Genomic DNA, 57,671 nt, shown 5'->3' with positions numbered 1-57,671 from the left:
TGACTACGAGGCGGTCATGATTGCCACCGGCCTGCGTGTCATAGAAGCTGCCCTGCGAATTGAGATAGGTGCTTAAATCCCCCGCCCCCATGTGCATCGAGATGTTGGCGGCGTCATTATAGTCAGCCCCGTTGGCGGCACCCATCTGCAGGGTCAGACGATTCACACCGCTGGTGCTGCCCGTGAGCATGACGTTGCCATCCACGGTCAGCACGCCGATGCGGTCTCCCGCAGTGCCGATGCTGGATGGGGCCGAAGACATGCCGGGCCGCAGGACTCCGGCCCCGCCATTGGTGCCGACGATGAGACTGCCAGCTCCTGTCACCACGGTGCCTGACCCACTGACGGGCCCGTCGAAAGTCATGTCCACCGCATTGGTGTTGGAGAAGTCAAACGTGGCTCCATTGTTGACCTCGATCCAGCTGGTGCCAGACACCGCCCCGTCTCCCGCCAGAGCCAGCGTGCCTTCGGTGACGGTGGTCTTGCCGGTGTAGGTGTTGTCGCTGATGAAGGTCACCGTGCCGGAGCCCTGCTTGTTCACGCTCAGCACATCCCCAGGTGAAGCTTCAGAGATGACGCCGGAGATCACCACACCCTTTTCACCGCCCCCTGCATCATCATTGGAGGAGGAAACGAGTGTCAGCTCGCGGATGTTGTCCACGCCCGGAAGGGTGGAATGCTGCAGCGTCACATTGCCGCTGAAGTAAGTGGTGCCGCTGGTGAAGGTGCCGCCAAGGGTCGTGCTGCCGCTGCCGTTGGTGTCGTTGATGTCGATGTCATTGATGATGTCCATGCCACCATTGGCGGCCAGCAGGGCCAGGTTGGCGTCCGCAATGTCCTGCAGCCAGTGCACCGGATCTGTCGTGGCGGTGTTCACGCTCGCCACATCCGAAGAGGACTGGAAGAACTGCAGCCCCGCCTGCGTCAGACCACCGGTGATGGCGATGCTGGAGCCATAGCGCATTTCACTCGTGGTATCAAAGTCAGCCACGCGCACGAGGTTCATCTGGCCGCAGCTGCCATCCACGCTCACGACCTGATAGACACCATTGTACTCGGGGTGGTCGCTCTCGTTCTTCACCAGAATGCGCTTGCCCACGTCCGCAGCCGTGATCGTCACCCCATCCACCACGGCATTGACATTGAGGAAGGCTCCGCTGCCCGCTCCGCTGGCACCATTGCCCACAGGATCAAAACTGCCGGTGGTCTTGGTGATGAGCGAGCTCGTCGTTGCCAGATAGGCGCTGTTCAGGTCATACCGCGTGTCTCCCAGCTCCACCACGGTGGAGGATAGCGCATAGTTGTCGAATATGCTGATGGTGCCATGACGGATCACGGTGCCACCGTCAATTGCGATGCCGGCGATGCCGGCAATGCCGTAGCTGTTTGACACATGGAGCTCCACCGTACCAGCTCCAATCTTGACCACATTCGTCACGGCATTGCTCCCTGCATTGTACACACCATCCCCAAACTTGAAGATGGAGGTTCCATCCGCCTCAAAGAACACATTGGTCGAAATGTCCTGATAAAGGGACACCGTACCGCCCGTGCCGAAACCGTAGGTTCCGCTGGTCTCCCGCGTGCCGATGACCACGATGCCTTCATCATTGCCATCAAATGTATTCATGCTGACGGGATTCACCACGTCGGTGGCGGTGCCCGCAAGCAGCAGCTCCACTTTGGCATCCAGCGGATGAACGCCGACAAAAGTGACGCCTCCCAGACTGATGGTATTGCCGACATCCCCAAAGGCGCTGTTATTGCCGCCAATGAGGGACCCCTGAACCACCGCCAGATTGCCTGAGAAGGTGTTCACCCCCGAGAGGGTTTGCGCGCCACCGCCGACCTTGTTGAGGCTGCCAAAGCCGCTGATGACACCGGCAAAGTCCGCATCAAACGTGTTGTCGTTGCCGATGCTCAGCGTGGACTGATCAATATTCACCGCAGAGCCGGCCTCACCTGCGAGCGAACCGATGGTAACTTCAAAGCCACTGCCAGCCCAGTAAGGACTGAGAGTCGCACCGCTGCTGACGATGAAACGAGAATTCGGCGAGAAGGAGTTGTTTGATCCGGCATACAAGGTGCCCTCCTGCACCAGCGTGTTGCCGGTGTAGTTGCTGAAAGAGTCCGCAACAGAGCCGCCCCCGGTGGACGCTCCAAAAACGGTGTCTCCCGCACCGATTTTCACCACCGTAAGCGCCGCATTGCCAGTACCGAAGATCCCGGCAGCCTTGCCATCACGCAAGCCGACTCCGATGTCCTGAAAAGACGGCCCCGTCTGTGTGCCCGAGTCAAAAGTGATCGTCGCGGCAGTGTCGGAGGCGTTTTCGATGCCCGCCGTAGTCGACAGACCAGTCCCGCCAGTGAACAGGAAATTTTTGGTGAAAGTCATGCTGTTTCCAGCCAGCTGCAAGGTGCCGTAGTTGCGGAAACCGATCGAGCCGCCGGTTCCAAATATCGTCACTTCGCTCAGTCCGGCCTGGTCGCCGACACGCAGAGCGGCATTACGCCCCGGATTGAACGTGATGCCGTTGTCATTGCCGATGGTGATGATGCCGCTGTAACCAGAATTGTCTCCGCGCATCCAGACCGTGAAAGTCGCGTTGTTGGCCAGGGCTCCAGCATTGTTACCATCAAGGTAGAGGGCATTGGATCCGATGATATTCCCTGTTATGTCAAAGACCGTCTGCTGCACATGGCCTGTGAGGCTGGCATCCAGGTTGCTGGTGTCCTCATAATAGAAGCGGACATAGCTTGATGAACCGCTGCCCACGTTGATTTCATTGGTGAAATGAATCATGCCACCGGTGGGCAGATAGCCTGCAGCAATGCTGACCAGCTGCTTGATGTTATCCCGCACAATGATGTCACGGTTGACGGTCAGGTCCATGTTAGGTGCATCGATGCCAATGGTGTTGTTGCCGTAGAAGCGGTTTTCGATGCGCATCTGAATCGAGGAAGTCTGGACCCCTGTCGGATCACCAAAGTAAATCTTTCCGGTCGGGTTGAACATCGCGCCGGAGTTCATCTGCAGGCCGAGAAAGCCATCCTGGATGTCGAGATCCCCCGTCCATTCATGCAGCGGCGTGTAGAAGCGGAGGTTGCCGTCGCCCAGCTTGATGATGTTGCCGGTGCCCATGATGCCGCCCTCATTGGGATTGATGAGAAATTCGGAGTTGCCGGTGCTGCCGGCATCGCCATAGCGGTTGCCCTGGGTCTGGAAGGTCAGATCACCGATGATGTTGAGAATGCCGTCAAACGTGGGCTGACGCTGGGTGCTGCCGTCGAACAGAATCTGATCACCCGCCTGCTCCCCGATCTGGAACCACTCGCGGAAGCGCAGCTGCCCGGTGCGCGAAGCATCGCGAACCATGGAGAACTCAACCGTCACGTTGTTCTTGATGATGGTGCCATCCGCCCAGGACTGGGTGGTGCCGAATGGAACATACTGGGCATTGCTGTTGCCCTTGCCCTGGATGTCCACGCGCAGGGCGTTGACCCCGTCTCCGAGAATCGTCAGGCCGGTGTAATTATTCACCAACCCCAGCAAATCTTCCGTGGTGCTGTTGAAGAATCCACTGCGGTCGCCGAACTGAACGGTGCCTGAGCCCACGATCTGCAAGCCGCCGGCGTTGGGATTGTTCGTGCCGTAGGCGGCGATGATGTTGTTGACCTCCGAGGAGATCTGATTCGCCGCCCCACGGATGACCAGCGTGCTGCCTGCATCCGAGACGCTGATGATGCCGTTGTTGCCGCCGAGCGTGATGTTCTGCGTGAGCGCCGCGCTGGTGGCGCCGGTCTCCGAGTAGTTCAGCGTGCCGCCGTTGAGCAGGAAGCCGGAGGTGGAACCAAACGCCCCGACATTGTTGATCGAAACAACAGCCGATCCGGTGATGTGGGTGGCTCCGGTGTAGGTGTTTGCTGGGGTGTAGGATGTGGAGGAATAGGTCAGATCGTTGGTGCCGGCTCCGGTCACCAGTTTGGTGAGCACAAGAGTCGTTCCATTGGTGATGCTCAGAATCTTGGTGCCTGCGGCTATGTTCACCCCGCTCACATCCATTCCCGCCGTCAGTCCGGCCGTGCTGCCCACGGTGACGGTGTAGGAATTGTTCACCGTGGTGCTGCTGACCACAGAGCTGCTGACGCTGCTCGGTGAAGTGAAGGCCAGCTCGCCGGTGCCGGTGAACACGACGTTCTGCGCGCCCGTGATGCTGCCGTCAAAGTTGACCACGCCGGTGGCGTAGTTGTGGATCAGCAAGTCGATCCCGCTGCCGACGGTGGTCAGTCCCACGCCTGCGGCGATGGGGGTGCCCGTGGTGTAGTTGCTGGTGATGAGCAGGCCGCCTTCATTCAGAACGAGCGTGCCGCTGGTGATCGTGCCCGCCGCCGTGTTGAAGCGGATCGAATTCGTGGCAGCAGCGGTGAGCCCGGCGCTCTGGACGTCCGTCTGCAAACCGGTGCCGAAGCTGTCGGCCGAGTAGCCGGTGTAGGCGATGACGTTGCCCGCGGCATCCGTCGCCGCCCAGTCGGTGGCGAAGGCGGTGTTGGATGCATTGGCGCCATAGGTCGCGTAGGAGCCGATACGCGTTTTGCTCTTCATGGCCGCATTGGAGAAATTAATGATGCCACCAGCGATGGACTGGAAGTGGATGGTGCCGGCCGCTGCACGGGTGATGGACGTGCCCGCGATGCTGAGGGTGCCAAAATTGCTGACGCCATTGCCGATGACGGCGATCGCGTTGCCGCCCTGGTTGAGCTTGAGGCTGCCAAAGTTTTCCGTGAACGAGGCGGTGCTGCCATCCATGGCGAGGGTGCCGCCCGCGAGGGTGAGGTAGGCACCATTGCCCACACGACGGTTCAAGTTCGTGTCATAACCGGCCAGGGCGAGAATTCCGCCCATGACATTCACGCCTTCCACCGTGCTGTCTCCTGCACTGGAGCCGAGCAGATTGACCTGACCGCCGCCGAGCTTGGTGATGGAGGAACTCACAAGGCTGCCACCGTCCACCAGATTCACATTGAGGTTCACTGTGCCACCCGTGGCGGCAAACAAGCCGAGGTCACGGGTGTAAGCCGTGGTCGCCTGGGTGAAGAGGATGCTGCCGTCTCCGGTGCCGAAGGTCACCGTGCCGGTGGAGTTGACGCCGCCGAGGGTGGTGTTGCCGGTGGTGTTGCCTTCACCGTAAACGTAGTTGCCGGCAAGGTTGTCGGGATCACTGGTGTCCACACCGACCTGCCAGGACATCAGGTTGAAATTCGCACCCGCATTGAGCAGAAAGAAGGCCAGGTTTGCCGCGCCTCGGCCGCTGTCAGACGTGAGCGATCTGCCGCCCATCTGCAGGCCGATCATCGGATTCAAGGGAGCGGAGTTCACTGTGGAGGCGGCAGCAGCGGTGTAGAAATTGCCGTTGCCGGAAAAATAAAGAGAACCACGATTAATGTTGATGCGGCCTGCGGCGTTGTACTGCTGGCCGATCTGCACCGCTGATTCATCGTTGTTGGCGGTGACTTCCATGCGCAGAACCTGGGACTGGTTGAAGATGTCGATCGGGCCGGTGAGCGCACCTGCCGCATTGTCCTGCACCACGCCATTAAGATAAAGCAGGCCCCAGGCGCCGGTGTAGGTGCTGAAGATGCGGGAGTCAGTGCGGGCGCCGGAGCCAATGGCGGTGGAACCGCCGTAGATGTTTCCGTCGATGCTGGCAAGGCCTGTGGTGTTGCTGAAAATACGCGGGAGGAAGCTGCGTGCGTAGGCGGTGGCACCACCGGAGTCCACATTGTCAATGATGACATTGCCGGCCCAGACGGAATTGTTTTCAATCTGGAGGGCGGTGTTGATGCCGGCGAGCGCGCCGACGTAGAGGTCCACCCCGGTGATGCGCGAGCCAAGTCCTAGCACAAAGGTACCGTAGCCTGTCACGTTTACCTGCGAGCTGCTGCCGAGAGATTTGTCGTGCCGGGCGTAGATAGCGCCATAACTCACGGTGGTGAGTCCCGTGTAGTAATTGGGTCCGTTCAGGAACAGCGAAGCACCGCCGGATTTTACCAGGCCGGTGGCGTTCACGATGCTGGAGTTCATGTAGAAGTAGTTGTTGTCGAAGTCTGTCGCCCTGTAGGCGTTGATGGCGTCCGTGGTGTTGTAGTGCGCCCAGATGCTGCCGATGTTGAACTGAGCCTCCATGCCGTTGAAGTCCGTGGAACCACCGTTGAGGGAACTGCGGATGTCCATGTTGTTGTTCGCGTTGTAGGCGGCACCGTGCATATTCTGCGCGCCGGTGTTGTACATCTGAATCATGCCGGAGTTGATCCTGAGCGTTCCGCCGTCTGCGATGATCAAGGAAGTCCAGTTGCCGTTGCCATTGATTCCGCTGCCGAAGGATTCAGAAGCAAAAGTCAGGGAGTTGACGATCATGTTGATGCCACTGGGCAGCGCACAATCCGCAGCCACCGAGCCCAGCGTGAGGAGGGAGTTTTGGCGACTGGTAAATTCATTGACCCCGAGGCTGTCACTGGTCACACCGACGATCTTGAGGTTCTGATCAGCGCTGATGCCCTGGTCCTCCAGCTTGATGGAGGTCGTCTGCGCGGTGTCCGGATTTCCCACGACCTTGTATTCTGAATCAAGCAGCGGACGCAGAAAGTGGTCTCCCGCGCTGTTGGTGTCCACTGTCACCAGACGATTGGCAATGTAGTCTTCATTGAAGATGCTGCCCGTACCCGCCAGATTGAACCAGTTCGGGCGCACACCGCCAAAGAAGCCGACGGCGACGGCGGCGTTGCCATTGCTGCCATCCCCCGTGCCGCTGAGCGTGGGCAGCACGTCCACCTGAACCACGGCGATGTTTCCATTGGCATTGGACGGCACGGCGGCGTTGAAATTCTTGTCGGCAAAGGAGGTGCCGGGGTCAAGCAGACGCAATTGCACGCTGGTGCCGGGATTTCGCACGATCTCCGTGTAGTGGAAGCCGAGATACTCACCTTTCAGCACCGGTGCACCGCCAGCGAGCGTCGCACCCATGTCGAACTCGATGCCCAGCTGTCCGGCCATCACATTGGCCGTGCCCAGCTTTTCAATGCCGGAAAAGACGCCCGCAGGCCCTTCAAAACGCATGCGGATGTAGCCGTTGGTGTAGATGGGCATATCGTCTCCGAGACGGCTGCGGGTTTCATCCGAGCTGGTGTTGTCATTGTTCAAGCCAAGGAAGCTGTTTCGCTCCAGGGTCATGCTTGCCATGCTCATGATGCGCCCGGCGTCATACACGCGGACGGTCCCGGAGGCGTTGATGTAGCTGCCGGTGAAATTCGATTCGTTCGAATAGAAGCGGAATTCACCCTGGCCGATTTTGATGATGTTGGCGGAGCCGTAGGTTTCGCCGCCACCGTTGTTGAGGTAGATGTTGCTGCCGTTGCGAAGGTTGAAGACCGCATCACTGAGCACATTGATCTGACCGCGCAGATAATAGGCACGCGTGGTGCCGGTGTTGCCGGTGACGCTTTGGAAAGTGCCTCCGCCCTGGTAGCCCTGGCCGTCCAGCGTGAGCCACTCATAGAGGCCCACATCCGCGTTGGTCACATTCATCAACAGCGTGCCATTTGGCCCGATGTAAGTGCTGTCCGCCCAGCCGCCGTAGGTGCCCAGCGCATTAGAAGCCGAGGAGGCCAGACCGGCGATTTTGATGGTGCCGTTGTTGATCGAGGTCAGGGCGTTGTAACCATTGTACATGTTTTCACGCGCCGTGTTGTCCGGTGCACCCGTGAGCACCAAGGTACCGCCACCTTCGACAGCCAGACCACCAACGAGAGGACGGGTGAGTTCGATCGGATTGTCATCTCCGGGAATCAAATCGGTCACATCACTCGTGATGTAGCCGTTGATGGTCAGCGATTTGCCGGCGGTGATGTCAAAGGTCCCCGCACTCGCTCCAAGGAAGATGGTGCGCGCGCCATTCAGGGTGATGTCGTCAGTCACAGCCAGCGTACCGCCATCGATGTGAAGATTGCCGCTGTCGAGAATGGCCCAGATCCCTGCATTGCCGGTCCCGCCCGAGAGCGTGTTGACGTACACGCCGCTGGTGTAGCCGCTGCCCCCCGAATTGAGCGTCGTCGTTGTCACGTTCTGACTGCTGTTGGTGGTATATACTCCGGCCGCTCCAGAACCGCTGCCACCGCCGAGGAAGAAGAGCGCCGAATTCGTCTTGCTGGCACCATTGTTGGAGCCGTTGTTCTCACGCACCAGCCGGGCGATGGAGCCGCTGATGCTCCCCAGAGCCGACTCGCTGGAAATCTGCAACGTGCCTCCATTGATGTAGGTGTCTCCGGTGTAGGTGTTGTTGCCGCTGAGCACGGTCGTGCCGACTCCGCCTGTCACAAGATTCACCACACCAGCCCCGTTGTTCGTGATGTTTGCCGAGATGGTGGTAATGTCGGCACCGTAGTTGTGCAGCAGAATGTCACCCGCCCCGTTCCGGGTGAGCGTGCCGTTGGAGATGTTCACCGCCCCTGCCACTGCGTAGCTCACGAGCATGCCGCCGTTTTCCACGGTCAGGGTGTTCCCGCCGAGATTCAAATTCGCGGCCGCACCAAACTTGATCGAATTGGTGGCGGTGGCGGCGACAAAGTTCGCCGAGGTTGTCACCTCGGTGTTGTTGCCGCTGGCAAACGCGTTGACGTCATAGGCGCTGAAGGCCTTCACACCTGTGGTGCCTTCGCGTGCGGCCCAGTCGGTGATCTGTCCGAGCACATTGCCGTAGACCGCCCAGTAGCCGAAGCGTTCACCGTCCGTGGTGGTGAGTCCGGGGGCGGAGATGTTGATGACGCCGCCGCTGTTTTCCACGAATGCCATGGTGACGCCTGAAGCAGGATTCAGCGTGATGGAGGAGTTGATGTTCACCGTGGCATTGCCTCGCACAGCAAGGCGCGAGCCGCCAGAATTCAGCGTGAGATCGCTGAAATCCTCCTGGGCCGTTCCTGCCGTGGCATCCACAATGAGATAGCCGCCACTGAGCGTGAGCGCAGCACCATTGCCGACACGACGGCTCGCATTCACATCATAGCCGGTCAGCACCAGAGTACCACCGAGCATCTTGAGCGCCTCCACCGTGCTGTCCCCGGCGCTGGAGCCGAGAAGACGCACCGTGCCCGCTCCCACCTTGGTGATGGAAGAGTTTACGAAGCTGCCGCCGTCAAGGAAGTTGACCTTCATGTCCACCGTGCCGCCGCGGGCGGCATAGAGGTTCAGATTGCGGTTGTAGAGAGTATCCGCCTGAGTGAAGCGGATGCTGCCGGTGCCGGTGCCGAAAGTGATGGTGCCGCTGATGTTTTCACCGCCGAGGCTGGTGTTGCCGGTGGTGTTGCCAAAGCCGTAGTTGCTGTTGCCCAGGCTGTTGTCAGGATCCGTGGTGTCCACGCCCACATTCCAGCTGGAAAGGTTGAACGTGGTGCCGTCATTGTGCAGGAAGAACGAAACGTCCGCAGCACCAATGCCCACGTTGCTGTCGATCAGGGAACGTCCGCCCATCTGGAAGCCCGAGAGTTCGCTGTTCGGGTCCATCGCCAGTGCAGCCGCGTCGGTGTAGAAATTGCCGTCGCCCATGTAGCGCAGCACCCCGCGCACGATGCTGATCCGCCCCGCGGCGTCATACTGCTGGTAGAGATGCACGTTGGCAGTGTCGGTGGTCGCCGCCACTTCCATGCGCAGCGCATCATTGAGCGTATCCCCGCCGCTGAGGTTCACCGCCCCGGTGGATTTGTCCCGGATCTGCCCCATGAAGTCCAATGTGCTGTAGGAGGCACCGGTGTAGGTGGTGAACACACGGGAGGTGGCCTGCGCGCCTGGCATCACCACCGTGTCTCCGCCATAAAGATTGCCATTGATGTGGAAGACCGTGTTCGAGGAGGCAGCCTCAATGCGCGGCACAAAATTACGAGTGATGCCGCCGGCGCTGCCCGTCGAGTCCACGTTGTCGATGATCACGTTCCCACCCCACTCGGCGCCATCACCTTCCGCATAGAGGGCAAGATTGTTGCCGTAGAGCTGTCCGATGTAGAGGTCCACGCCCATGATGCGCGCATTGTTGCCCAGGATGAAGTTGCCGCCGCCGGTGACGTTCATCCGGGTGCTCAACCCCAGCGCCTGGTCATGGCGGGCATAGAGGTTGCCATAGTTCACGGTGGTGTCGCCGGTGTAGTAGTTGGCGGCTTCCAGAGTCACGCTTGAGGCGCCCGTCTTCGTCAAGCCGTTGCCACCCGTGTTGTAGATGCTGGTGCGGATGATCGCGGTCGTGTTGTCGCCATCCGTGTTGTTGTAGGCGGTGTTGCCCGAGACGTTGTACTGCGCCCACTCGCTGCCGGCATAGATGATCGCCTCCTTGCCATTGAAGTCGAGGTTCCCGCCGATGATGTAGTTGTTGATGTCGAGATTGATGCCCGTGTTTGAACTGTTGCCCAGCCTGTCCATCGTGCCCATGTTGGCGAACATCAGAACCCCGGAGTTGATCCTCAAGGTGCCGCCCTGAGTCATGAACAGATTCACCTGATTGCCGGCGCCGTTGACGTTGGTGGCGGTCGCATCGGTGGCAAAAGTCACCGAATTGGCCTCCACCACCGAATCCAGCGTGAGGATGGAGTTGACGCGGGACGTGAAGCCGTTGCCGATGGCGTCATCCGTGATGCCGACAAAACGCACGTTCTGATCCGCGCTGATGCCTGCCGTGGTGAGATCCAGCGGCCCGGCGGATGCAGCGGCGGTGCCTGCATCGTTGACGATTTTGTAGTCGGTGGATCCCGGCGCGTCCGAGAGCGGACGCAGATAGTACACCGGCGCACCTGTGATCGGATTGGTGCTCAAGACCGAAGTCATCAGGTAGCGTGAAGTGCGGTCCTCATCCCATGCGATGCCCGTGGTCGTGTTGAGCAGCGTCGGCCGGGTGCCGCCGAAGAAACCCGCGATGATCGCCGTGTTCCCGTTGGTGCCATCACCAGTGCCGCTGAGTGTGGGTGCATTGTCCACCAGCACAAGCGCACGGTTTGCCAGATCCGTGACTCCGGAGGAGATGTCCATGCCGGGGTCAAAGTTGCGCACCATGATGGTGGTGCCCGGATTGCGCACGATGTCGGTGAAATGCCAGGCCGCATAGTCACCTTGCAGACGCACCCCACCATTGATGACGTCACCGCCCAGGGCAAATTCAATGCCAAAGACGCCCCCGGTCACATTGACGACGCCAACCTTTTCCTCACCGGAGAACACGCCCGCTGCGTTTTCAATGCGCATGCGTGTGTAGCCGTTGCTGGTGATCACCAGATTGTCATTCAAGCGATCACGGAATTCATCGATGCTGGTGCTGCCGCCGCTGTACAAGAAGAACGAATTCCTGTCCAGCTCCATGCCCATCATGCCTTGGAGACTCCCCACCCCGGAGACACGGCTGGTACCGCTGCCGCTGAGGAAGCGCCCAGTCCAGTCCGGGGCATTGAGATAGAAGCCAAATTCATTGGCCCCGGTGCGGAGGATGTCCCCGCTGCCGTAAAGCGCCCCGCCAAATTCCCCCAGACGGATGTAGCCATAGGTGTTGCTGGCGAGGTTGAAGAGGGTCGGGCTGTTCACCTGCATCTGGCCGTTGAGCCTCACCACACGGCCGGTGCCGGTGGTCAGTACAGCGCCGCGGCCCTCATAGCCGGTGCCACCAAAGGTGAGCCACTCATAGAGGGAGGGATCAGATGTGGTGGAGAATTCCAGCGTGCCGTCCCCCCCAATGATCGTGCCGTCGATGAACGAACGATTGGTGCCCAGCGCCCCAAAGGCGGAGCTTCCAGCACCGGCAATCTTCAGCGTGCCATTGTTGATCCAGGTGGTACCGCCGTAGCTGTTGAACATGTTGGCGCGGATGGTGTTGTCAGGCGCACCCGTGAGCACCACCGTGCCCCCGCCCTGGATGATCAGATCGCCAATGTCGGGATTCCCATTGCTGGCAGGATCATCCGCGCCCCCAAGCTGATTGGCCGTGTAGCCGTTTGCCGCACTGATCTGGCTGATCTCGCTGGTGATGTAGCCATTGATGGTCAGGGTCCTGCCCGCTGCCACATCGAGGGAGGCGCCGTTGGCACCCAGGAACAAAGTGCGTGCACCATTCAGCGTGACATCCTGTGTCACCGCCAGGGTCCCGCCGTTAAAGTGGAGGTTTCCACTGTCAAGGATCGCCCAGACTCCCGCCGAATTTTCCGTCGTCCTGTTCGGGTCATCCAAGTTCGCCCAAACTCCCGTGGTGTATCCCGCGCCACCGCTGGTCAAGGATGTGGCGGTGACCACCGTGGTGCTGGAGTTGAAGGTGCCCACGGCAGCGGTCGTAGGAGCATTTGCCGTGGTGAAAACGATGGATGCATTCGTGTTGGCGGAATAAGCGGCCGTGCTGGAGGAGCTTCCGTTGCCGCCGTTGCTGACTCGGGTGAGGTCAACAATGCTGCCATTGATGGCGCCCAGATTGCTTTCGCTCGAAATGCTCAGCACACCATTGTTGAGGTAGATCTCACCGGTGTTCGTATTGGCTGCGGTGAGGATGGTGGTGCCCGTGCCCCCCAGGACAAGGTTCACCTTGCCTGCACCACTGTCCGCGATGGTCGCGCCGATGGTGAACAAACCTGAGCCGAAATTATGGATCATCAGGTCGCTGACAGTGCCTGCGCCGCCAAGATTGCCATCGAAGGTGCTCGTGAGCAAGCCGCCGCTGATGCTGCTGGCTCCGCTGTTGTTGGAAGTGATCAGGATCGCCCCGCCGCCAAGCGTCATCGTCTGGCCGTCCAGCGTCAGATCCACGGGCGCATTGATGCGCAGGTTGTCCGGGGCCGCTGCTCCGCTGAAGCTGACGTCACTGGTGACGTCCACCGTGTTGCCGCTGACGAAATCACTTTCGGCAGTTCCGGTCACATAGCCGTCGAATGCACCGATGGCACCTGCAGCCCCGTTGCTCGCGAAATCGGTCACCACACCAGGAGTGGTGCCATAAGTGGCATAGGACATGATGCCTGTGTTGGTGAGTCCCGTGCCCTGCAGCGTGATGACGCCGGTGCCCGAACCGCTCTCGGTGAAGCGCAGCGTCGCTCCCTGGTTTTTGGTGAAGACAGCCGCAGCCGCACCCAGGTTCAGCGTGTCGGTGCGCCCCGCACCGGCGATCACGCTGATGCCGGATTCACCATTGAGCAGGCGGAAGTTGCCCGTGAGGTTCTCCGTACGATTGGCCACTGTATCTCCGATGTAGGTCAACGCACCACCCCCAAACAAGACCTGTGCGGTGGTGACGCCAAAACGGTTGTCTCCCAACAGGCTCCCGCTGCTTGGGTTCGCCTGCCAGACTGCCTCACCTCCCATGAAGTTCCAGCGCTCCACGGTGGAGGCGCCGACGGCGTTTGCATTGAAGATCACCGTGCCTGGGCCGATGACGGATGCGCTGGAGTTCACACTCGTGCCATTGTCAAACAGACGCGCGTTGACCACCGTACTGCCACCGCGTGACTGCAGGAAACGCAGGTCACGGTCTCCTCCCTGGTTTTCAAAATAGAGGGTGTAGTTGGACGCCCCGTCCTGGGAACCGATGTAAACCGTGCCGCTGGTGTTTTCACCGCCGATGCTGATCGTGCCGTCGCGGTTGTTGTTGTACACATAAATCTGGTTCGACCAGTTCAGCACCTGACCGTCCTTCGTGAGCAGCAGATGCGTGTGGTAGGTGTTGGTTCCGGCACCATCCGCACCCAGCGCCAGACGAGTCCAATAATCATTGCCCTGAATGAGCGCATCCGCCCCGTCGGTGAGGAATCCGGTGCCGTCATTGCCCGCGGCGTTCGGATCATACAGAATGCGGAAGTAGCCCCGGTTGAGATCCATGCGCCCAGTGGCATCCCATTGCTGAAAGACATTCACATTCCCCTCATCATGCCCCGTCATCTGAAAGCGCAGTGAGTGATTCGCATCCAGCCGGGTGGAGGAGTCCCCGGTGCGGTAGATGGAGGTGATGGCGGCGTTTGCAGGGTCCGTTCCCAGATGACCTGTGGCAACGTCACGGAACTGGCCGCGCAGATTGAAAGTGTAGGCCTCGCCGAAATTGGTGGTGACAATGGGAGGATCAGCGTAGGCGTCACTGTCCGTCAGGTTGGCGTTGTTGTCGGTGTAGATGTTCCCATAGACCGACAGCGTCCCGTTGTTGCGGGCGGTGATGGTGTAGGACTGAAATTCTGAACTGCCCGCAGCGTCCGCCACATCCAAAATCACATCCCCGCCCCAGGTGCTGTGGGTCGCCCCTTCAGCCCGCAATACGGTGGCAGATCCTTGAAACGTGTTGGTCGCACGCAGATTGATGCCGCTGATGTTGGTGCCGTACTCAAGAATCAATGCCGAGTTTCCGCCCAGCTGCACTTCGCGGCCGATGCCCCCCGTTCCCAATGCCCCTGTATGCCGCACATCCAGCGCTCCCTGGTCGCTGCTGTAGATGTTGCCTGTGAAGGTGTTCCAGGTGTCCAGATACAGTGTGTTGCGCCCCGTCCTCACAAAATCAGTCACATTCACAATGTGAGAACGAATGTACGAGCTGTTCCCCGTCATGAATTCATACCAGTTCACCGAATCACGATCGAGGTCATGCCAGAGAGCATTGGAATTGATCAACGCCACACCGCCGTTCATGTCGAGGAACCCTCCTCGGATCACTCCTTCCATGTTCGCATTGTTGGACTCGATGAAGCTGGTGAAGTTGATGACACCCGAGTTGATCTTGAGCGTTTTTCCCTGCTCAATGATGATGTAATCCTTGGTGGACGTCCCCACCACCTGTGAGGATGCCACGGCATCAAAGCTCACCGTCAGCGAGTTGATGGCGGTGTCCGTTGTCACATTGCGGCCCGAGTAATTGTTCACGTCGCCGTAGTTTTCCACCCCGGTGACAGGAGCGATGTAGCGATTGACGAGCCAGTTGGTGCCAGCGGTCGGATTCAGCCCGGTGTCATATTCCGCAGCGGTGAGCGGACGCAGAAAACCGCCGTCGAGGGTCATGAGTCCCGTGCCGCCACCGCTGTACATGTAGCTGCCCTGCACGGATTCCAGCGGCCGGGTGTAGCTGCCGATGGTGGGCGTCTGCAGAGTGGGGACCACACCGCCAAACACTCCGACCACGATGTTCTGGGAGGTGGTGCCAGGCGCATTGGCACCGACAGTGACGAGGCCGGTGCTGTCATTGATGGCAATGCGATCATCGCCACCTCCGATGCCCCAGGTGTGGGACGGGTTCGTGTCGTAGATTTTGAGCACCCCCCCGTTGTTGCGCGTGAAGGTTTGGAACGAACCGTCAAAGCGGCCACCCGCACGGGTGTCCAGATAGAGCACGCTGGTGCCGAAATCCGCCACCACATGGCCGAAGTTTTCATGATTGGTGACTGTGGGATCCGTTTCCAGCAGCAGGTAGCCATTGCGCAGATTGGTGAAGCCCGCATCATTGAGGCGATCGTCGTTGTTCACGCTGGCATAGACCGCGTTGTCGGAGTTGTTCAGCAATGCCAGCGATCCCCATCGCGTGAGCGTGATGGAGTTTGCATGGTTGAGGCTGCCACCCGCACCCGCCAGAGACATGTTGAAATAAACCGATCCAGCCTGACCACCGTTGCCGCGATCAAAGGAATTGCTGATCCAGCGGCCGGTCGGCTGCTTGATGAGAACGTCTCCGTTAAAATTCGTGCTGTTGCCCGTGACACGCAGTTCACGGGAGCCTCGGACTGTGAACCCCGTGCCGGCGTTGCCTCCGGTCATGTTATCAAACACACCGTCAAACTCCGTCACACCCGGGTGGTCGAAGATGCCGGTGGTGCTGTTGTAACTCCCGGAGCCGCCACTGAGGTCAAACAAGTTGCCATTGCCTGTTGCATTTCGGCCAATGCCCCCGCCGACGAGATTGATCGTGACGTTCGTGAAGATGTGGTCAAACGTCCGTCCCACCTCCCCGTTCCCCTCACGCTGAAACACCCCGTTGTTAAAATTGAAGATCATGCTGTCAAAGCTCAGCGTCTCCTTCGTCTGCTCTGCCAGGGCGCCTGTTCCGGTGACACTCTCACCCCAATAGGAACCGACTGAAAAACGCGCATCAATCACCGCATTGCCTTGGAGGGCGGTCTGGAAGATGTTATTGCCAAAGAGATCACCCGTCGTGCGGCTGCCATTGGCCAGGTCAAGGTTGTCATAAGGATTCCGGTTGTAGGCCAGGTTCACCGTCAGGCCGTTCAGATTGATCCCTGTCGATGTGCCTGTCCCACTGATCAATCCACGGGATTCGAAGCGAACCTCCCCTTCATTCACCGTCAGTGATGCACCGTTCGCATTCAACACGTCCACCCCGCGAATGATGAAATCACCGGCGCCGATCTTCGTCAGATTCTTGCCGCCAAAATCCAGAATGGGCGCGATCCCTGCCGTGCCCGCAGTATTGAGACGCCGCTCCAGCACGATCGTTCCCTGCGAATCCAGCACCGCATCATCCGTGACCACAAGGTGGGACAGGAATGCTGTGCCCGCCGTATTGCGCAACGCGCCAAGACCGTTGGGCCCACGGCCGGCGATCATGAATATTTCCGTGTCGTCGGACTGATAGTTGAAATCCTGGTCGCGCAAATCAATGCCGCCCTCGCCCATGGCGATGGTCTCATTGCCCACCCCTCGGGCACCGGCTGCACGCGGGTTCGCCTCATAACGCAGCAGCCCCGAATCCACCACCAGCTGCCCTGCAAAAGAATTGCTTCCATTGTTGAGATACAGATAGTTCAAAGATCCATCCGCACCAGGCGCGGACACATCACTGAATTTGATCGTCACCTGACCTGCGGTGCCACCGGAGATGACGCCGGTGAGGAGCAGTCCCTGGCCGTTGGAGATGTCGAAATTCGTGATGTCGAGCTCATTGTTGAGCACGATGGCGGAGGAGATCGTGTCATTGCCACCGCCGTCGGTTTTGGTGATCGTCGAAATCCCGCCCGAAGAATTAAATGTCAGCGTGCCGCTTTGAATGGTGTAACTCTGCCCGCCTGAACTGTCGCCGATGCTCAAATCCCCCAGTGTCACCGGCACATCCAGCGTGATTGTGCGATTGGCGGAAATGTTGATGGTGCTGAAGTTCGCAAATGCGTCCTGGCCGCTTGGGTAATCAGTGCCGCCGTCGAGGTTGCCCCAGTTGGTGGTCAGGCTCCAGTTGCCATTGTTGTTCAAGGTCCAGTTGCCGATGGAGCTGTGAGTCTGTGCGTTGACGCGCCCGAGCAGCGACAACACCAAAATCCCGATCAGCAACGCCAGAAGCGAGCGCCCGACCCGCGGTGCCTGCACTCCAGCGCCGGAGTGGAAATTAATGCCGTGAAAACGGTTGTCATGGGGTATCATTGCTTTCATGAATGGGGGGTGGGTTGGAAGGGCTGCCGGGCACAGCTCCGTTATTACCCGCTCATTCTGACTGAATGATTTTTTCTGCCTATTGGGGTCGTGGCTTGTGCATCAATGCAGTTTGTCCGTGCCCTGAAATACACCATCGGAATACATTCATCTGAAGCATTTGCTTATGCTTCTAAAACCGGATGGTTTTGCCTCTTAAACCCGGTTGAATTGAAGATTATCTAACGTTGGATTCATGCGAGTTTCTTTGGCTCAGCCAATGAGATTGAGGCACCTGTCATCAAAACCCACTGCTCCATATCCGCGCCCCGCATGCATTCATTTTCACCGCCTGCATTTGTCTTTCTTCCCTGCCGAAACAATCAGTTCCCGCATCTCGCTCATGCCATTGCCAGGCTTTCCTTCGTCATTCTGCTGCTGGTTTTCTTTGCCAGCATGCGTGCTGGCGCTGAAGACCGCTCTGCTCTTCCTCAGAATGAGCTTTACTCCTGTGCCAGCGGCCCCTGGGGACGAGTCAGCTACTATTACTTCTATCTCGAAGCACCCGACTATGTGGTGGAGAAGTTCCCGCTTCCCAGCACGACCACGAAGTGGGTTTTTGACATCACCGAGTTCGATCAAATCGAGACTCTGCTCAAAAGCGCCGGAATGCCTCAGGAGAGGCTTGATCAGATTCTGTCACCAAGGCGCGTGGTCAAAGACTCGCAGCATGCCTATGTCTTTCCCTCCGCCACCGACTTGGAAAATCTGACCCCGGAAAACAGAGCGATCATTTACACCCACCTTGCACGCAGTCCGGCCAATGCATTCCAGTATTCACCGGTGTTCTTTTTGACAGATTCGGTGGAGGAATGGGCCCGCGAATCCGGACTCTCCGCCTCAATCATCAGCAAGATTTCAAGCCTGTCCTACAAGGCAGGCAACGCGCTGGTCTTCTCTGACATACCACTGCTGCTCAGTCAGGCTGAAAACGTGGCTGAAGCGCGCTTTATCATGCGCAAGCTCACACGCGTGCGCACGCTCATGGCCCAGCTGGAGCTCTCACAGGATGACTCCATCCCAGACCTTCTGAACTATTGGTCCACCGGTCTTGGCCTGCGTCAGAAAGAGCTGGAGCCGCTGATGCGCGCCATCCTTCAAACCAAGGGTCTCTCGCATCTCGACATCCTTCATCTGATGCCGCCGCTGCCACGCAAACTCCTCTACACCTATCCGGACATCAGCTACACCGCCGAAGGGCGCCTGCCCGACTGTCATTGGACGAGCTTGAATTTTTTCAACCTCAATCCCCAGCCTTTCCTGCTGGACACACGCCTCGCCACCAGCCTGTTGAAACAGGATTTCGACAAGGTGGAGCCCCCCTACCGCTACGGTGACGTTCTCATGTTCATCACCCCGGACGGCCGCGCCGTGCATTCAGCCACCTATCTGGCAGACGACATCCTGTTCACCAAAAACGGCTCCAACCTGCTCACCCCATGGCTGCTGATGCGTCTGCAGGATCTTTGCAAGCTCTACGACGTTGCGCCCGGCAAGGTGCGCATCGTCGGCTTTCGGCACAAAAAATAGCCGCAGCTCAGCCTTGTCCGAGCTTGCGCGACTCCACCCAGCGGATGGCAAAGCGCGTCACCGCAGCACCATCCTCCAGCTTCATTTTGGTGCGGATGTTCATCCGGTGCACATCCACTGTTTTGGGGCTGATGCGCAATGACTCGGCAATTTCATGCGTGCCGCGGCCATCCCCCATCATTTGGAATATTTCGAACTCTCGGTCGGTCAGTGCATCCAGCCCGCCCTCCATGCGGGGCTTGGTGCCGCTGGTGTACGCTTTGAGGATCTGCTCTGAGACCACGTCACTCAGCCAGCTTCCACCGGAGGCCACTTTCCGCAGGGCCGCTTCATAGAGATCATAGCCCATGTTTTTCATCATGTACCCTTTGGCACCTGCCTTGAGGGCTCGGTGGGCATAGTAGGCCTCGTCATGCATCGAAACGACCAGCATGATCAAGTCTGGATGCACTGAATGCACGTCCTTGATGAACTCCAGCCCGTTGCGGTCCGGCAGGGTGATGTCCACCAGCAGGATGTCCGGCATGTCAGACTCCACCTTTTCCAGCGCCGTCTTGCAGTCCGCCGCCTCCCAGCAGCATTCGAAATCCGGCAGACTGTCGATGAACACCTTCATGCCATTTCTCATCATCGTGTGGTCGTCCAGAAGCGCCACACGTTTGCGCGCTGCGCCATGGGTTTCTGGAGTTTTGGGTTGGGAAGTGCTCATGTTGGTTTGAAACTTGATATGTCAGCGGCTTGCAAGTGGCATTTCACAAATTGCCAGCGTCCCGCCCTCCGCTACTTCACGCGGTTGAAAGGTCAGAACGGCACCCAAGGCATCCACCCGCTGGCGCAGCATGTACAATCCCATGCCCTTGCTCCGCGCGCCTTCCACCGGTTTGAAGCTCACCCCGTCGTTGGAGACTTCCAGACGCAGACAGCCCATGGCAATCGCCAGCCTGATGTCCACCCAGGTTGATCGCCCATGCTTCGCCGCATTCGTGGCCAGCTCCTGCACGATGCGATAGATGAGCGCCGCTTCCTCTGTCTTCAAAACATCCGAAACCTCTTCGCACTCAATGTGGCAGCGGATGCTAAAAGCACGCTCCAGGAATTTGCGCAGGTCGTCCAGTGCGTCCGGGAGCTCCTGCGGCCTGACCGCCACGGGAGCCAGCCCGCGCGCATAGCCGCGCGTGAGTTCAGAGGCCTCTGCCAGCTCGCGCGCCACGTCAGCCGCCAGCGTGGACTGCAAATGCCCCTCACGCTTCAGAATGCCGCCCAGCACTCCGCTTTTCAGCTGAGCGGCAGCCAGACGCTGGCAGACATCATCATGCAAATCCTGCCCAATGCGCCGGCGCTCGTTTTCCGCCGTCTCGATCAGATACTTTTCCATTTCCTTCTGCTCCGTGATGATGCTCGCAATGCCGGCCACCTGAAGCTTTCCAGATTCTTCCCCATGCCTCATGGTCGAAAAACCACGGCAGCGCAGCCATTCGGTTCTGCCACTGACATTCACACGAATTTCGATTTCAGCCTCACCGGCGGCACTGCGCAGGCGGCGCAGCATTCTCAGGGCCACGCTGCGGTCTCTGCGCGCCACCGTTCTCAGCCAGTCCCAGTGATGGTTCATCAAAGCGGACACCGGCCGGGCGAAAAGCTCCGCATAGGCCTTGTTCACATAGACCGGCGTTTTGGGATCCGGCGGTGCCACCCAAAACACATCCTGCATGTTTGAGGCGATCTGCCTGAAGCGCCATTCCGAATCCTGCAGTTTGATCGTGGCATCGGCAATGCTCCTCGAAATCGTCTCCAGTTCATCGCCCCCATCAATGGGTTTGAGTATCATCTCATCTGGACCGATGTGCTTCGTCTGTTCTACGATCAGTTTCACACGCTCTGTGACCATCAGCCTCAGCAGCGACCACAGCAGCAGGCATCCCCCGGCAAGCAGGCATGCCTGGACCAATGACTCATGCATGGCGTGGCTCACCGCCGCCGCAAAGACCGCGCTCAAATCATACTCCAGAATCACGAGCCCCTGGCTCATTTCCCCTATGACATCCCGAAATGGGAAAATCGCGGTCAGTCTTCCGTTCTCCAAATCTTCATCGAGCACCCCTTCCGGCCTCTCTTTGGATTGCTTGATCACAGCCGGCGAAACACCCAGCGGGCAGGACCACAGGGAGACTCCGCGCCACTGTTTCCGCGTGGCGTTACGAATGATGTCCTTCCCGTCCACCACCACTCCAAGTCTGAGGTCCGGCTGGACCGAGGCATAGCTGATCGCCAGATCAGCGGATTGAGGAAGCCGCCTTCTGAAGAAATGCTGTGACAAGCCGGCCAGCCGCGTCCCTTCCTGGTAGGCGTCCAGACGCACCTGCTGCACATGAGACTTCACATCCCGGTCATATTGCCTCAGAATGGAAATGCCGATCAGCAGCAGGCCAAAAGCGAAGACCAGCGCTGAGAGTCGGAACTGCAGGGATTGAAATATCATGGCCTGCTTCTTTCGACAAAGGTTGGGTTGAGCAGCGGTTCCATTTTAAATCGATGCGTTATCAAGTTCTCCCGCCGCATGTCTGCTGCCATTGTTTTCAGGCACTTCGCAAGCTCTCCGCTCACTGGATTCATCAGCCGCAGGTTCTCCTCCGCATCCGGCGCATGAATCAATTTTACAGCCCTGTCCCACTGCCCCGGCGTCAGGTTCTCACGACGCAGCATGACATCCAGTCCTTCTGCACCCGCATCTATTTCCCCTGATTTTAAGACATGTTTGAGATGAGATGACACCAGGGTTTGAACCTCCTTTGAATAGGTTTTAAGAGCATCTTCACTGACCACCAGCACCCGGCTGAGCTCCAGTCCCACCTCTCGTGAATCATACAGCACCACGGCCCCCTTGTCTCTCAGCCGGAGGCTCCATGGGTCCGCTGTCACCACCGCATCCAGATCTGTGTCATCATACGCCGTTTCAGTTTCCGCCTGGTTCAGTGGCACCACCTGAATGTCCTTCATCGACATGCCGTTCTTTTTCAATGCATGCAGCAGCAGGTGCTCGCCTGAAGATTTCAGCTCCACGCCCACTCTTTTTCCCCGAAGGTCAGAAATGCTTTTCTGGCCTGGGTGCCCCAGAATGGTGTCAGAGCCGGCGGAAATCCCCAGCACTAAAACCGCACGCGGCCTGGCACCGTCATCCTCCAGTCGCAGCAGTTCATCCAACGTCACGATCGCCGCATCCGCCACGCGCAGGCGAAAGGCCCCGGTGGCTGCGGACGACCAGGACATTTCCACAAAATTAATCTTCTCATTCTGCAGTTTTCTCGACTGCGTCGCCATCAACATCGCCTCCATGCCCGGCCAGATATTAACCGCCACAGTGAAGGATTTTTTATCTCCGAACGAAGGCCAGAACACTCCGGCAATGCACAACACCCCCCCCAGAATGAAGGTCGGAAGCAGTTGATATATCGCGTTTTTCTTCATTTCCTTCATGATCTTACAAATTTGAAAGGCAAACAAGAACCGGATGAATTTCCTTTTTCCGTACCACCCAGAGGGTCCTTCTCAATCCCGCTCATGGCGGCCCGAGACTTGGTAGCATCAAAAAATCCCCCTTTGCCATACCAGCCTTGAGACAGGAGCAGGTGCATCACAGCAACACAGTCACCACATGACAAGTCGGACAAGGCAGAACGAAAAAAGTGCTCCCGGTGGGATTCGAACCCGCAACCAAGGGATTATGAGTTTGTTTTTGCCAGCTAAACGATGCTCGGTCAAATTGCACCACAATGCACCATAAAAGACTGGTGATGAGATTTCTGTGTGAGATTTAGAGTCGATTCATGTCGATTTTTGTGCACTCTTGTGAGTTCTGGATTGCCCTATAATTGCCCTAGGCGTATGGGTAGGGCAATCGTGAATTCCAAGGAGCAATCAACAAGGGCGAACTCATTCCACCTCCTCAAGCAGAGTGGCAGTCGCTACTTCAGCATGCGGGTGATGCACCTTGGTAGCCGTCGCAGATTCACCACGGGTGAGAGCGCTTTGAAGCAGGCGCAGGCGAAAGCGCGTGCCATCATGGCGGACATTCAGAGTAAGGGGTTTGAGGAAGCAGTCAGACTTCATGCGCGCCGTCGTGACGAAACCCCGAGCGATCCAACGCTGAATGAATTTGGAGATCTCTACCGCAAGGTGGCCAGCGGATTTGACCAGCGGCCGGGGAATACCACCGCTGAGCGCTATATCAGGTGTCTTGCCAGAATTGGCGAATCTGGGGGTGTGAATCGGGTTTCAGCCATTACGCCCGAAAAGATTGAGGGGTTCAAGGAGAACTATCTGCGAGAGGCACGTAGAGACGGGCGCAGCGAGACTAGCATGCGAACGACGCTGAATGGAGTGCTGCGTAATGCCGCTGCGCTCTTTTCCGCTCAAGCCCTGCAGGCTTATCGGCGTTTGGGAATGAACCTGGAGAGTCCGTTCAAAGGGAGCCAAATACGCGGTGTCCGAATTGCTTCGTATTCACCGCTGCCACGCGACATGATTCAGCAGATATGGACGCGGTCTCAACTCCTGCGTGATGGAGATCCTTCTGCATTGCCAGTGGATGAATCCCTTCCCCCACGTGAACAGATCGACTTTTCTGAACCTCATTGGGATGCGTACGTGCTGCTCCTTCTTGAACTCGGGTTAGGGCTTCGCCGCAATGAAGCAGACAAGGCGGAGTGGAGTTGGTTCAATAGCGATTCCAAGGGGCGGCAATTCATTGAGGTGCGCGCCACAGATTATTTCCTGCCGAAGTCCAAGCAGTCCCGTATCGTCCCCGTTGAGGAGGCCCTCTGGGTTGCCCTTAAGGCAGCCAAGACGGACGAGAGATTTGTGGTCCAAGGGGGCGTCCCTCGTACTCGCGAATCTTGCAATGAGACAAAGTCTGCCGTTTACCGATGCGACCGTGGGCACCGGGTTCTGGTTCAGTGGCTCCGCGAGCAAGGGGTTGACGATCCGAAACCCTGCCATCGCCTGCGCAAGGAATTCGGTTCCTATGTCTCTACCACCTTCGGCCTGTTTCACGCACAGCGCTTTCTAGGTCACAGCAGCCCGAACGTGACGGCAGCCTATTATGCTGGCCTGACCGACATGCCGGTCATCAGCCCCTCGCTAATGGGGCAAACACATGAGCGCCACTGAACCACAAAATAGCAGCCAAGCTTCCAAGTCTTCCGGCGCTTCCGAGTTGATGGCATACCGTCGCGCTCAGATCGCAGCCACACTCATGGCTCAGCGTTTGCAGCACTTTAAAAGTGCTGGTCTTCCTCGTGATCTGTCGGACCCGATGTGGGATTTGGAATTCGAGGGAGCCAGTAAGCGTGCTGAGATGATGATTCGTAGCGCGCTAAAGCGGGATCACGATGTCCACGCTTATCAGGTTTTCAAGGAAGGACAGGTGTTCACGGCCGAAGAGATCGCTAACGAACTCAAGAGTGTTGGCTGGAAAGGGCTTTCATCCAAAATACCCGTGGAGAAATTAATCGTTTCTCTCAAAATCCAGATGGAAAGTCATTTTGGCGACATGAGCCATGAAGCCATTCCAGAAGTGGCACCCGCAGTTCGGCGGTTCATGGGCGTTATAAAGTGGCTGAGTAAAGACCCCAGCCTTCTCAGGTCATACCCATCTCTGAAGGATGCCGTTGACGGCTTCATTGCAACTGCAATCGATGGCGGAGCAAATGGAGAATCAGTGTTGTCAGCGGGCGAATATTTTTATGAAAGTATATCAAACAGTAAATTCCTACAGTGGTGCTTTCCGTTTGAAATTTCAGGGAACAACGAGGTCCGGCGATATCGACCACATGAAATATTCCGCTTTGCATGTCAGCATGAATGGTGTCCCCGCGAACTGACTTATCACCTTTCGAAATTGGAACCTGAGTTCATCCCTTACCCAGAAAAAGGTCTCTGGCTCTCTAAATTCGCAGCGTTCGAAATGCAGTTCAGCCTGTCTTGTTCGGATCTTGCCGATACCGGAGGAGATGCTGAAGAAAGCGACGAAGTGAGAGATGTTCCGGACGAGGATGTGCAGCATGGTTAGGCGGCGTCTACGGTTCGGAACTCAAGATCAAGCCAAAGAGCAATCCATTGGTCTCTTACGCAGAAGGATGGCGACAAAGGCATCCCCGAATTGATTCCCGGATAGGAAAAAATGAATCAATGATTCGTAATTTTCACAATGATGTGAGTAATCTTCGAGGTCTATTTCTCGCCTGATCCTAGTTGTGGACGAGTTATTAGAGAGTCACGAAATCGCCATTACGCCCAGGAAGTCGAGTCATTTGCAAGTCAGCCGACAGTCGGTTTAACATGCTGTTAATCAATGGTTTGAACATATTTTGAAGTAGTGCTTTTCTTCTGCATGGCACCAGAGGAATCTCACATCGTCAATTCGATCCACAAGAAGGAGCGTCTTGCGTTTCGCTTGAAAGAGGTGTCAGCAGCAATCGGGGTCCCAGTGTCGACGCTTCGAACTATGATCAGACGTGGCGACATCAACCCGGTGACGGCGTTCGGGGCGTGGCTAATCACGGCGGCTGATTTGGAGCAGCTGATGACGCGCCGCCTCCGGTAGCAAATCAGGGCAATTTGCGAAATCGCAATCCACTCCTACCACCATTATGCAGACTGAACGATTCACACCGGGCTTACGCGGCAACAATCCCGATTATCGAGAGCCTAAAATGGATAAGTCCCGCAATCCCAAGAAGGACGATACTTCCGCTGAGCAGGTTTTGCCGGTGCTCCACACCAGACCCACTGGAAAGCTCAAAGGCTTCATGGTCATCTCGGAAATGATTCTGCAAAAGTACGGACAAGAGGCCGCCACGGTCATGGCCCTGCTCAGCAACACAGCCACAACCTGGCAGGCCACCACCAAGTGGGTGTCAGACGAAACTCAAATGAGCATGAAGCGAACCAAGAAGGCGGTGCAGAAACTGGTGCTCGCAGGCTACATCACGCGCATTCCGGTTCGTCTTGGGGGTAAGTTGCACGGTAACATCCTGCAGTCGTCTGCTGAGGGTAACATCAAGCAGCTGGTGCGATCAATCGTGTCCTACAAGGTAGAGGAGGACACCAAGGAGGCAGCCACGCGCCAGGTGCGCAAACGCGCCGTCCGATGGAACCACAACAGCAGCCGGGAAGAGTCAACGAAGCGCAAGACACGGCGCCGCAGGGGTGGACGAGGAGATGTCTGCAATGCCGAGCAAACAGCCGCAAATGGTCGTTTTTCAGGAGCTTCTCTTCAGGGGTATACTGATACCATCACCCCTGAAGGCGCTCCCCTTGGAACCCCTATAATGTTAACCCCAGAGGAGAAGGGTAAAAATGAACCCCAAAGCCCCTTGGCATTCGCCAAGGGAGTCTTTTCTGAATTTTTAATCAGAGCAGATGGTGTTGTCATTCCCCGGGTTGCTGATCCCACCGCCCGCGCTCAGATGATACTCACGATCCTCAACGACGAGGAGGAAAAGGAATGCAATCCACTGACCCCGGGGGAAGAGGCGCAGCTGCTGGGTGTGGTGGAACGCGAATTGGTGGAGCAGGTGACCTCCATCGAAGAAAACAACAAAAATACCGTGGACGAGGCTGACTCAGGCGGCGTTTCGGTAGATCCCAATTTCCTGATTCCCCGGGAACTAGAATTTAGATCCTACGATCTGCGTGCTGTCCGGCACGCCCGTGGCATGTGGGGTTATGGGGAACTTTACCAAAGTCCGTGTCTGTGGGATGCTGCACAACTGCACTCCCCCCGGTTCTTTCCAAACCGTGTTGTCACTACCAACAACATCATTGCGCGTGCCATGCTCGCTCCGAAGTTTGCTGTCACTTACAAGGACGATGCTGATTACGACGCCCGGACAGCCAAGTATGCTTCGTTCCACGAGGGTTTCCAAGTGTTCAACGGTTTCATCCCAAGAAAATTGGAAGACAAACGTAACGCGGTGTTTGAAGTGTTTTCCCACGAGGAGGATGTCGAACTGGGACTCGAACACATCCCGTTGCAGGAACTTCGGGGAGACGGTGCCCACTTGTGGCTGCATACCCATCGTGTCGGCCTCGTGTTCCTGTCCTGTCTTCGCGATCCCGCGACCGAACTAACCGAAGCGTTGGCGTACAAGCTTGTTCGCAAGTTGCGGAAGGGGTCAGTGCTTCCCGAGGATATTTTCCGCCTCTGGATACCTGCACATCACGGCATTGGCTTGCTAAGCGCCGAGGCGGCCATTGAACGGCTGTCCTGCAAAGCGTTCAAACGGCTGGAGACCGAAGACGCCATAGCTAGCTACTGGACAGCTGCGAGACGCATGAACGACTCGAACATGCTGGTGTGCCCGCCCGTGCATGGCGGCGAATTCAGCTTCTGGAAAGAGCGAGAGATCTACGACACCGATCTGCTGGAGAGCCTGCTTAATGCAGGTCTTACCAAGCTGGAGTTGTTCAACAAGGTGAGCGCGCAGGGACATGGCAAGGTTCTTGACGCACTCTACGCCTGTGGAGTGGACGCCTATACCCCCGGATCGTTAGAGCTACGGGATCACTTCGAGAACCTGGCTGCAGTGTGGCTTCGAGCCAAAGTGGACGGCGATGCCGAGGCGAGTTTAGCTTTGGAGCGCTGGGGTGCAATGAAGCAGCTCAAGCGTTGGACGATGTGTTATGATCACGGGCGTGCATGGCTTACCAGAGTGCATGAGGCTTGGGAGTTTGATAATCTGCCGGATGTGGCGGAGATGATTGGTTGGGATTCACACGCCGAGTGGGAGCAACTAGCCGATTTACGACGCTATGCCATGCGCAAGTCGTGGTTCGCCTTCAAGGATGGTTCAGGAATACTACACCAGCGCTGGAATCGGCTAATGTTGCAGATTGACCTGAAAATTGTTTGAAACACACCAGTGAATATTGCGCGCACCATCAGGAGCGACTGCTGCGATAATTTTTAAAGGAACGTATTTTATGACAACAGCACACGTCACCGCTAATACAAATGCGACAGGTTCAACAACCGCACCCAAAGAAGAAGCGCCGGTCGATCCGCAGGCTGTCAAAAATCCCGATTGTTACTTCGGTGGGAACATTGAAGTGCTAGCAGGTCACTTTGGCATTCAGCCAGCCGATTTCGCACTCGCTATCTCCGGCATCTTAACAAATATCGCCGGGCCTTACGCGGGCTTGATTGCCCCCACTGGCAACCGCATACGGCCACACCTGAACATTTTAAATACAGCCGCAGCCACGCCTAAAGTGAGGGCGATGGAAGAACGGTTGTTTCCCCCCCTCCGTTTGCGTTTGAACTGGTTGCGTCAGCGTGCCAGCAGCCAGTCACGCAAACTGCTCGACCGTTGGGTATTTGGAGATCACGACCCTGATAAAGTTTCTGCTCCAGTGGGTGAAAGGCACTTGTGGATGAAACAACATCGCCACGAGTTGGACATCACGCAGAAGGAGATTTTCAATGGGGCGTCAATGCCCCCCATTCAGTTCAATGAATACCGGCTGGCAAGCGGTCATCTTGTGGCGAGAGAGGACTGTGAGATCGAACGGACCAGCCCGGGACCAGCATATCTGCCCTCAGTGTGTTTTGAGGGGATCACGGTCAGCCAACTTGGCGGCGCCTTGAAGGAATCCCTCCACCGGCAGCCCTTGCTCGTGCATCCCGTCCTGGGAATTCTACAGCAGGCTGAACGTCGTGCGGACGCCGACGAAACGGTGGCTGCAGAGCTTGTCACGTATTTGCGCGGCAGGGACTGCCAATTTGCCCCCGTCCACCCAGATCAGGGCCCCGGCACCTTCGAACACGCCTTGGTGCAACTTTGGGCGGATACGAGTTTGGACCGCGTGGGCGAGATTCTACAGGAACCGGCGTCCAGCGGCAATGACCTGCTTAAGCTCTGCTTGTTATGGGAACCTGCGCGTTGGAAGACGCCTTCCACATACCTGCAATATGTACCAGCCGCATGGAACTGCTACACTCATGTAGTTCACAAGTTGCTGGATTTGCGCTGTTTTGCTCGAAACAAAAGCCAGATGCGATTGATGGTGCCCGATGAAAATGCATTATTGTTTTGCTCTCAACAGGAGGAATTCCTCGACTTTTTAGACAGGGCCGAGGCTGTTGATAAAACTTTTGTTTCACAGTTTCATGACCTCCCTGCGCGCCTGTTGTGGGTGTTCCTGCAGTTCCGTCAAAAGCACGAAAATCCATGGTGCTTGGAAGCTGCCTTCCGCACGGCAAAGCACGCTGTCAGGATGCAAGAGCGCCTGCTGAAAAAAGCCCGTGATATTCAGGCCAATTGGAGTTCGCGCAAATCCATGCAAGAGGTCATCAAGATTTTGTCGGTGAAAGGTCCATGTAACATCCGTGACATGCAGCGCTCCAAAAATAAATGGCGTGCAGCTTATTTCGAGCCGGGGCTGAAAATGCTACAACAACAAGGCCGCCTACAGGTGGATGAGCAAAGGCGCTATGTCCTTGTCACCCCAGCCTCCTGAACTCATCAAGCCTGCATCTGACGATCTCATACCCGGAACCCCATTTCTTCCATGTCCGTACCACTGCCCCCGTTTGCCTTTGGCACAGCTGATGATTTTAATGATGTGCGTGACTGCGTGCCGCGTACATTGATGTCTCTAGCTGCCAAGGGCACTGCCCTGCTCGGCCTAGAGCCCCGTGTTGTGGCTGCAGTGGGTCTTGCGCATTTAGCTGCCAGTCTTGGTCGCTCGTTCTTTTTCGATGACGGACGCACTCGAATACCTGGCTGTTTCAATCTGGCCGTGGTGTCTGAGAGATTGCCAGCGAGTGACTGGACTGTGAGCCTGGGAAGAGGCTGGACTGAATCCGCGACCCAATTGCAGACCATGCATTCCCTCAAACTTCGGGAATTGATCCGCAATTGTGTCCGCGATGCAGCAACCAAAAGAACCGAGCGCAACATCGACCCGCAGTTTGAAGCCTATGAAAAGGAGATTCCACTTAACGTTGTCAACATGCTGCGACGGTGCACCATCACCTCCAAGGTCGATCCCGATGCGGTAGCACGCGCGATAGTGGATTCACGCGATCACTGCGTGCTTATGGTCAATGGTGCGGGCGATCCCATGGAGGAATGGTCGCAACTCAGTCCCGCAAAGCGAAAGCGGCTGGCTGAATTGCTGGTGCTAAGCTGGCAGTGCAAACCTGTGACAATCCCCCCCACTGGAGCCGAACTCCTCGGCACAGCGCACCTCCTTTGGCAAACAAGCCGTGAGCAAGTTCGCAGGGCAATGTTTGATCGCCGTATGCCCAGCTTCTGTAGATCTACCCCGGTGTTGCTGTTCCAACATAGCGGTGAACCCAAACGAATGCCTGATGTTCATGCTGCGGAATTTATGGAGTGGTCACATTTCTTAAAATCTCTATCTGATTATCGCTCACAGCCAAATTGTAACAGCGACTTCACTTTAGCAAAACCGGAGCAAAAGGCTGTTGATGAATTCTTTGCTCAATTCGCCATTGCTCTCGCCAAGGCACCCGCAAGCATGCAGCCCTACCTGGCTTGGCTGCCAGATCTTCTGATGCGCCTGATTCCTGCTATTTTGACGGCAAAAACGATGGATGCGTTGAAACAGCAAAACATCGAGGGGACTACGAAATCCGGGCTGTCTTCAACGGTGCCGCAGAATGCACCGGTGACCATGATGCAAGAAGCAGTTCGCTTGACCCGGTGGTTGTGCCAGGAGCATTACCGGACAGTGTGCAGCTATCTGGCGGTGACATCAGCCGACAGTGATCAACAAGCCACTGACAACACTGACACGGAGAGGCTCGAGGAAGACATTTTGCAGAGACTCAAAGATAATGGCCCTCAAACACACCGGGAATTGCAGCGCAGGTTCCATGAATTGCCCGCCAAAACCCGTGACGAGGTTCTCCGCAGGCTCAAAACCAAGGGTGCGGTTATTGAAAACTCGGAAGGAAAGCTGGAACTAGCGGCTTGAGCGTGTTCATCCGCTGACAGTCAGCGTGTCAGCGCATGGTGAAACGACTTTTTCGCCACCGTGACTCGGAAGGCAGTGACACGTCCGACATCGCGGCTCTAGGTGTGCAGCGTTGCCCAATCTGCACGCGGTCAAAAATATCCACCTTGGGAGACGCAAAATCTCCTCTTACCGCCCAGAAGGCTTTGCACGGCAGGGCCAAACACCCGAATTAAGATGCACCGCGCCTGTGCAGACATAGCCAGCGGCTGCTGTGTTGATGAGGCATGGATTGTTTATCTTGTTTGATAGCTGGGCACTACTGGCTTGGCCGAATTGGCGCGCTTCTGTGCATCCGCACACTGTTTCAGGACAAGGCCAGCTCCTATGGCCAGCCAAATGAATGGCTTGCTACGTTTCCACAAAACCAGTCCATAGACCACACAGCAAAATATGGCGGTCCAAAACATGACCGGGAACCACGATGTGACTGGCACCTCCTCGTATTTGGCGCTTGAAAAAAAGCCACCGGTTTCAACCAGCCTTTGCTCCTGATTTACAAAGACGAAATTCGATAACACGAAAATGGAGAAAATAAAGGCAACACATGCGGCAGCCACGGCACAGCCGCTGTTCGGATTGCCAGCAGAGTGTGGAGCAGAAGGGTAATCCCCCGGGGATTGTGCAGAATGATCGTTCATGACTTGTTGGGTCTGGGATAGAGGGCGAGGTCAGATCTGACCTCGCGCTTAATTTCGAGCGACTTCACTTGCCGCCCAGAAGGCCTTTGATGGCAGCGTCTCCCAAGAATGAGCCCACTCCGAGAAGGGCTTTATTTACGTCCTTGTTGGTCGTCCCTGTGCTTTCGACAATTTCAGCGGATGTGACGGCGTTGAGTTTGATATTGTAGGCAAAGCGCAATTTTGTCGTGCCTGTGAGCCTGAGAATTCCCTGCCAGTATATAACACAATTGAGGCGAAATTTGTGAATGTCTTCATAGCACCTGCTCTGTGTGTCGTCCTTCCAGTCCACATCAAGGCTTTCAACCCAAATGCTGATCCCTGCGCCAGCAGGATGAATAGATTTAAACAGGTCCTGAGCACCCGAAATGAATGTTCCGTCCGCCTGTTTGACAGGATCGTTTAAGCTGGTTTCAAGAACCATTTTTAGCAGGCTGAGGGTGACGTTCGCATCGCAAGGCGCGCCGGCTTTTATGCTGCCCTCCGGCGTTACGCTCCATTCCCCATTTTGTTGCGGTATCCCTCCTTGCGCGTCGATATAATATTCCCCGGACAGTTTCCCGTTCTGAACGTCCCCCTGCCACTTGATGATCTGCCCTGTGTGATCTGTGGTATTAAATCGGAATTTCGTTCCACTGCGTGTGCCGGTAATGTTTCCCCCGCCTCTCAGCCAGCCGCTCACTGAGACGAATCCACCAAGCTTGTCGCCTTCCTCAGCGAACACGATCTTCAAATGGCCATCAGCGTTGCCCGTCACATTGTGACACGTCCCCGAGAGAGCCGCCATATCGACATCGCTCGCGTGTGAGGTGTACAACCAGAGACTGCAAATCAAAATGAGGGAAGCATGAGATCTCATAATTTTTGTCTGCGATTTTAATCAGCCAGGTGAAGCGGGAATGAGCCATTCTTGTGAATGGGAAGCAGCATTTTATCTTGGCTAATCTGGATGATGGTTTGGCCGGTCGATTCAAATCACGGCCTTGAACGCCCATTATAATGGGCGTGCATGTTGTGTCAACGGGGGATGTTTGAGCAGATGGAACCCCCATCTCAGATTGACCCCCGCGAGCGCTCTATAATATTGGCTCTCAAGAAAGAACGAGTGAAACAGGGGGTTTCAGCGGCCGAATTGGCGCGGAAAATCGGTATCGGTCGCAATACGATTCCGAATCTTGAACGGAATGAAGCGCGCCCAACGCTCTGGGTTGTTTTAAAATTGTGTGACGGGCTGAATGTCAGCCTCAAAAATCTTTTGGACTGATTGCTCAGTCCTTTTGCTGGCACGGTTTTGGTCCGAGAAAACGCTGTCCAAGATGGAGGCAGGACTGCGCCCCTTGAACGACGCCGAAATCATGATGCTCGCTAAGGTCTCTGTACAAATCAGGTTGATGTGCGTCCATTTGGACTGCCCGGTTGTGGGGAATGCGGCATCCTGTACTGGCAAACCGCTCACAGCTGCACAAAAATGTGAAGCATTGTCCCTCAATGTACACCACCGTCACATTATGCGTGGCGGCCTCAACCACCTGCGGTAGTCAGTAAAAACGACGCAATGCTTCGCAACGGAGGCGGAGCAAGGAGTGAAGTGGTGGACTAATATCGCACTTGTCACAGGATCACGGATACAAGCCCCCACGCGCATATGGGGTAAAGGCCCCATACCGCCTACGGACCCATCCAGCGAAGGCTACGGAGTCCATGTGAATCCCTTTTCGTGCTCAACCAGCGAAAGCCAAAACAGAACAAACAACAAGCTAACACACTATGAAAACACTGCTCATGATCGTCACTCTCGGCGTTGCGGCTTTTCTCACCTCCTGCCAGGCTCCGACCGTAGCAGTGCCTCACAGCGCCATTACCTGCAACAAGTGCAACTCCGTTTATTTCAAATCCCCCAGCGTCTCATCGGCGGCGGGAGACAAGGGCTTTGTCACTCTGAAATCTTCCAGCAGCATGACCTGCCCGGACTGTGAGAACAAGGTCATCGCTTGGATTAAGACCGGTGCCTTTACGGAGCACACCTGCAAGACCTGCGGCGGTGCCATGAGCCACTGCACCAGCCACTAAACCGCACGGGGTCCGAAGTCGGGTTGTACCCCATGGACCCCGGCCCCACCCGTCGCGCAGTTTGCGGGGGTACCTACCAACGCGGCTTTCATCTTAATAAACTAGAACACAGCAACGCACCCAAATTATGTAAACAACACTGACAACCACCCTGGCCGCGCTGAGCGCTGCCCTTCTCGTTAGCTTCACCCTCGCCAGTTGTGAGAGCCCCCGCAGTTCAGCGGGTGGCGGCTGGCACAACATGGGAGTCGATCTCAAGGACAACAGGCAGATGCCCGATGAGAACATGCCCGGTCACCGCTGAGGTGAAGTAATCGAGACGGATTACAGCAGTGCATGTCGCTTGCTCAGACCTCAGGGCACAACTGCGCAACAGCAATCCGCAAACAGGCTGCCACAAAAAGCCGCTAGACAAACCCCGGTGTCGCCAGCTTGCTAACAGGCCATCGACAGGCGCACTGAAACATTCACCATGCACAAAAGGGCTCTACAGCCACGGGCATCTCTCGCAGCAGCATCCACGCTGCTGCTGCTGCTGTGCAGCATGATCATCGGCTGTGTAGGCCTGCGTACGCCCGGTGAGCGTGATTCACGGGAGCAGGTGCAGAAGGTGCTGAGCAAGTATCGCCCCACAGGTGTTGTGCTTGAACTGCCTGCACTGCGCAGCGGCGGTTCGCCGGAGACGTTTGTTCGCTACGCCATCTACCAGCATCCGCAGGTCGAGGCGGCTTATTACGAATGGCTGGCCTCGGTGGAGAAGATCACGCGTGAGCGTTCGCTGCCTGATCCACGGCTGACCTTCCAGGCAGACCTCACGCAGATCATCATGGCGCTGATGCCAGGACTGATGATGGATTTCCCTGGGCCGGGCAAGCTGCGCGCAGCGGCAAAGGTGGCCACGGCGGAAGGCGGGATGAAGTACTTCCAGTTTGAGACGGCAGTGCTGCAAGTGGCCTACGGTTTCAAGAAGGCGTGGTATGACCTGCGGCTGGTGGATGAACGAATCCGCGTGAATCAGGAGATGGTGACGCTGCTTCAAGAACTCGAAAAGCTCGCGCAATCGCGCACGGAGGTGGGCAAGGGCAGTTTGCAGGATCTGCTGCGCACGCAGATGGAAAAAGAGCGGCTGCAAACGGAGCTGACCAACCTGCGCGACTCGCGGGGTTGGTTCGTGACACAGTTCAAGGCTGCGCTCGGACTCGGAGCGGGTGATCCGACCCCGCCGCTGCCACGCTCGTTGCAATCCTCGCCACTTTCGACCAGCGGCGACCAGATTTTGGCGACGGCGATGGCGCGGAACCCGCGCCTGAAGGCCATGGAGGCTGATGTGCGGCGTGCGGAGGCGGCCTTGGTCGTGGCGCGGAAGACACGCCTGCCAGATTTCGCGCTCGGTGTGATGGCTGACGTGAAGGCGTCTCCTGTGATGGTGCGTCCTTTGGGCGGGATGACACTGCCGATCTGGCGTGACAAGATTGCGGCTGAAATTGAGGGTGCGCGTGATCTGCAAGGCGCATCGCAGGCCCGACTCTCCAATGAACGGCTCACGCTGACCGTGGAAGTGGCGATGAAGAGTTACATGTATCGCGAAAGCACCCGGCTGGTGGCGCTGCTGCAAAACATCCTGCTGCCGAAGGCGAAGCAGTCACTCGAAGTGGCGCGTTCCGGCTATTCCACCGGCGGGACGGATTTCATCAACCTGATCGATGCGCAGCGCACGCTGCTGGAGTTCCGCCTGGCCGAGGTCGAGGCACGCATCAAGCGCGAGCTGGCCCTGGCCGATCTGTCACTGCAAATCATGGGCGTGCCGCCGTCCGGCGCTCCTGTTCTCGATCCATCCAGGAGGTAACATCATGTCCGCTTCATCCATCCAACACATCTTGTTCACCGGCATCGCGGTGGTTCTCATGTTTGCCAGTTCGGGCTGCGATGACTCCGATTCTGGAGCGCCTGCTCCTGCGGGCCAGGTCTGGACCTGCTCCATGCATCCACAGGTGCGGCTGCCGAAGTCAGGCAAGTGTCCGATCTGCTCCATGCCGCTGATTCTCACGAAGGCTGCGGCACCAACACCGAAGAAAGAAGGCCAAGCGAGCGAGGCACCTGAGGCCATGCTCACTCTCTCCGAGCACGCTCGCGCCATGGCGAGCGTGGAAACTATTCCCGTGCAGCGCCGCCAGATCACGCATGAGATTCGCGCCGTTGGCAAGGTGCAGTACAACGAGTCCGCGCTCGCCGTGATCAACAGCCGCGTGGAGGGCTACATCGAAAAGCTCTACGTGGACTTCACCGGCGTGCAGGTGAAGAAAGGTGATCATCTGGTGGAGATCTACAGCCCCGATCTCGTACTCGCGCAGAAGGAACTGCTCGTCGGCCTCGAAGGTCCGGCGAACAACGCTTTGATCGAGGCTTCAAAGCTGAAACTGCTGCGCTGGGGCCTCACGCAGGAGCAAGTCGATGATTTGGTGCAGAAGCGCAAAGTCAGCGAACGCGTCACCTTGTTCTCGCCCATCAACGGCACCGTCACCGAGCGCATGGCGGTGCAGCAGGCCATGGTGAAAAGCGGCGAGATGCTCTACAAGCTCGCGAACCTGGAGTCCCTGTGGGTTTATCTCGACATCTACGAGTCTGAACTCGGCTGGGTGCAGCAGGGGCAGGATGTGACGATTCAGGCCGAGGCTTATCCCAGCGACTCCTTCACCGGCCGCATCTGGTTCATAAATCCTGTGCTCACGGAAGAAAGCCGCACGGTGAAAGTGCTCGTGAACATCGCCAACACCGATCAAAAGCTGAAGCCCGGCATGTTTGTCAGCGCCATCATTCGTGTGCCGGTGCTGGCGACTGGCAAGGCCGCACCCGCCGGCCTCGGCGGCCAGTTCACCTGCTTGATGCATCCGCAGGTGCTGCAAGCGCAGGCCGGCCCCTGTCCGCGCTGCGGTATGGCGCTGACAGTGATTCCCGGTGGTAAAACCAAGCCCTCCGAGGCCGAGTTGAGCGTGCTGGCCGTGCCCATTGCCGCCGTGCTCGACAGCGGCACGCGCAAGCTCGTGTATGTGGAGCATGCGCAAGGCGAGTTCATGCCGATGGAGCTAACGATCGGGCCGCGTGCCGGTGATTTTTATCCCGTGCTCGCCGGTTTGCAGGAGGGCGAGAAGGTGGCGGTGCGCGGCAATTTCCTGCTCGACAGCCAGTTTCAAATTCAAGGACTGCCCAGCTTGTTTTACGCGAAGGGCCAGGCTCCCGCCGCAGGCCATCAACACGGTGGTGCCACCGAGTCGAAGCCCACCGCCGCACCTGCCGCAGCCACAGGCCATGAAGGTCACGCCGCGCCGAAACCTGCCGAGCACAAGCACTAGGCCATGACCACCGCTCTCATTCGCTGGTGTCTGAATAACGGCTTCCTCGTCGTTCTCGGCATCTTCGCTTTGCTCGGCGGCGGCTATTACGCGCTGCAAAACACCCCCGTCGATGCCATTCCCGACATCGGCGAAAAGCAGGTCATTGTCTTTGCCGACTGGCCCGGACGTTCGCCGCAGGACGTGGACAATCAAGTCACCTATCCGCTGACCACGAGCCTGACTGGCACGCCCGGTGTGAAAACCATCCGCAGCATGTCGGGCTTCGGCTTCTCGATGGTCTTCGTCATTTTCAAAGACGACGTGGACTACTACTGGGCGCGTTCACGCGTGCTGGAGCGCATGAACGTGGCGCAGCAGCGGCTGCCCGCAGATGTCGTGCCCGTCTTGGGGCCGGATGCCACCGCGCTGGGCCAGGTTTTTTGGTACACCCTTGAGGGCGAGGGCTTCGATCTCGCCGAACTGCGCAGCATCCAGGACTGGTATCTGCGCTATCAGCTCAATGCCGTCGAAGGTGTCAGCGAAGTCGCGAGCATCGGTGGTTTCGTGAAGCAGTATCAGATCGACGTGCATCCCGACAAGCTGCGCGCACACCGCGTGACCCTGTTCGATGTGTATGAAGCCGTGCGAAAGGGGAACATTGATGTTGGCGCGAAGGTGCTGGAGAAAAACGGTCTTGAGTTCTTTATCCGCGGCGTCGGTTTCATCAAATCGGTGGAAGACCTGGAGAAGGTCGTGATCCGGCAGGAGGGTGGCACGCCCATCCAGTTGAAACACGTTTCCACCGTGACGCTCGGACCGGATTTCCGCCGTGGTGCGCTCGACAAAGATGGCGTCGAGGCCGTGGGCGGCGTGGCGCTGATGCGTTACGGCGAAAATCCGCAGCATGTCGTCGAACGCTTGAAAGCACAGATCAAGCAGCTTGAAGCCGGCCTGCCGCAGAAGACGCTCGCCGACGGTCGCATCTCAAAGGTGCGTATTGTGCCGTTCTACGACCGCACGGACATCGTGAACGAGACCATCGACACGCTCAAAGAGGCGCTCAGCGAGGAAGCGCTGATGGCCAGCATCGTCGTTCTCATTTTCCTGCTGCATCTGCGCAGCACCGCGTCGGTGCTCACCACCCTGCCGCTGTCCGTCTGTCTGTGTTTCATCTTCATGTTCGCCTTCGGCGTGGACTCGAACATCATGTCGCTCGCGGGTCTCGCCATCGCCATCGGCGATGTGGCGGACATGGGCATCATCATGACGGAGAACATCTACCGGCACATGGCCACCGGTGATCCGAAGAAGAGCCACCTCCAAAAGATCACCGATGGTGCCACGGAGGTCGGCGGCGCGATTGTCACCGCTGTTTCAAACACGCTCGTCTCCTTCATCCCGGTGTTCTTCCTTACCGGCCAGGAAGGCAAGTTGTTCCGCCCGCTCGCCTTCACCAAGACTTTCGCCATCGGCGCCAGCGTCATCCTCGCGCTCACCGTCGTGCCGCTCATGTGCTACTACTTGTTTCAGCCGGTGAAATGGTCCCGCCGCACGGTGTGGAAGATAGCCATCGTGCTGGGCACCTGCTCCGTGTTCGCCACGCACGCGGTTTTCATGTGGGCGCTGGAGGGTTCCCATTACAGCGGCTGGCCGATGTCCATCGTCGTCGGTGTCATCGTTGCCCTGGCCGTGGTGCGCATGACGCGCGAGCGCTTCCTGCCGCTGGAGGAGAATCCCGTTTCACATGGCATCGCCCGCCTCTATGTGCCGGCGCTGCGCTGGGTGCTCGCACACAAGCTCACCTTCATGCTCATCCCGGTGCTGATCTTCTTGGCCGGCATCAGCGTCTGGCTCGGCATCGGCGTGATGTTGAAACCCGTTGAGTGGGCTGCCAATCTCGGGGCAGCGACGCCGCGTGTTCAGTTTGGCGAACTGCGCTGGCAAAAAATCCGGCATGGTGACCAGTCGGCCACTTACCGCATGCTCTGGCGCAAACCAACCGAAGCTGAGGCGCAAAACGACGCCAAGGGAGGTCTTCGTGTCGTTGCGGAAACCCGCATCATCCCAGGCCTCGGGCGCGAGTTCATGCCGCCGCTGGATGAAGGATCATTCCTCTACATGCCCTCGCTGCTCCCACAGGCGGGGCTCGGTCCGGCCATTGAAGTGAACGCTAAGCAGGACATGGCCATCGCCAGCGTGCCCGAGGTCGAAAGCGTCGTCGGCAAGCTCGGTCGTGCCGAAAGTGCGCTCGATCCCGCGCCCATCGGCATGATGGAGAGCATCATCATTTTGAAACCCGAGGACGAATGGCGACACGTTCCAGTGAAGCGCTGGTTTTCAAACTGGCCCGGCTGGCTCAAGGCACCGCTCGCCTGGATCGCGCCGGAACATCGGCAGATCACAAAGAACGAGATTCTCACCGAGTTGCAGGAGAAGACCGCCATCCCCGGCGTGCTGCCTACTTTCCTCCAACCAATCCAAACACGCCTCGTCATGCTCCAGACCGGCTTCCGCGCCATGATGGGCGTGAAGATTTACGGCGGCGACTTGAAGGAGATCGAACACATCGGCCTGCAAATCGAATCGCTGCTCAAGGAAGTGCCCGGCACCACTGACATCGTGGCCGACCGCATCGTCGGCAAACCCTACCTCGAATTCCACATCGACCGCGATCGCATCGCTCGTTACGGCGTCAACATCCGCGACGTGCAGGACGTGATCGAAGTCGCCATCGGCGGCATGAACCTCATGGAGTCCGTCGAAGGCCGCGAGCGCTACCCCATCCGCGTGCGCTACCTGCGCGAGTTTCGCGAGGACATTCCTGAGCTGGAAAAAATCCTCGTACCCACCAGCAGCGGCGCGCAGATCCCGCTCGCGCAGGTCGTCACCATCAAGAGCGTGCTCGGTCCGCAGGAAATCAAAGGCGAACGCGGGCTGCTCGTCGGCTACGTCACCATGAACACGCGCGACCGTGATGAAGTCAGCGTCGTGGAAGATGCCGAGAAGCTCTTGCAGGCCGCTTTGAAGGACGGACGCCTCAAACTCCCCGCTGGTTACTACTGGGAATGGAGCGGCCAGTTTGAGAACCAGATGCGCGCCACCAAGCGCATGCAGATTCTCGTCCCCGTCTGCATCGTCATCATGTTTGTATCGCTCTACCTCGGCTTCCGGCGGAAATGGATCGCGCCGGTCATTTTCATGGACGTCATCGTCTCGCTGGCCGCAGGTTTTCTGCTGCTGCCGCTGTGGGGCGCGAACCTCTCCGTGGCCGTGTGGGTGGGCTTTCTGGTGCTGCTCGGCGTGGTGGATGACGACAGCGTGGTGCTCTCCACCTACCTCGAAGACATCTTCGACAGCAAGAAGATGGAAAGCATCAATGACATTCGCGAATCCGTGGTCCAGGCCGGATTGAAACGCATCCGCGCCAATCTCATGACCATCGCCACCACCGTCTTCGGCCTCATGCCCGTCTTCTGGGCCGCCGGTCGCGGCTCCGACATCATGCAGCCCATAGCCCTCCCCTCGCTTGGCGGCATGTCCGTGAGCCTGGTCACCATGTTCATCGTGCCCTGCCTGTTCTGCGCCATGGAAGAGTGGAAATGGCAGCGCCAGCAGCGGCTTGGCACTGCTGCATCAGCACCCGAGACGGCATCATGAATACACCACCGCCATCAGTAGCCTGGCACGCGCAATCACCGGAGAGCGTGCTGGAGTATCTCAAGACGTCCATCAAAGGGCTGTCTGCTTCCGAGGTGGCGCAACGATTGGCTGCCGACGGCCCGAATGAGCTGAAGGAAACAAAGGTGATCAATCTGTGGCGGTTGTTTCTCGGGCAGTTCAGCAGTCTCATCGTTTGGATCTTGATCGTCGCAGGATTCATCGCTGGCCTTCTGGGAGAATGGGTGGATAGCATCGCCATCCTTGCCATCGTCGTGTTGAACTCGGTGATCGGCTTTTATCAGGAGTTCAACGCTGAGAAAGCCATCGCCGCGCTGAAGAAGATGACGGCTCCCAGCGCCAAGGTATGGCGCGATGGCCATGTGGTTGCCATTCCAGCCGCTGAAGTGGTGACGGGTGATGTGCTCGAAATCGAAGACGGTGATCTGGCCGCCGCCGATGCGCGATTGCTCGAAGCCTCGTCGCTGCGCTGCATCGAGTCATCACTCACGGGTGAATCCGAGGCCGTGGAGAAGAAGGTCGTCACGCTCGACAAAGCCGATGTGCCCCTCGGTGATCGCGAGAACATGGTCTTCGCCGGCACTAGCGTGGCGTCAGGCACAGCGAAGGCCGTCGTCGTTGCCACCGGGATGCAAACCGAAATGGGACGCATCGCCGGTCTGCTCGGGGAAGCCACGCTTGAAGAAGCTGGCGAGGGCACGCCGTTGCAGCACAAACTAGCTGCCTTCGGTCGGCTGCTCGTGTGGATTTCTCTCGGTATCGTGGGCCTTCTGTTTGTGCTCGGCCTGCTGCGCGGGATGAAGTTCTTCGAGTTGTTTCTTACCTCCGTGAGTCTGGCCGTGGCGGCGGTGCCAGAGGGTCTGCCCGCCATCGTGACCATCTCGCTCGCGCTCGGCGTGCGCCGCATGTCGCATCGGCGCGCGCTCGTGCGCAAGTTGCCTGCGGTGGAGACGCTCGGTTCGACGAGCGTCATCTGCACCGACAAGACCGGCACGCTCACAGTAGGTGAGATGACCGCACGCGCGTTCTATGTCGCAGGCCAGTCGTTTGAAATTACCGGTGAAGGCTACGGCCCGGACGGCAAGGTCTTGATGGATGGCAAAGCGCCTGAGGCTGCTCACGCCGCGTCCCTGCTTGAGCTGGGCAATGTCCTCGTCGGCGGCAACAACTCACATCTTCAACAGGTGGCAGGTCAGTGGAAAGTCATTGGCGATCCTACCGAAGGCGCGTTGCTTTCCGCTGGCGGCAAGGCCGGTGGCGACAAGGAACGAGCGGACAAGGAGCAACCACGTCATCACGAGATCCCGTTCGACTCGGATCGGAAGCGTCACACCGTCGTGCGGCTGATGCCGGACAAACTGTTGCGTGCCTTTGTCAACGGCGCACCCGACAAGCTGCTCGCACTCTGCACCCATGTGCTCGGCAGCGACGGCGTGCGACCCATCACGGATGCCGACCGCAACGCCATCAGCGCCGAGAACTCAACCCTCGCGGGTAAAGCGATGCGCGTGCTCGGAGCCGCCTATCGCGACCTTGAACCCACCCCGCCCGAATCCTTGACCGCCGATCAAGTCGAGCGTGAACTCGTCTTCGTCGGCCTCACCGGCTTGGTCGATCCGCCGCGCCCTGAAGTGAATGACGCCGTTTCGCGTTGCCTCGCTGCGGGTATTCGCGTGGTCATGATCACCGGCGATCACCCGCAAACGGCGATGGCTATCGCGCATGAACTTGGCATTGCCACCGGTGATAATCTTGCCGTCTCTGGCATCGAGCTGGAAAAAATGAGTGACGATGAACTCAAGCAGCGCGCTCCCCAGATCGCCGTTTATGCCCGCGTCACCGCCGCTCACAAGCTGCGCATTATCCGCGCCTGGAAAGCGAACGACGCCGTCGTCGCCATGACCGGCGACGGCGTCAACGATGCGCCAGCGATCAAAGGTGCCGACATCGGCATCGCCATGGGCCGTGGTGGCACCGAGGTCACCAAGCAGGCCTCGGACATGATCATCACCGACGACAACTTCGCCACCATCGTCGCCGCCGTCGAAGAAGGCCGTGGCATTTACGACAACATCCGCAAGACCCTGCAATACCTGCTCGCAGGCAACACCGGCGAGCTGCTCCTGATGATGGCCTGCATCCTTTCCGGCCTGCCCATGCCCCTGCTGCCGATTCACCTGCTGTGGATCAACCTCGTCACCGATGGACTCCCCGCCTTGTGCCTCGCCGTGGACCCCATCGACGCCGACGTGATGACCCGCGCTCCCCGTCCGCGCAACGAGCGCATCACTTCCGGTTCCTTTCTCGGCATGATGTTCTTCACCGGCGTGCTCACCGCCGGAGTTTCCTTCGCCGTGTTCCTCTACGGCCTCCGAACCGAGACTGTAGAACTGGCCCGCACCCATGCCTTCGCGACGCTCGTGTTTGCCGAACTCTTCCGATCATTCGGTGTCCGCAGCGAAACGAAAACCGTCTGGCAGATGGGCTTCGTCACCAACATACGGCTGCTCCTCGTCGTCGCCGTGTCGTTCATCATCCAAATCACCAGCCACCACAGCCGCTTCATCGCTGACCTGTTCCGAGGAGCCACGATGGATTTGAGCGACTGCATCATGCTCACCGCCGTCGCGGCCATCCCGCTGGTCCTGCTGGAGATCATCAAGGTTTTTCGCTCGGCAGCCTCGTCCAGAACCAGGGGCTCACCGTCATCCTCACCATGCACAACCTAGCGCTCGGGCATTAGGCCGACCGCGTCATCACGCTGGAAGATGGCAAAATCGTGAAGGAGGAGAAAGGCGGGCATGAATAAACAATCTGCTTTTCAGGCCATGCACTATCGTCCTGACCTCTTGGCGGAAGTCACTCTCAATCATTACAATAAAGAACTGATTCGTCGCTTATATAGCTCAGCGATGCTTCTTTAAAGCTAATTGACCTCACTACGCACACAAAAGGTTTCCATTTCCTTACGATTTCATCGGCACCTCCGGCTACGACTTCTATGATACGGGCAGCCGCTGGGAATGGAGCGCCGGGGCCGACTACACCCTGGCCCGTAACGTCTCCCTTTTCGCTAGCTACCACAGCGACTAGGGCCTTGGAGTCGGCCTCATCATCCGCTTTTGATGGAAACTCACCCATCAACAACACAACAACGACAACACATTATGAAAACACGCACGCGCATCCTCCTCGCTACCTTCCTGCTCAGCCTCGCCTAATGTGTTGACTCACCGGGTGTCGGCGGCGTCAACCCCTATCCGCTCAAAGTCTGCCTCGTCACCGGCAGCGCCCTCAACAGCATGGGTGGCCCCGTCAGCACCGTTTACAACGACCAGGCACATAACGATGGTCGAGCATCCCACCACATGGGTTTAGCCCCGCCCACCTCCCCCCGACGCCGCCAAACCCCAATTTGGAGGCGTTCATTTTTTGGTGAATCAAGCCAAACTTTGAGTATATGGTATTGACGTGCCTAAATGCTATTCCATTTGGCATAATTCCTGCTGAATAATAAACACGGTTCATTGCAACCACATCAAATACATGAAGACCAAACTTATCCACTCCACCATCCTTGTTCTTGCCACCTTCGCCACCATGCTGCTCGCTTCCTGCGCGCCCCCCTCAGCCACTCCCACCAGCGCCATCAGCTGTACCAAGTGCGGCACCGTCTATTTCAAGACTCCCTCTCTTTCAGCATCATCCCCTGGCGGCAAGGGCTTCGTCACCCTGCGGTCCTCCAGCAGCATGACCTGCCCAGATTGTGAGAACAAGGTCATCGCGTGGGTGAAGACTGGCTCCTTTACGCAGCACGTGTGCAAGACCTGCGGCGGTGCCATGAGCCACTGCACCAGCCACTAACCTTTTTAGGTCGTAGTTTGGCCGCCAGCGGATGCATCCGCTGGCGGCTTTTTTGTGTCGATTAACCGCGCAAACATAGGACCGAACTGGATGAGGATATACAGGTGGTGGCAATAGAGACCGTAGCATCCGCCATTGTCCCGTCGCCCGCCTTGCGCTCGAAAAAGACATTGTCGGAGAACTCGGGTGAAGCACGGGCATGAGCGCATCTTGTGCAGCCGTGCGTGGATCCTACGATCTCGTAGGGGATCAGTCCCGTGCGGTGTTGAACCTAATGAAGGCAGTCAGCTCTTCTGCCAGAACTCCAAACACCAACACACCCAAGCATCATGAAAACTAAACTGACATCCACCCTGGCCGCGCTGAGCGTCGCCCTCCTCGTCACCTTCACCCTCGCCAGCTGTGAGAGCGGTCGCCGCAGTCCAGCCGGCGGCGGCTCGCACAACATGGGCGTCGGCCCCAAGGACAACCATCCAATGCCTGATGCCAACATGCCCGGCTATGGCGCCAGTCATACGAGCTCCAGCAAAACCAAGACCGGCGGCTGGCACAACATGGGCCTCGGCCCCAAGGACAGCAAGCCTATGCCTGACGCCAACATGCCCGGCAATCGCTGAGTGACCCGCCAGCGGAACAAGTGCGCGGTGTGTGATCTACCAAGACACACACCGCGCCTGCCGCACAAACCACTCTGCAATCGCGGTGGAACCTGTGTGGCTTAACATCGAACAACCTGCAAAATGGGTTCCACAAATCAACTGGTGCAGGGGCATCAGGCCGGTCGCCTTACCACTCCCTGAGGCGGTCGAAACGCGGCAAAGAACGGGGCGGTTTACCAAGCATCGCACCATGAATGACGACCAACTCCACCGTCTGCTGCGCCGTTACCCGGCGCAGATCCGACTGCCAAAGTCTTTCAGCCGGTCAGTTTATGCCCGCATTACAGCGGCGGAGTCGTCGCGCCCTCGCAGTACTGGCCTGCGCCGCGCGGGCGGGGCCTTGTTCACCCGACTCTTACGCTTGCTGACTGCGGCGTTGTTGCTGGCCTTGGTGCTCGCCTTGGGCTGGGGGCTCAGCAGCTGGCTTTTTCGGGTGGGCCAGACCGCTGATGAGAAGAAAGAAATCAGATCCATTACCCCGTGATGCAGGCGGAGGGTGAGAAGGTTCGATGAGAGAGGAATCCACTTTGCAAAGTGGTGCATTTCCTGCTTCATGGGTCTTCTTCAATGACAACCACACCGGAAGTCCTTGGGCTGGTGCCGATGCCCGACGCTCCTCTTGATGCCGATATAGAAGCCATGCAGCGACTTGCTGCCGGGGACGATGAGGCATTGAAGGAAATCATGCAGCGCTGGAGTGACAAAGTCGCCGCCTTCCTCCTGCGCATGACCGGTGAGCCTGCCACTGCCGGCGATCTCGCCGAGGAGACCTTTGTGAAGCTGTTTCAGAACTGCGGTACCTACTCACCCTCCGCGACTTTTTCGACCTACCTGTTCACCATCGCCAGCAATCTGGCGCGGAATCACGAGCGCTGGAGGCAGCGGCATCCCACTGTCGAGCTGGAGGAAGAGGTCTATGACGCCCATGCGGTGTCTGCTGAATCGCATCCCGACACGCAGATGGAAAACAGCGAGCGGCAGGGGGAGATCGAGGCTGCGTTGGCCGCGCTGCCCACCAGCCTGCGTGAGGCCATGCTGCTGCTCACCTATGAGAACATGAGCTATGCAGAAATCGCCAGTGCCACGGGGTGCAATGTCAAAACGGTGGAAATGCGGATCTACCGTGCGCGGCAGCTGCTCAAAGACTGGCTGAAGGATGACCACACGTAGGTGGTTCGTGTGTTTCGTTATCTGTGGTGCCAGGATCTCGAAATGGTCAGGTTTACCAACCCTGAAGAGGTTCTCATGGCGCTGGGATTGACGCAGGAAATGCTAGCCGACCAGTTGCATATTACCGGCGACAGCTTCAACGAATTGAGGTCGGATCCGCTAACCCGGAGGTGGAAATGCTCGCCCGGCTTCGCAAAGCCCTCAACTGCTCCTAGCTTGATCTTCTTGGCGGCATTTAACGCAGAGACACTTCTCCAGTGAATACCAAAGCTATTCTGCCAGTAATTCACAGCGAATAAAACCCGTCCACGGCAAAAAGCATAAGCTTTTGGATAGCTCTCAAGCTCCAGTGGACAGTACACATGTGGTGCTTCATCAGTGTGCTACCGATCAGCATGTGTGCCGGCAGACTGTGTGTGTGTGGGCGTAGGAAATAAAGATTGCCCCCAAGCCCTTGCCATCAGATTCATCCCGGCTTTGATAAACATTCTCTTGGTGGCCTGCGCTTGCGGGGAGCCAGTCGCGGCGCACTCTAACGCCCCTACGCGCGACGAAGGTTTGACGACGAGGATGTAAGTCAGTTGGGAGATGATGCCCCAAAAGACGGGTCGCGTGGGCTGCACCCCTCCCAGACCTGCCGATGACTCCATATGATGGGAAGCAGCGAAGCGATGATGGCTGTAACGGACATCACCTCGGGACATAAGCGCAAACGGGCACTGTCCTTTACGACTTGCTCAAGATTGGCACAGGGCAGGCTCTGCCCACCGGTGCCTTGCCCTCTTCACCTTCTCGGGGCTCCCGCCTCGAAAAAAATTGGCGAGCAGCCCGCCTGAGGGCTGCTCACACCGCTTACTGCCGCTGGTTGGGGGTGTTCTAAACTTAGGCATGAAGTTCACCACCACCGGGCAGTGGCCCGCAAGCGGAAGCTTGATGCCTTCATTGCGGTGCTTGCCGTCGCTGCCTCATTGCCATGAAGCGTTTTAGTGCCGGGCTCATGCTGCATGTCTTGGAAGATCACACATCGCTCGCTTGTCCTGCTGGCCGGTCACTCAGCGTCTGCCGGGCATGTTTGCATCGGGCATCGGATGGTTCTCCTTGGGGCCGACTCCCATGTTGTGCGAGCCACTCGCAGAGTTGTGGAAGGGGCTCGAATGACTAGAGCGGTTGCCGGGCATATTTGCATCGGGCATTGGGTGATTCTCCTTGGGGCCGACCCCCATGTTGTGCCAGCCGCCCGTAGAATTGCGGTGGGGACTCTCACAACTGGCGAGGGTGAAGCTTATCAGGAGGGTGGCGCTCAGTGCGGTCAGGGAGGTTGTCAGTGTTGTTTTCATGATGTTGGGATTTTGTCTGTTATTGTGATAAAAGCCGCGTTGACAGGTTTCCCCGCAAGCTGCACGGAGTACGCGGCTGGGGGTCATGGGGTGTAACCCTACTTTGGCCCCACCCGGTTTAATGGCTGCTGCAGTGCTTCATGGCACCACCGCAGGTCTTGCAGGTGTGTTCGGTGAAGGAGCCGCTCTTGACCCAGGCGACGATGGTGCCACGGAAGTTCACAAGGTGAGAACGTAACCCAACAGAATATTGGATGGGAAGTATTCAAGATTCATCTTCCCCGGGTCGTATCAGGTGGTGAGCAGGATCATTTTTATGGGTGTGTGCTCAGTTGCATTGGTGTGGTTTGGCGGTTCACGGCGGAATGAGCTGCGGGGCTATGCCGCCTGGCTGCGTCCGAATGATTCGTGCAGTGAACCTTTCCTGAACTCACGCCCGCGCAGCCAGAGGAAGATCACGGGAGTGACAATGAGAATATGGATCAAACTGGAGATCATGCCGCCGATGACAGGCGTGGCAAGGGGTTGCATGACCTCCGCACCCTGACGATGGCTCCACATGATCGGCAAGAGGGAGGCAACGATGGTGGCGACGGTCATCACCTTGGGCCGTAACCGCAGACGTGCACCGTCCTTCACGGCCTGCACGAGGTCGGCATAAGCGAAAGCTTCGCCGAGCGCGGTCATGCGGGCTTTCACGGTTTCTTCGAGATACACCACCATCACGACACCCGTTTGAACTGCTGTGCCAAAGAGGGCGATGTAACCGACCCATACGGCACCGTTGAAGTTGTAGCCGAGCAGTTTTTGCAGCAGCACACCACCGCTTAACGCAAACGGCACGGCCAGCATGACATGCGCGGCCTCCAAAGCGCTGTGATAGACGATGTAGAGCAGCACGAAGATGATGAGCAGCACAATGGGGAAGACGATCTGCATGGTCTGCACAAAGCGGCGCTGGTTTTCATACTCGCCGGTCATTTTGTAGGTCATGCCTTCCCAGTCGATAGTCTTGAGCTGCTGCTCGACCTCCTGCACGAAGCCGCCGAGGTCACGGTCCTGCACATTGGCCTGCACATAGGAACGCAGGCGGCCATTCTCGCTGGCGATCTCGTTCGCGCCGACTTCACGGGTAATCTTCGCCACCATGCCAAGCGGGATGTAAGTGACAGGTGTGTTTCCCGCGCTTGAGGCCATGCCTGCGGCTGGCGCTGCGCCACCGCCGCCAGCCATCCCACCGCCGCCGCCCATCGGAGCGGCACCGGATGCACTCATGCCCTGCCGTGCGGCGACGAGGATGCTGCTGAGTTTTTCGATGTCATCACGCTCGCCGCGCTGCACGCGGATCTGGATGGGGAAGCGCTGCCGGCCTTCGATGGTCGTGCTGACGTTCTTGCCGCCGATGGCGATCTCCACAGCATCAAGCACGTCCTTGGCACTGAGGCCGTAGCGGGCCATGGCCTGACGATCAACCTGGACGTTGAGGTAGGGTTTGCCTTGCACACGCGAAGGCGAAACCCCGGCAGCTCCTTCGATGCGGTTGATGAGCTTCTCAACCTCGAAAGCCTTGCGCTGAATCTTGTCGAGGTTGTCGCCATAAATCTTCACACCCACCTGCGCACGGATGCCGGTGTAGAGCATGAGGATGCGGTTTTCGATGGGCTGGAGAAAGGCGGGCACATAACCGGGCACCTGCTTCATCTTCTCGGTTAGTTCGGCTTTGAGCTTCTCCACGGTCATGCCTTCACGCCACGCAGGATTGCGTTTCACGCTCCAGCGTCCATCAGCGATGTATTCGGGCTTGAGCATGATCGTCGTCTCCAGCATCTCGGTGGGTGCAGGATCGGTGGCGGTCTCAAAGCGGCCCAGTTTGCCCGCGACAGACTCGACTTCGGGTGTGGCGGCGATGACGGTGTCCTGCCAGGACATGACGCGCTGGATCTCTTTGAGGCCGGTCTTGGGCATCATCACCGGCATGTAGAGAAGGCTGCCTTCATTGAGCGGGGGCATGAACTCCTTGCCAAAGCCGGTCACGGTGTCGGCCAGACGCGGATAACCGGCATCACGAAGTTGTTTCACCGTGGAGCGTGGCAGGCCGAAGGCGATCAGCAGTGAAACGGAGAGAATGAGGAAAGCGGATGCGATGACCGTTTTGCGATGACTGAGCGCCCAATTGAGCGTCGGCTCATACAAGCGCATCAGGAACTTCATCACGAGGTTGTGTTCCTCGGCATGAAACGGGCCACGCACGAGCAACGAACACAGCACCGGCACCAGCGTGACTGCTAGCAGCGTGGAACCGATCATCGCAAAGGTCTTGGTGAAAGCCAGCGGGTGAAACAGTTTCCCCTCCTGTCCCGCGAGGGCAAACACTGGCACGAAGGCGAGGATGATGATCGCCATGGCGAAGAAGATGGGACGCCCGACCTGCGTGCAGGCTGCAAGCGTGATCTGCAACGTCTCCTTGGAATCCAGCGGGGAACCTTTCTCTTCCTCGGCCCTCTCGCAGTGACGGATCACGTTCTCCGTGACTACAATGGCCGCATCCACCAGCACGCCGATGGCGATGGCGATGCCAGTGAGTGACATGATGTTGCTGGTGATGCCGAACTCCTTCATCAGCAGGAATGAGATCAAAATCGAGATCGGCAGTGGTAGTGTGACGATGAGGATGCTTCGGAAATGCCAGAGGAATATGATGTGGGCGAGTGTGACGAGTATCATCTCCTCCAGCAGTGCATGCTTGAGTGTGTCGATGGTGCTGTCGATCAATTCGCTGCGGTCATAAAATGATTTGATCGTGACGCCCGGTGGCAAACTCGGCGCGATCTGTGCGATCTTCTCTTTGATGCGCTCTATCACTGCTTTGGCATTCTCGCCAGTGCGCATGACCACCGTGCCTCCCACGGCCTCATGACCGTTCAAATCGAGCGCACCACGGCGGAAATCACCGCCGATCTGCACGGTGGCGATGTCCTTGAGGTAAATCGGCGTGCCATCCATAGCCTTCACCGTGACGAGTTCGAGATCTTCAGGATTTTTGACCAAGCCAATGCCGCGCAGCACAAACTCGGCCCCATTTTCCTCCACCACCTTGCCGCCGACGTTGAGGTTGGCGTTCTGCACCGCCGTCATCACATCCATGAGCGTGACGTTCGTCATGCGCATCTTGGTGGAGTTTAGCTCGACCTGATACTGCTTCACAAAGCCGCCGATGCTTGCCACTTCGGCCACGCCTTGCACACTGGCGAGTTGGTAGCGCACATACCAGTCTTGCAGCGAACGCAGTTGCGCGAGATCATAACCGCCATCCGTGGCCTGCGTGGAATCGACCGCGAAATAGTATTGATACACCCAGCCGAGACCCGAAGCATCGGGGCCAAGTTGCAGCTTCATGCCCTCGGGCATCGAGCCTTGCAGGTAGTTCAGCCGCTCCAGCACCCGCGCTCGGGCAAAGTATGTGTCCACCTTGTCCTCGAAGATGATCGTGACGAGCGAGAAGCCGAACATGGAGGTTGCCCGCACTTCTTTGACACCCGCCAGGCCTTGCAAGCCGGTGGAGAGAGGAAAGGTCACCTGATCTTCCACCTCCTGCGGACTGCGACCCATCCACTCGCCATAGACGAGCACCTGGTTCTCCGTGAGATCAGGAATCGCATCCACCGGCGTGAGGTAGATCGCACGCACGCCCAAGGCGATGAGCAGCAAGGCCGCGCACGCGACAAGGAAGCGGTTTTTCAGGCTCCAGCCGATGATGCGTTCGATCATGGCAGCGCCTCCCCAGGTTTGATTTCCTTCACGCACTCCAGCATGTCCTTGCCGAAGTAAGGGTTGTGTCCTGGTCTGCCAGTGAGTTGCAGCCAGTGGCTTTTGGCAGGCACGTTGGGAATGACTTGATCCACCATGAAACATTCCCAAACTTTGAAGTCGGGTGAGCCTTTGACGGTGCGCAGCGGCTCCAGCAGTGCTGTGGCGGCTACCGAGAAGGCATGGAAGGCGACGCGGGCTTTCTGGATGTCATCGAAGCCGTGGAAGTGCCTCGACTGGTCCAGCGCATCAAGTTTGGGTTTCCAATCAGGGTTTGACTTCAAAGTGTCGATCAATTCCCCGGTTTGCAGCATCGTCGTCTCACTTGCCTTATTGAACGCGGCGAGATCATCGGCGGCAAGCGCCGCCGCCATTACATCTGCCACTTTGATGAAGCCGCTGATGGCTTTGTTTTGCGCATCCGTCAGAGCCGCGAGAGGTATGCCGACAACAGGTGTGGCAAACGAACGGTTCATCTCAGCCTGACCGTCGATGAGCAGATTGCCGTTCGTCACGACCTTGTCGCCTGCCTTGATACCGGAGACGATCTCCAGCAGCGCGTCAGCACGCCGACCGAGCTGCACCACGCTGCGTGCATAAGCACCACCGCCATGATCGACATAGACCACAGCCTCGGGGCCAGTTTGCATGACGGCTGACTTCGGCACGGTGAGTACTTCTGGCAACTCCACCCTCACCGCACCTTCAGCATAAAGACGATGCAGCAGTTCACGACGGCCTGCGACCATCGGATTCGGCAGCTCGACGCGGACCTGGGTAGAGCGTGTGGCTTCATCGAAGTTCGGATCAATGAATGTGATCTTACCAGCGAAGACCTTGCCCGGTACGGATGGCGTGCTGAGTTCCACCGTTTGTCCGACTTTGATCCACGGCATGTCCTGTTCGTAGGCATTGAACAGGAACCACATCACGCTGAAGTCGGCGATGGCAAAGAGCTTCTGCCCCATGGTCACATACTGGCCTTCATAGACAGCGCGCTCCACCACGGTGCCGGTGAGCGGGGCAAGAATTTCCGAATTCAACGCAGTTGCAGACTTCTGATCCAGGGCCTCGATCTGCTTTTCGGCGAGACCCATCTGCCGCAAACGCAGCGCAGTGCTCTTTCTCAATTCACCCGTGAGCTGGCGATACTCGCGCTCGGTCTGCAACAGCACCGGGCTGTAGAGCAATGCCAGCGGTTCACCGGTGACAACTTCGACGCCGTCATAATTGGCAAAGAGCTTGTCAATGCGGCCATCCACATACGCGCTGAGGATGCGATGGCGGCGCTGGTCATCATTGATGATGCCCGAGACCCGCAGGGTCTTGGTGAGCGGCTGTTGCCTGGCTTCAACGGTCTGCACCTGGAGCACCTGGATTTGCGATTGCGTGAGCGGCACGACATCGCCACCGGCGGCATCAAAACCTTTGTCGCCTTCATAGACAGGTGTCAGCTCCATGCCGCAGATGGTGCAGCGGCCCGGCTTGTCGCTTTTGATCCACGGATGCATGGCGCTCTGATAAAACAGCACCTTGCGTTCGACGGATGAAGCTGTCGCGGGCATGCCGGGGGAATGACTGCCACGCAGGAACCAGCCTGCGCCGAGTGCGGTGATGATGAGGAAGATCGTGAGGAGGTTTTTCATGACATTAATGGAATGCAGTTGTGACGAGACTACCCGTGAGTGCTGCAAGCGCCTGTGCGGCGACGTTCTGTGCAGCAAGGGCGCGTTTTTGTTCCTGCCGTGCCTGCAACAAGGCACGCCGTGCTTCGAGAACTTCGAGCAGCGTGGCCTTGGATGACACCCAGGCATTTTGCAGCGTTTCGACCGTCTTCTCAGACTTCGGCAGCACCTCACTGGTGTAAGCTTCAGCCAGACGACGATTGTTTTCCGCCTGCGTCAGCATGCTGGTGATCTGCGTGTAGAGCAGACGCTGCTCTGCTGCCAGATCACTCTGCGCCGCATCGCGCTGACTCTCAGCACGCGCGATGTCGGCCTTATAGACCGAGCGGTTGAACCATGGCAGGGACATTTTAAGTGTGACCATCGTCATCATGTCGCTACTGTTGCCCTGCGAGTAGCCATAGACCTGCACGCCTGCGGAGAACACCGGTTTGCGCTTCTCGCGTGCAGCATCCGCCTGTGCCTGTGCGCCTTCGGCCTGATGGCGCAAGGCGTCGAGCCTGGGATTGTTGCGTTCCAGGCGCACTTTCAATGCGACGGCACTGGCAACTGCCTGTGCTTGGACCGGCAGCGAAAGCGGCTGCCAGTTGTGATCCACGGAACGTCCGAGCAGCAGATTCAAAGTCGTGGCGAACTGACTGCGCTGGCGCTTTGCCGCCGCCAATGTCTGCGTTTGCACGGCGAGTTCGCTTTCCAGTCGCAATGTCTCCGTGGCCGTCGCGTCCGGGCTTTTGGCGCGTTCTTCCGCCGTTTTCACGATGGTTTGCAGCCAGCCGACGTTTTCCGTCTGAAGACGCACGACTTCATCCGCCAGCGCCAGTTCCAATGTGACCTGTGCAACCGATAGAGCGAGTTCATTCGCCGTCTGCCGCCGTGCGGCCTGCTGCACCTGCTGCTCGGCGGCGGCCCGTCGTTTCTCCGCCTGATAAAGTTTTGGACGTGGCAGCATTTGGTCGATGCCCCCCAGGATGTCGCCATTGCCCTGGCGGTTGATTTGACTGGCAAACAACGTGCCGAGGCCGAGTTGCGGGTCTTCCCACAGTCGCACCGCATCGATGGCAGACGTGGCCGCCTGCGTGCGCGCCTGAGCCGCCTCGATGGATGGATGAGTCGTGACCGCTTCTTGAATGAGGCGGTTGAGGAGCAAGGGTGTGACCTCATCGGCGTGAGCCGTGATCGCCAGGGCCAGCGTAAGCGCGGTCCAGTAAAAGGATGTGTGCATGATATTTGAGTCGTTAAGGTTCGTGGAACCAAGCCCATGTGCTCAAGCAGTCCGTCATGGGACCGCGCAGCATGGGCACAATGCGTCTGTCAGAGACGCCGACTCAAATCAAAATGGCGCAGAACAGCATCGGCAACCGAACATGCGGCTGGGTGTCGGCACGGCGTTCATGAAGCCGTGTCGTGGCTTCCGCTGTGGGAGTTTCCAACGGCAGCAAAGGCGTGAACGTCACCCACAGCACCGCAGGAATCATCTCGCGCCCCGTGCCCGGCGGCGTGCTGACCGGTGCAGGCGGCACCGGAGCCTGCACAGGCTCCGCACAGCAGCAGGTCGTCGTATGAGTATCACAACACGGCATCCTGCACAGCGGATACACATCTTCCAGCGCCACGGCAGGCACAGGCAACGCCTGCACCACGAGTGTGATGATCAGGATGATGGTACGGAGAAGATGCATGGTGGCAAATGTAGCAGGTTTCATGCAAACTAACTCTGGGATATCGCGAATCCCGCAAAAATTTATAAAAATACGAGCACAATCTCTTGTACAGGACGGCCCCGTCATCCTGTACAAGAGCGTCCTCAGGTGTCCGCTTACTGGAGCTTCGCGAGGTATCTGGTGGGATTGGCCTGAAACTTCTTCACGCAGGGAGCGCAACAGAATTTAAGCTCCTGGCCTTGATAGACGAGGCGCTGTTCGTCACCCATGGAGCCAAGGTCATTGTCGGTGACGATGCAGGTGTTGCGCGGATAGGCTTTGGCCCCGCCAAGGGTGCTGGACGCGCCGCCGCTGGCACAGGCGGTGATGATGACGGCGGTGCCTGCGAGCAGGAGGGTGATGAGGGCATTTTTTAGTGTGGTGCTTTTCATGAGGGTGGGTGTGTTTGGGTTCGTGTATGGGGGTTAAAATCGATACGAGAGTCCAGCGCCGAGGCCGTAGTCGGAGCTGTAGGAGGTGATGAGGCCGAGGTTTTTGCTCAGGGTGTAGTTGGTCCAGGTGAGCCATTCGAGTCCTTGCGCTGAATTGGTGTCATACTCCACGCGGGTAAAGACGCTGAGCCGGCTGGTGAGCTGGAAGGTTTTGAGCAGGCCGAAACGCATGTTGCCGGTGCTTTCCACGGAAAACTGCGCGTCCACCATGTAGGGCAGGCGGTGCGTGACACCAGCGATGAGGCTGTTGTGCTTGTTGAGCAGGTTGGTGAAGCGCAGGCCCGTGAAGGTCATCCAGCGCATGTTGATGTAGCGCTGCCAGGTGGGCTCGATTTCGTACTCTATTCCGGGGCGTGGATCAGTGTGCTGCCAGCCGGACTCCCAGTTGATGCCAAAATCATTGCGGGTGTTCATCAGCCGGGCGAAACCCATGCTCATCTGGCTTTGAATGCTGCCATCCACAAGAAAATAGAACGGGTTTTCCATCTTGAGGTCGAGCTTCGGTTCGTGATCAACGCCCTGATCGTCGTAGCTGAGGACTTTCATCATGCCCGCATGCATGTGGTAGAGCAGGTGGCAATGAAAAGCCCAATCCTTTTCCTCATTGGCATAGAACTCGATCAAACGACGGCTCATGGGGGGGACATCCACAGTATGTTTCAACGGGGCATGGCTTGGATCAGGCCCATCCTGCATGAGCAGCCGGAAGAAGTGACCATGCAGGTGCATGGGATGGTGCATCATGCTGTTGTTGACGAGTTCAAGCTGTAGCACTTCGCCGCGCTTCACCGGGATGGTGCTGCTTTCACTGAGCGTGGTGTCGTTGATGGTCCAGATGTAGCGCATCATATTGCCGCTGAGTTTCAGCGTGATTTTTCTCACCGGGGCGCTCTTGGGCAGGGTGGTGGGCTGGGTGGCCTTGAGACGCTTGTAGGGCGGCAGCGGGCGCGGCTTTTCCGCCGCGAGGGCGGCTTTGTCAGAGAGGCCGCCAGTTTCGTCAAGCTGATCGAGCACGGCGGCGATGGCGGCGTTCATGCTGTAGGGGTTGATCCGCTCGGTGTCAGGGGCGGGTTGTTCTTTGCCGCTGCCGATGAAAACGGACGCGCGGCCTGAGCCATCCTGCGAGGTGGCGCGGAACTCCAATGCGCCTGTCGCTGGCACAGTGACCATCACATCGTAGGTTTCTGCCATGCCGATGAGCAGGCGGTGCTGGCGGATGGGCTGTACGTCCTTACCGTCGGCGGCGATGATGGTGAGCGGCCCGGCGGCGGAGTTCAGGTAGAAGTAGGTGGAGGCTGCCGCATTGATGACACGCAGGCGTATCTTTTCACCGGGCTTGGCAGCGATGGTGGAGCGCGGTTTGCCGTTGATGAGAAAAGCGTCAAAGGCCACGTCTGCCACGTCCATCGGCGGCAGGCGTGATTTTTCCCGCTTGAAGTAGTCTTTGAGATTGCCCGCCTGCTGAGCACCCCAGATGGACTGCGCCATGCCTCGGCGGATGGCATACCACTCGCTGTTGCGCATGAGCGTGCGCATCACCTCATGCGGATTTTCGTTCGTCCAGTCGGAGAGCAAGAGCACGATGTCTTGGTCCGCCTTGATCTTTTCGCCGCCTTTGGGTTCGATGACGATGCTGCCATATACGCCGCGCTGCTCCTGCAAGCCGGTGTGGCTGTGATACCAGTAGGTGCCGGCCTGTTTGAGCGGGAACTCGAAGGTGCGGGAGGTGCCGGGCAGGATCGGCGGTGTGGTCAGGTAGGGCACGCCATCCTCGATGTTCGGCACGAGCAGGCCATGCCAGTGGGTGGAGACTTCCTCGCGTTTGAGGCCGTTTACCACCTGGATGCGGGCGATGTCGCCCTCTTTGAACCGCAGCGTGGGGCCGGGCAGTCCGCCGTTGATCGTGAGGCCGCGCACCTGCTTCCCGGCTGGCGCGATCATGGTTTCCTTGATGTCGAGAGTGTATTCGACAATCTCGGCGTGGACGAAAATGGTTGAGCCGCAAAGCGCGGTGAGAAGTGCTGAAAAAATCTTCATGGGTGAGTTGAAACATGCTGGCTTGGGTGAGTTCCGCAGCCGCACGAAGGCGAGGGCTGCGCAAAAAACGGAGAATCGGGCTAGGCGTGGCAGTCGGGCCGCCTGACCGAACTCATGCCGGAGGCGCTCGCTCCGCCCGCGCTTGATGGGTGCCGCTGCCTGGGCACACCACGGGC

General features: G+C 57.9%; 30 protein-coding genes (1 of these 30 running past the window's edge). 17 read left to right on the top strand and 13 right to left on the bottom strand.

What is annotated here, in order from left to right; all coding sequences use genetic code 11:
* Positions 1-17,413: the 5' portion of an autotransporter-associated beta strand repeat-containing protein gene (locus WAW39_RS30345; protein WP_422323542.1), read on the bottom strand. It extends 332 nt beyond the left edge of the window; only the first 17,413 of its 17,745 coding nucleotides appear in the window; its start codon is at positions 17,411-17,413; the stop codon falls past the left edge of the window.
* A 312-nt stretch (positions 17,414-17,725) separates the two neighbouring features.
* On the opposite strand from WAW39_RS30345, the gene WAW39_RS30340 reads away from it, so the two are divergent.
* Positions 17,726-18,982, top strand: a complete 1,257-nt coding sequence (locus tag WAW39_RS30340; RefSeq protein ID WP_422323540.1) for a hypothetical protein — start codon at positions 17,726-17,728, stop codon at positions 18,980-18,982.
* A 7-nt stretch (positions 18,983-18,989) separates the two neighbouring features.
* On the opposite strand, the gene WAW39_RS30335 is transcribed toward WAW39_RS30340, so the two are convergent.
* Genes WAW39_RS30335 through WAW39_RS30325 form a run of 3 tightly spaced genes read right to left on the bottom strand, consistent with a single transcriptional unit; the run spans position 18,990 to position 22,456 of the window.
* Positions 18,990-19,691, bottom strand: coding sequence for a response regulator (locus WAW39_RS30335; protein WP_422323538.1), 702 nt, complete (start codon positions 19,689-19,691; stop codon positions 18,990-18,992).
* 21 nt (positions 19,692-19,712) lie between these two features.
* Positions 19,713-21,461 carry an ATP-binding protein gene (locus tag WAW39_RS30330; protein WP_422323536.1) on the bottom strand — a complete coding sequence of 583 codons (1,749 nt, stop codon included), beginning with the start codon at positions 21,459-21,461 and terminating at the stop codon, positions 19,713-19,715.
* On the bottom strand, positions 21,458-22,456 hold the full coding sequence (locus WAW39_RS30325) for an ABC transporter substrate-binding protein (protein WP_422323534.1): 999 nt from the start codon (positions 22,454-22,456) through the stop codon (positions 21,458-21,460). The genes WAW39_RS30330 and WAW39_RS30325 overlap by 4 nt, the downstream gene beginning before the upstream one ends.
* A 423-nt stretch (positions 22,457-22,879) precedes the next feature.
* Between WAW39_RS30325 and WAW39_RS30320 the strand changes: the two genes are divergently transcribed.
* The 6 genes from WAW39_RS30320 to WAW39_RS30295 all read left to right on the top strand — a co-directional run bounded on the left by WAW39_RS30320 (position 22,880) and on the right by WAW39_RS30295 (position 30,985).
* Positions 22,880-24,148, top strand: a complete 1,269-nt coding sequence (locus WAW39_RS30320) for a hypothetical protein (RefSeq protein WP_422323532.1) — start codon at positions 22,880-22,882, stop codon at positions 24,146-24,148.
* Positions 24,135-25,049, top strand: coding sequence for a hypothetical protein (locus WAW39_RS30315; RefSeq protein ID WP_422323530.1), 915 nt, complete (start codon positions 24,135-24,137; stop codon positions 25,047-25,049). Before WAW39_RS30320 ends, WAW39_RS30315 begins: the two co-directional genes overlap by 14 nt.
* Before the next feature lie 321 nt (positions 25,050-25,370).
* Positions 25,371-25,583, top strand: coding sequence for a helix-turn-helix domain-containing protein (locus tag WAW39_RS30310; protein WP_422323528.1), 213 nt, complete (start codon positions 25,371-25,373; stop codon positions 25,581-25,583).
* A 46-nt stretch (positions 25,584-25,629) separates the two neighbouring features.
* Positions 25,630-27,894, top strand: coding sequence for a hypothetical protein (locus WAW39_RS30305; RefSeq protein WP_422323526.1), 2,265 nt, complete (start codon positions 25,630-25,632; stop codon positions 27,892-27,894).
* Positions 27,895-27,964: 70 nt separating this feature from the next.
* Entirely contained in the window at positions 27,965-29,500 is a 1,536-nt protein-coding gene (locus WAW39_RS30300) for a hypothetical protein (protein ID WP_422323524.1), read from the top strand.
* Positions 29,501-29,551: 51 nt separating this feature from the next.
* Positions 29,552-30,985, top strand: coding sequence for a hypothetical protein (locus WAW39_RS30295; RefSeq protein ID WP_422323522.1), 1,434 nt, complete (start codon positions 29,552-29,554; stop codon positions 30,983-30,985).
* 275 nt (positions 30,986-31,260) lie between these two features.
* Here the strand turns inward: WAW39_RS30295 and WAW39_RS30290 are convergent, their stop codons facing one another.
* Together WAW39_RS30290 and WAW39_RS30285 are read right to left on the bottom strand one after the other, a co-directional pair.
* Positions 31,261-31,665 carry a hypothetical protein gene (locus WAW39_RS30290; RefSeq protein ID WP_422323520.1) on the bottom strand — a complete coding sequence of 135 codons (405 nt, stop codon included), beginning with the start codon at positions 31,663-31,665 and terminating at the stop codon, positions 31,261-31,263.
* 64 nt (positions 31,666-31,729) lie between these two features.
* Positions 31,730-32,437, bottom strand: coding sequence for a hypothetical protein (locus WAW39_RS30285; protein WP_422323518.1), 708 nt, complete (start codon positions 32,435-32,437; stop codon positions 31,730-31,732).
* A 276-nt stretch (positions 32,438-32,713) separates the two neighbouring features.
* Here WAW39_RS30285 and WAW39_RS30280 point away from each other — a divergent pair, with 276 nt between their 5' ends.
* From WAW39_RS30280 to WAW39_RS30235, 10 genes are all read left to right on the top strand, one after another.
* Positions 32,714-32,968: a helix-turn-helix transcriptional regulator gene (locus WAW39_RS30280; RefSeq protein WP_422323516.1), complete on the top strand. Its 255-nt coding sequence runs from the start codon at positions 32,714-32,716 to the stop codon at positions 32,966-32,968.
* A gap of 503 nt (positions 32,969-33,471) precedes the next feature.
* The gene (locus WAW39_RS30275) at positions 33,472-33,774 is read left to right on the top strand and encodes a hypothetical protein (protein ID WP_422323514.1); all 303 of its coding nucleotides are present in this window, start codon (positions 33,472-33,474) and stop codon (positions 33,772-33,774) included.
* 472 nt (positions 33,775-34,246) lie between these two features.
* The gene (locus WAW39_RS30270; protein WP_422323512.1) at positions 34,247-35,620 is read left to right on the top strand and encodes a TolC family protein; all 1,374 of its coding nucleotides are present in this window, start codon (positions 34,247-34,249) and stop codon (positions 35,618-35,620) included.
* Positions 35,621-35,624: 4 nt separating this feature from the next.
* Positions 35,625-37,124 carry an efflux RND transporter periplasmic adaptor subunit gene (locus tag WAW39_RS30265; RefSeq protein ID WP_422323510.1) on the top strand — a complete coding sequence of 500 codons (1,500 nt, stop codon included), beginning with the start codon at positions 35,625-35,627 and terminating at the stop codon, positions 37,122-37,124.
* A gap of 3 nt (positions 37,125-37,127) precedes the next feature.
* Positions 37,128-40,763, top strand: coding sequence for an efflux RND transporter permease subunit (locus WAW39_RS30260; protein WP_422323508.1), 3,636 nt, complete (start codon positions 37,128-37,130; stop codon positions 40,761-40,763).
* Complete coding sequence (locus WAW39_RS30255; RefSeq protein ID WP_422323506.1) at positions 40,760-43,513, top strand: cation-translocating P-type ATPase; 2,754 nt, start codon at positions 40,760-40,762, stop codon at positions 43,511-43,513. Before WAW39_RS30260 ends, WAW39_RS30255 begins: the two co-directional genes overlap by 4 nt.
* Positions 43,514-44,330: 817 nt before the next feature.
* A complete protein-coding gene (locus tag WAW39_RS30250) occupies positions 44,331-44,648 on the top strand; it encodes a hypothetical protein (RefSeq protein ID WP_422323504.1) in 318 nt (105 codons plus the stop codon).
* A gap of 329 nt (positions 44,649-44,977) precedes the next feature.
* Complete coding sequence (locus WAW39_RS30245; RefSeq protein ID WP_422323502.1) at positions 44,978-45,265, top strand: hypothetical protein; 288 nt, start codon at positions 44,978-44,980, stop codon at positions 45,263-45,265.
* Between the two features lie 232 nt (positions 45,266-45,497).
* Positions 45,498-45,791: a hypothetical protein gene (locus WAW39_RS30240; RefSeq protein ID WP_422323500.1), complete on the top strand. Its 294-nt coding sequence runs from the start codon at positions 45,498-45,500 to the stop codon at positions 45,789-45,791.
* 83 nt (positions 45,792-45,874) lie between these two features.
* Positions 45,875-46,477: an RNA polymerase sigma factor gene (locus tag WAW39_RS30235; RefSeq protein ID WP_422323498.1), complete on the top strand. Its 603-nt coding sequence runs from the start codon at positions 45,875-45,877 to the stop codon at positions 46,475-46,477.
* Between the two features lie 1,052 nt (positions 46,478-47,529).
* Here WAW39_RS30235 and WAW39_RS30230 read toward each other — a convergent pair.
* The 7 genes from WAW39_RS30230 to WAW39_RS30200 all read right to left on the bottom strand — a co-directional run bounded on the left by WAW39_RS30230 (position 47,530) and on the right by WAW39_RS30200 (position 57,495).
* On the bottom strand, positions 47,530-47,814 hold the full coding sequence (locus WAW39_RS30230) for a hypothetical protein (RefSeq protein WP_422323496.1): 285 nt from the start codon (positions 47,812-47,814) through the stop codon (positions 47,530-47,532).
* A 378-nt stretch (positions 47,815-48,192) separates the two neighbouring features.
* Positions 48,193-51,582, bottom strand: coding sequence for an efflux RND transporter permease subunit (locus tag WAW39_RS30225; protein ID WP_422323494.1), 3,390 nt, complete (start codon positions 51,580-51,582; stop codon positions 48,193-48,195).
* A complete protein-coding gene (locus tag WAW39_RS30220; protein WP_422323492.1) occupies positions 51,579-53,267 on the bottom strand; it encodes an efflux RND transporter periplasmic adaptor subunit in 1,689 nt (562 codons plus the stop codon). The genes WAW39_RS30225 and WAW39_RS30220 overlap by 4 nt, the downstream gene beginning before the upstream one ends.
* Before the next feature lie 4 nt (positions 53,268-53,271).
* The gene (locus WAW39_RS30215; protein ID WP_422323490.1) at positions 53,272-54,528 is read right to left on the bottom strand and encodes a TolC family protein; all 1,257 of its coding nucleotides are present in this window, start codon (positions 54,526-54,528) and stop codon (positions 53,272-53,274) included.
* A 103-nt stretch (positions 54,529-54,631) separates the two neighbouring features.
* On the bottom strand, positions 54,632-54,985 hold the full coding sequence (locus tag WAW39_RS30210) for a hypothetical protein (protein WP_422323488.1): 354 nt from the start codon (positions 54,983-54,985) through the stop codon (positions 54,632-54,634).
* Positions 54,986-55,122: 137 nt separating this feature from the next.
* Positions 55,123-55,398, bottom strand: coding sequence for a hypothetical protein (locus WAW39_RS30205; protein ID WP_422323486.1), 276 nt, complete (start codon positions 55,396-55,398; stop codon positions 55,123-55,125).
* A 33-nt stretch (positions 55,399-55,431) separates the two neighbouring features.
* The gene (locus WAW39_RS30200; protein ID WP_422323484.1) at positions 55,432-57,495 is read right to left on the bottom strand and encodes a multicopper oxidase family protein; all 2,064 of its coding nucleotides are present in this window, start codon (positions 57,493-57,495) and stop codon (positions 55,432-55,434) included.
* Positions 57,496-57,671 lie beyond the last annotated feature (176 nt).

This window comes from Prosthecobacter sp. (assembly GCF_049294395.1).
Taxonomy (GTDB): domain Bacteria; phylum Verrucomicrobiota; class Verrucomicrobiia; order Verrucomicrobiales; family Verrucomicrobiaceae; genus Prosthecobacter.
Note: the sequence above shows the minus strand (reverse complement) of the source record. Positions and strands in the feature narration are given on the sequence as shown.

What these genes read in the sequence shown, in the direction of transcription:
- WAW39_RS30340 (WP_422323540.1), top strand. Translation starts at nt 17,726, where the DNA reads ATGCATTCATTTTCACCGCCTGCATTTGTCTTTCTTCCCTGCCGAAAC.
- WAW39_RS30335 (WP_422323538.1), bottom strand. Translation starts at nt 19,691, where the DNA reads ATGAGCACTTCCCAACCCAAAACTCCAGAAACCCATGGCGCAGCGCGC.
- WAW39_RS30330 (WP_422323536.1), bottom strand. Translation starts at nt 21,461, where the DNA reads ATGATATTTCAATCCCTGCAGTTCCGACTCTCAGCGCTGGTCTTCGCT.
- WAW39_RS30325 (WP_422323534.1), bottom strand. Translation starts at nt 22,456, where the DNA reads ATGAAGGAAATGAAGAAAAACGCGATATATCAACTGCTTCCGACCTTC.
- WAW39_RS30315 (WP_422323530.1), top strand. Translation starts at nt 24,135, where the DNA reads ATGAGCGCCACTGAACCACAAAATAGCAGCCAAGCTTCCAAGTCTTCC.
- WAW39_RS30310 (WP_422323528.1), top strand. Translation starts at nt 25,371, where the DNA reads ATGGCACCAGAGGAATCTCACATCGTCAATTCGATCCACAAGAAGGAG.
- WAW39_RS30305 (WP_422323526.1), top strand. Translation starts at nt 25,630, where the DNA reads ATGCAGACTGAACGATTCACACCGGGCTTACGCGGCAACAATCCCGAT.
- WAW39_RS30300 (WP_422323524.1), top strand. Translation starts at nt 27,965, where the DNA reads ATGACAACAGCACACGTCACCGCTAATACAAATGCGACAGGTTCAACA.
- WAW39_RS30295 (WP_422323522.1), top strand. Translation starts at nt 29,552, where the DNA reads ATGTCCGTACCACTGCCCCCGTTTGCCTTTGGCACAGCTGATGATTTT.
- WAW39_RS30290 (WP_422323520.1), bottom strand. Translation starts at nt 31,665, where the DNA reads ATGAACGATCATTCTGCACAATCCCCGGGGGATTACCCTTCTGCTCCA.
- WAW39_RS30280 (WP_422323516.1), top strand. Translation starts at nt 32,714, where the DNA reads ATGTTGTGTCAACGGGGGATGTTTGAGCAGATGGAACCCCCATCTCAG.
- WAW39_RS30275 (WP_422323514.1), top strand. Translation starts at nt 33,472, where the DNA reads ATGAAAACACTGCTCATGATCGTCACTCTCGGCGTTGCGGCTTTTCTC.
- WAW39_RS30270 (WP_422323512.1), top strand. Translation starts at nt 34,247, where the DNA reads ATGCACAAAAGGGCTCTACAGCCACGGGCATCTCTCGCAGCAGCATCC.
- WAW39_RS30265 (WP_422323510.1), top strand. Translation starts at nt 35,625, where the DNA reads ATGTCCGCTTCATCCATCCAACACATCTTGTTCACCGGCATCGCGGTG.
- WAW39_RS30260 (WP_422323508.1), top strand. Translation starts at nt 37,128, where the DNA reads ATGACCACCGCTCTCATTCGCTGGTGTCTGAATAACGGCTTCCTCGTC.
- WAW39_RS30255 (WP_422323506.1), top strand. Translation starts at nt 40,760, where the DNA reads ATGAATACACCACCGCCATCAGTAGCCTGGCACGCGCAATCACCGGAG.
- WAW39_RS30250 (WP_422323504.1), top strand. Translation starts at nt 44,331, where the DNA reads ATGAAGACCAAACTTATCCACTCCACCATCCTTGTTCTTGCCACCTTC.
- WAW39_RS30245 (WP_422323502.1), top strand. Translation starts at nt 44,978, where the DNA reads ATGAAAACTAAACTGACATCCACCCTGGCCGCGCTGAGCGTCGCCCTC.
- WAW39_RS30240 (WP_422323500.1), top strand. Translation starts at nt 45,498, where the DNA reads ATGAATGACGACCAACTCCACCGTCTGCTGCGCCGTTACCCGGCGCAG.
- WAW39_RS30235 (WP_422323498.1), top strand. Translation starts at nt 45,875, where the DNA reads ATGACAACCACACCGGAAGTCCTTGGGCTGGTGCCGATGCCCGACGCT.
- WAW39_RS30230 (WP_422323496.1), bottom strand. Translation starts at nt 47,814, where the DNA reads ATGAAAACAACACTGACAACCTCCCTGACCGCACTGAGCGCCACCCTC.
- WAW39_RS30225 (WP_422323494.1), bottom strand. Translation starts at nt 51,582, where the DNA reads ATGATCGAACGCATCATCGGCTGGAGCCTGAAAAACCGCTTCCTTGTC.
- WAW39_RS30220 (WP_422323492.1), bottom strand. Translation starts at nt 53,267, where the DNA reads ATGAAAAACCTCCTCACGATCTTCCTCATCATCACCGCACTCGGCGCA.
- WAW39_RS30215 (WP_422323490.1), bottom strand. Translation starts at nt 54,528, where the DNA reads ATGCACACATCCTTTTACTGGACCGCGCTTACGCTGGCCCTGGCGATC.
- WAW39_RS30210 (WP_422323488.1), bottom strand. Translation starts at nt 54,985, where the DNA reads ATGCATCTTCTCCGTACCATCATCCTGATCATCACACTCGTGGTGCAG.
- WAW39_RS30205 (WP_422323486.1), bottom strand. Translation starts at nt 55,398, where the DNA reads ATGAAAAGCACCACACTAAAAAATGCCCTCATCACCCTCCTGCTCGCA.
- WAW39_RS30200 (WP_422323484.1), bottom strand. Translation starts at nt 57,495, where the DNA reads ATGAAGATTTTTTCAGCACTTCTCACCGCGCTTTGCGGCTCAACCATT.